This is a genomic window from Streptomyces griseocarneus, assembly GCF_014655595.1.
Taxonomy (GTDB): domain Bacteria; phylum Actinomycetota; class Actinomycetes; order Streptomycetales; family Streptomycetaceae; genus Streptomyces; species Streptomyces griseocarneus.
The window spans coordinates 55,829-107,342 of the sequence record NZ_BNBL01000019.1 but is presented as its reverse complement, the minus strand read 5'-3'; the positions used below and the strand labels follow the sequence as shown (position 1 = coordinate 107,342).

At 71.6% G+C, this 51,514-nt stretch carries 55 protein-coding genes (1 of these 55 only partly in view); 27 read left to right on the top strand and 28 right to left on the bottom strand.

Annotation, left to right across the window (positions count from 1 at the left end; translation table 11 throughout):
- The 5 genes from IE295_RS31755 to IE295_RS31735 form a co-directional block, all read right to left on the bottom strand.
- The coding region (locus IE295_RS31755) for a type I polyketide synthase (RefSeq protein ID WP_190067251.1) at positions 1-2,805 on the bottom strand (2,805 nt) is incomplete at its 3' end.
- Positions 2,802-3,788, bottom strand: coding sequence for an enediyne biosynthesis protein (locus IE295_RS31750; protein WP_224323574.1), 987 nt, complete (start codon positions 3,786-3,788; stop codon positions 2,802-2,804). The genes IE295_RS31755 and IE295_RS31750, both read right to left, overlap by 4 nt.
- 5 nt (positions 3,789-3,793) lie before the next feature.
- Positions 3,794-5,644 carry a CRTAC1 family protein gene (locus IE295_RS31745; RefSeq protein WP_190067262.1) on the bottom strand — a complete coding sequence of 617 codons (1,851 nt, stop codon included), beginning with the start codon at positions 5,642-5,644 and terminating at the stop codon, positions 3,794-3,796.
- A 63-nt stretch (positions 5,645-5,707) separates the two neighbouring features.
- Positions 5,708-6,679, bottom strand: coding sequence for a DUF1702 family protein (locus tag IE295_RS31740; protein ID WP_190067250.1), 972 nt, complete (start codon positions 6,677-6,679; stop codon positions 5,708-5,710).
- Between the two features lie 110 nt (positions 6,680-6,789).
- Complete coding sequence (locus tag IE295_RS31735; RefSeq protein WP_224323575.1) at positions 6,790-7,761, bottom strand: DUF1702 family protein; 972 nt, start codon at positions 7,759-7,761, stop codon at positions 6,790-6,792.
- Between the two features lie 203 nt (positions 7,762-7,964).
- On the opposite strand from IE295_RS31735, the gene IE295_RS31730 reads away from it, so the two are divergent.
- Both IE295_RS31730 and IE295_RS31725 read left to right on the top strand, forming a co-directional pair.
- Entirely contained in the window at positions 7,965-8,594 is a 630-nt protein-coding gene (locus IE295_RS31730) for a ScbR family autoregulator-binding transcription factor (RefSeq protein WP_190067248.1), read from the top strand.
- 82 nt (positions 8,595-8,676) lie between these two features.
- Positions 8,677-10,257 carry an MFS transporter gene (locus IE295_RS31725; protein WP_224323576.1) on the top strand — a complete coding sequence of 527 codons (1,581 nt, stop codon included), beginning with the start codon at positions 8,677-8,679 and terminating at the stop codon, positions 10,255-10,257.
- Positions 10,258-10,321: 64 nt separating this feature from the next.
- Here the strand turns inward: IE295_RS31725 and IE295_RS31720 are convergent, their stop codons facing one another.
- Together IE295_RS31720 and IE295_RS31715 are read right to left on the bottom strand one after the other, a co-directional pair.
- Positions 10,322-10,732 carry an SgcJ/EcaC family oxidoreductase gene (locus IE295_RS31720; RefSeq protein WP_190067247.1) on the bottom strand — a complete coding sequence of 137 codons (411 nt, stop codon included), beginning with the start codon at positions 10,730-10,732 and terminating at the stop codon, positions 10,322-10,324.
- 341 nt (positions 10,733-11,073) lie between these two features.
- Entirely contained in the window at positions 11,074-12,618 is a 1,545-nt protein-coding gene (locus tag IE295_RS31715; RefSeq protein ID WP_190067260.1) for an acyl-CoA carboxylase subunit beta, read from the bottom strand.
- 222 nt (positions 12,619-12,840) lie between these two features.
- Between IE295_RS31715 and IE295_RS31710 the strand changes: the two genes are divergently transcribed.
- Positions 12,841-13,347: a flavin reductase family protein gene (locus IE295_RS31710; RefSeq protein ID WP_190067246.1), complete on the top strand. Its 507-nt coding sequence runs from the start codon at positions 12,841-12,843 to the stop codon at positions 13,345-13,347.
- 37 nt (positions 13,348-13,384) lie between these two features.
- Here the strand turns inward: IE295_RS31710 and IE295_RS31705 are convergent, their stop codons facing one another.
- Complete coding sequence (locus tag IE295_RS31705; protein WP_190067245.1) at positions 13,385-14,029, bottom strand: ScbR family autoregulator-binding transcription factor; 645 nt, start codon at positions 14,027-14,029, stop codon at positions 13,385-13,387.
- A 318-nt stretch (positions 14,030-14,347) separates the two neighbouring features.
- Between IE295_RS31705 and IE295_RS31700 the strand changes: the two genes are divergently transcribed.
- Positions 14,348-14,701, top strand: coding sequence for a winged helix-turn-helix transcriptional regulator (locus tag IE295_RS31700; protein ID WP_190067244.1), 354 nt, complete (start codon positions 14,348-14,350; stop codon positions 14,699-14,701).
- 30 nt (positions 14,702-14,731) lie between these two features.
- Here IE295_RS31700 and IE295_RS31695 read toward each other — a convergent pair whose 3' ends face one another.
- Entirely contained in the window at positions 14,732-15,466 is a 735-nt protein-coding gene (locus tag IE295_RS31695; RefSeq protein ID WP_190067243.1) for a thioesterase II family protein, read from the bottom strand.
- A 259-nt stretch (positions 15,467-15,725) separates the two neighbouring features.
- Here IE295_RS31695 and IE295_RS31690 point away from each other — a divergent pair, with 259 nt between their 5' ends.
- Complete coding sequence (locus tag IE295_RS31690; protein WP_372479846.1) at positions 15,726-16,874, top strand: type III polyketide synthase; 1,149 nt, start codon at positions 15,726-15,728, stop codon at positions 16,872-16,874.
- 23 nt (positions 16,875-16,897) lie between these two features.
- Here the strand turns inward: IE295_RS31690 and IE295_RS31685 are convergent, their stop codons facing one another.
- The 5 genes from IE295_RS31685 to rpmB all read right to left on the bottom strand — a co-directional run bounded on the left by IE295_RS31685 (position 16,898) and on the right by rpmB (position 21,353).
- Positions 16,898-18,607, bottom strand: coding sequence for a S8 family serine peptidase (locus IE295_RS31685; protein WP_190067241.1), 1,710 nt, complete (start codon positions 18,605-18,607; stop codon positions 16,898-16,900).
- 209 nt (positions 18,608-18,816) lie between these two features.
- Positions 18,817-19,272, bottom strand: a complete 456-nt coding sequence (locus IE295_RS31680) for a tellurite resistance TerB family protein (RefSeq protein ID WP_190067240.1) — start codon at positions 19,270-19,272, stop codon at positions 18,817-18,819.
- A 215-nt stretch (positions 19,273-19,487) separates the two neighbouring features.
- Positions 19,488-20,516, bottom strand: coding sequence for a rod shape-determining protein (locus tag IE295_RS31675; protein WP_190067239.1), 1,029 nt, complete (start codon positions 20,514-20,516; stop codon positions 19,488-19,490).
- Positions 20,517-20,811: 295 nt separating this feature from the next.
- Positions 20,812-21,117: a 30S ribosomal protein S14 gene (gene rpsN / locus IE295_RS31670; protein ID WP_190067238.1), complete on the bottom strand. Its 306-nt coding sequence runs from the start codon at positions 21,115-21,117 to the stop codon at positions 20,812-20,814.
- Positions 21,117-21,353, bottom strand: coding sequence for a 50S ribosomal protein L28 (gene rpmB, locus IE295_RS31665; RefSeq protein ID WP_190067237.1), 237 nt, complete (start codon positions 21,351-21,353; stop codon positions 21,117-21,119). The genes rpsN and rpmB overlap by 1 nt, the downstream gene beginning before the upstream one ends.
- A gap of 47 nt (positions 21,354-21,400) precedes the next feature.
- Here rpmB and rpmG point away from each other — a divergent pair, with 47 nt between their 5' ends.
- The 5 genes from rpmG to IE295_RS31640 all read left to right on the top strand — a co-directional run bounded on the left by rpmG (position 21,401) and on the right by IE295_RS31640 (position 23,729).
- Positions 21,401-21,565, top strand: coding sequence for a 50S ribosomal protein L33 (rpmG, locus tag IE295_RS31660; RefSeq protein WP_190067236.1), 165 nt, complete (start codon positions 21,401-21,403; stop codon positions 21,563-21,565).
- Between the two features lie 6 nt (positions 21,566-21,571).
- Positions 21,572-21,829, top strand: a complete 258-nt coding sequence (locus IE295_RS31655; RefSeq protein ID WP_190067235.1) for a type B 50S ribosomal protein L31 — start codon at positions 21,572-21,574, stop codon at positions 21,827-21,829.
- A complete protein-coding gene (locus IE295_RS31650) occupies positions 21,829-23,016 on the top strand; it encodes a GTP-binding protein (RefSeq protein ID WP_190067234.1) in 1,188 nt (395 codons plus the stop codon). Before IE295_RS31655 ends, IE295_RS31650 begins: the two co-directional genes overlap by 1 nt.
- A gap of 32 nt (positions 23,017-23,048) precedes the next feature.
- On the top strand, positions 23,049-23,348 hold the full coding sequence (gene rpsR / locus IE295_RS31645) for a 30S ribosomal protein S18 (protein ID WP_190067233.1): 300 nt from the start codon (positions 23,049-23,051) through the stop codon (positions 23,346-23,348).
- A 123-nt stretch (positions 23,349-23,471) separates the two neighbouring features.
- Positions 23,472-23,729: a DUF397 domain-containing protein gene (locus IE295_RS31640; protein WP_242645469.1), complete on the top strand. Its 258-nt coding sequence runs from the start codon at positions 23,472-23,474 to the stop codon at positions 23,727-23,729.
- Positions 23,730-23,807: 78 nt separating this feature from the next.
- Here the strand turns inward: IE295_RS31640 and IE295_RS31635 are convergent, their stop codons facing one another.
- Positions 23,808-24,302, bottom strand: coding sequence for an ATP-binding protein (locus IE295_RS31635; RefSeq protein WP_190067232.1), 495 nt, complete (start codon positions 24,300-24,302; stop codon positions 23,808-23,810).
- A gap of 323 nt (positions 24,303-24,625) precedes the next feature.
- Here IE295_RS31635 and IE295_RS31630 point away from each other — a divergent pair, with 323 nt between their 5' ends.
- The 4 genes from IE295_RS31630 to IE295_RS31615 all read left to right on the top strand — a co-directional run bounded on the left by IE295_RS31630 (position 24,626) and on the right by IE295_RS31615 (position 28,444).
- Positions 24,626-25,489 carry a Sco1979 family transcriptional regulator gene (locus IE295_RS31630; protein ID WP_190067259.1) on the top strand — a complete coding sequence of 288 codons (864 nt, stop codon included), beginning with the start codon at positions 24,626-24,628 and terminating at the stop codon, positions 25,487-25,489.
- Between the two features lie 85 nt (positions 25,490-25,574).
- Entirely contained in the window at positions 25,575-27,050 is a 1,476-nt protein-coding gene (locus IE295_RS31625; RefSeq protein ID WP_190067231.1) for an aldehyde dehydrogenase family protein, read from the top strand.
- Positions 27,051-27,166: 116 nt separating this feature from the next.
- Positions 27,167-27,706, top strand: coding sequence for a DinB family protein (locus IE295_RS31620; protein WP_190067230.1), 540 nt, complete (start codon positions 27,167-27,169; stop codon positions 27,704-27,706).
- 144 nt (positions 27,707-27,850) lie between these two features.
- The gene (locus tag IE295_RS31615; RefSeq protein ID WP_190067229.1) at positions 27,851-28,444 is read left to right on the top strand and encodes a PadR family transcriptional regulator; all 594 of its coding nucleotides are present in this window, start codon (positions 27,851-27,853) and stop codon (positions 28,442-28,444) included.
- Positions 28,445-28,478: 34 nt separating this feature from the next.
- Here the strand turns inward: IE295_RS31615 and IE295_RS31610 are convergent, their stop codons facing one another.
- Positions 28,479-29,072 carry a PadR family transcriptional regulator gene (locus tag IE295_RS31610; RefSeq protein ID WP_190067228.1) on the bottom strand — a complete coding sequence of 198 codons (594 nt, stop codon included), beginning with the start codon at positions 29,070-29,072 and terminating at the stop codon, positions 28,479-28,481.
- A gap of 98 nt (positions 29,073-29,170) precedes the next feature.
- On the opposite strand from IE295_RS31610, the gene IE295_RS31605 reads away from it, so the two are divergent.
- Positions 29,171-29,617, top strand: a complete 447-nt coding sequence (locus IE295_RS31605) for a nuclear transport factor 2 family protein (RefSeq protein ID WP_190067258.1) — start codon at positions 29,171-29,173, stop codon at positions 29,615-29,617.
- 28 nt (positions 29,618-29,645) lie between these two features.
- On the opposite strand, the gene IE295_RS31600 is transcribed toward IE295_RS31605, so the two are convergent.
- The 4 genes from IE295_RS31600 to IE295_RS31585 form a co-directional block, all read right to left on the bottom strand.
- Complete coding sequence (locus IE295_RS31600) at positions 29,646-30,128, bottom strand: hypothetical protein (RefSeq protein ID WP_190067227.1); 483 nt, start codon at positions 30,126-30,128, stop codon at positions 29,646-29,648.
- Positions 30,129-30,231: 103 nt separating this feature from the next.
- Positions 30,232-31,017 (bottom strand): alpha/beta fold hydrolase, encoded by a 786-nt coding sequence (locus tag IE295_RS31595; RefSeq protein WP_190067226.1) that lies wholly within the window; start codon positions 31,015-31,017, stop codon positions 30,232-30,234.
- 53 nt (positions 31,018-31,070) lie between these two features.
- Positions 31,071-31,739, bottom strand: coding sequence for a DUF4097 family beta strand repeat-containing protein (locus IE295_RS31590; protein WP_190067225.1), 669 nt, complete (start codon positions 31,737-31,739; stop codon positions 31,071-31,073).
- Positions 31,740-31,991: 252 nt separating this feature from the next.
- Entirely contained in the window at positions 31,992-33,038 is a 1,047-nt protein-coding gene (locus IE295_RS31585; RefSeq protein ID WP_190067224.1) for a hypothetical protein, read from the bottom strand.
- Positions 33,039-33,153: 115 nt separating this feature from the next.
- On the opposite strand from IE295_RS31585, the gene IE295_RS31580 reads away from it, so the two are divergent.
- The gene (locus IE295_RS31580) at positions 33,154-33,456 is read left to right on the top strand and encodes a hypothetical protein (protein WP_190067223.1); all 303 of its coding nucleotides are present in this window, start codon (positions 33,154-33,156) and stop codon (positions 33,454-33,456) included.
- Positions 33,457-33,694: 238 nt separating this feature from the next.
- Positions 33,695-33,874: a hypothetical protein gene (locus IE295_RS31575; protein WP_190067222.1), complete on the top strand. Its 180-nt coding sequence runs from the start codon at positions 33,695-33,697 to the stop codon at positions 33,872-33,874.
- Between the two features lie 76 nt (positions 33,875-33,950).
- Here the strand turns inward: IE295_RS31575 and IE295_RS31570 are convergent, their stop codons facing one another.
- The 4 genes from IE295_RS31570 to IE295_RS31555 form a co-directional block, all read right to left on the bottom strand.
- Positions 33,951-34,772, bottom strand: coding sequence for a hypothetical protein (locus IE295_RS31570; RefSeq protein ID WP_190067221.1), 822 nt, complete (start codon positions 34,770-34,772; stop codon positions 33,951-33,953).
- Between the two features lie 233 nt (positions 34,773-35,005).
- Positions 35,006-35,215, bottom strand: a complete 210-nt coding sequence (locus IE295_RS31565) for a DUF397 domain-containing protein (RefSeq protein WP_190067220.1) — start codon at positions 35,213-35,215, stop codon at positions 35,006-35,008.
- A complete protein-coding gene (locus tag IE295_RS31560; protein WP_190067219.1) occupies positions 35,212-35,397 on the bottom strand; it encodes a DUF397 domain-containing protein in 186 nt (61 codons plus the stop codon). Before IE295_RS31560 ends, IE295_RS31565 begins: the two co-directional genes overlap by 4 nt.
- On the bottom strand, positions 35,394-36,182 hold the full coding sequence (locus tag IE295_RS31555; protein ID WP_190067257.1) for a helix-turn-helix domain-containing protein: 789 nt from the start codon (positions 36,180-36,182) through the stop codon (positions 35,394-35,396). The genes IE295_RS31560 and IE295_RS31555 overlap by 4 nt, the downstream gene beginning before the upstream one ends.
- A 154-nt stretch (positions 36,183-36,336) precedes the next feature.
- Here IE295_RS31555 and IE295_RS31550 point away from each other — a divergent pair, with 154 nt between their 5' ends.
- On the top strand, positions 36,337-36,762 hold the full coding sequence (locus IE295_RS31550; protein ID WP_190067218.1) for an ATP-binding protein: 426 nt from the start codon (positions 36,337-36,339) through the stop codon (positions 36,760-36,762).
- Between the two features lie 220 nt (positions 36,763-36,982).
- Here the strand turns inward: IE295_RS31550 and IE295_RS31545 are convergent, their stop codons facing one another.
- A complete protein-coding gene (locus IE295_RS31545; protein ID WP_190067217.1) occupies positions 36,983-37,924 on the bottom strand; it encodes an NADP-dependent oxidoreductase in 942 nt (313 codons plus the stop codon).
- 131 nt (positions 37,925-38,055) lie between these two features.
- Between IE295_RS31545 and IE295_RS31540 the strand changes: the two genes are divergently transcribed.
- Positions 38,056-39,027 (top strand): GlxA family transcriptional regulator, encoded by a 972-nt coding sequence (locus tag IE295_RS31540; RefSeq protein ID WP_190067256.1) that lies wholly within the window; start codon positions 38,056-38,058, stop codon positions 39,025-39,027.
- A gap of 24 nt (positions 39,028-39,051) precedes the next feature.
- Here IE295_RS31540 and IE295_RS31535 read toward each other — a convergent pair whose 3' ends face one another.
- Positions 39,052-39,420: a YbjQ family protein gene (locus IE295_RS31535; RefSeq protein ID WP_190067216.1), complete on the bottom strand. Its 369-nt coding sequence runs from the start codon at positions 39,418-39,420 to the stop codon at positions 39,052-39,054.
- A gap of 204 nt (positions 39,421-39,624) precedes the next feature.
- Here IE295_RS31535 and IE295_RS31530 point away from each other — a divergent pair, with 204 nt between their 5' ends.
- Positions 39,625-40,623 carry a DedA family protein gene (locus IE295_RS31530; RefSeq protein ID WP_190067255.1) on the top strand — a complete coding sequence of 333 codons (999 nt, stop codon included), beginning with the start codon at positions 39,625-39,627 and terminating at the stop codon, positions 40,621-40,623.
- A gap of 152 nt (positions 40,624-40,775) precedes the next feature.
- Positions 40,776-42,476 (top strand): threonine/serine exporter family protein, encoded by a 1,701-nt coding sequence (locus IE295_RS31525; RefSeq protein WP_372479849.1) that lies wholly within the window; start codon positions 40,776-40,778, stop codon positions 42,474-42,476.
- A gap of 46 nt (positions 42,477-42,522) precedes the next feature.
- Here the strand turns inward: IE295_RS31525 and IE295_RS31520 are convergent, their stop codons facing one another.
- Entirely contained in the window at positions 42,523-43,020 is a 498-nt protein-coding gene (locus IE295_RS31520) for an inorganic diphosphatase (RefSeq protein WP_071962293.1), read from the bottom strand.
- Between the two features lie 134 nt (positions 43,021-43,154).
- Between IE295_RS31520 and dacB the strand changes: the two genes are divergently transcribed.
- The 6 genes from dacB to folE all read left to right on the top strand — a co-directional run bounded on the left by dacB (position 43,155) and on the right by folE (position 50,743).
- Positions 43,155-44,567, top strand: a complete 1,413-nt coding sequence (dacB, locus tag IE295_RS31515) for a D-alanyl-D-alanine carboxypeptidase/D-alanyl-D-alanine endopeptidase (protein ID WP_190067214.1) — start codon at positions 43,155-43,157, stop codon at positions 44,565-44,567.
- A gap of 210 nt (positions 44,568-44,777) precedes the next feature.
- Positions 44,778-45,905 carry an Rv3626c family coenzyme F420 biosynthesis-associated protein gene (locus IE295_RS31510; RefSeq protein ID WP_190067213.1) on the top strand — a complete coding sequence of 376 codons (1,128 nt, stop codon included), beginning with the start codon at positions 44,778-44,780 and terminating at the stop codon, positions 45,903-45,905.
- Positions 45,906-46,117: 212 nt separating this feature from the next.
- Complete coding sequence (gene tilS, locus IE295_RS31505; protein WP_190067212.1) at positions 46,118-47,140, top strand: tRNA lysidine(34) synthetase TilS; 1,023 nt, start codon at positions 46,118-46,120, stop codon at positions 47,138-47,140.
- Between the two features lie 34 nt (positions 47,141-47,174).
- A complete protein-coding gene (gene hpt, locus IE295_RS31500; protein WP_190067254.1) occupies positions 47,175-47,714 on the top strand; it encodes a hypoxanthine phosphoribosyltransferase in 540 nt (179 codons plus the stop codon).
- A gap of 255 nt (positions 47,715-47,969) precedes the next feature.
- Positions 47,970-49,985 (top strand): ATP-dependent zinc metalloprotease FtsH, encoded by a 2,016-nt coding sequence (gene ftsH, locus IE295_RS31495; protein ID WP_190067253.1) that lies wholly within the window; start codon positions 47,970-47,972, stop codon positions 49,983-49,985.
- A 152-nt stretch (positions 49,986-50,137) separates the two neighbouring features.
- Complete coding sequence (gene folE, locus IE295_RS31490; RefSeq protein ID WP_086566600.1) at positions 50,138-50,743, top strand: GTP cyclohydrolase I FolE; 606 nt, start codon at positions 50,138-50,140, stop codon at positions 50,741-50,743.
- A gap of 118 nt (positions 50,744-50,861) precedes the next feature.
- Here the strand turns inward: folE and IE295_RS31485 are convergent, their stop codons facing one another.
- Positions 50,862-51,514 carry the 3' portion of an alpha/beta hydrolase gene (locus tag IE295_RS31485; protein WP_190067211.1) on the bottom strand. Its footprint extends 460 nt past the window's final position, so only the last 653 of its 1,113 coding nucleotides appear in the window; the start codon falls outside the window, past its right edge — the gene reads right to left on this strand; the stop codon is at positions 50,862-50,864.

Here is a 51,514-nt window from a genome sequence, read left to right as displayed (position 1 = left end):
GGTCTCCGGGCCGGCGGCCGCGTCCCGGCCGGCCGCCGGGCGCGACGACGGCGCGGGCGCGGGGGCGCGGTCCGTGCGCGGCGGGAGGGCCGGGGCCTGCTCGCAGGGACTGGCCAGGAAGCGGAGTTCGGCGCCGATCTCCAGGGGCCGGATCAGGCGGTCGTGGAAGAGGCGTTCGTGGGCCAGGGGCGTGCCGGCGACGTAGGCGGCGCCGGCCGCCTGCAGCAGTCCGCGCAGCGACTCGTCGTCGGTGTCCAGCGCGACGGCGGGTACGTCCGTGGCGGCCGCGGCGAGCCCGCTGAGCACCCGCCCGGGGCCCACCTCCACGAACAGGCAGACGTCCTTGGCGGCCAGCTCCACCGCCTGGGCGAAGAGCACCGGGTCGGTGATCTGGCGGCGCAGCAGGGCGGGGACGTCGGTGTCGGGCGCCAGGGCCCGGCCGGTGACCGTGGAGACGATCCGCCGGCCCACCGCCGCGAAGTCCACGCCCGCGAGCCAGTCGCCGAAGGCCTCGGCGGCGGGCGCCACCAGGGGGGAGTGGAAGGCGTGCGAGACGGGCAGCCGGACGCAGCCGACGCCGGCCTCCCGGGCCCGGCCGGCCACGGCCTCGACGGCGTCGGCGGGCCCGGCGACGACCGTCTGCTCGGGCCCGTTGTACCCGGCGACGACCACCGGCAGCCCGTCCGTCAGCGCGAGGGCCGCCTCGGGCGCGGCGGCCAGGGAGGCCATGGTGCCCGAGTCGCCGTGCTCGGTCATGGCCTCGCCGCGGACGGTGGCCACCCGCAGCAGGGTCTCCTCGTCCATCGCGCCGGCCCAGTGCAGCGCGGAGATCTCGCCCAGGCTGTGGCCGACCGCGACGGTCGCCTCCACGCCCAGGGCGCGCAGCGCGCGCAGGCCCGCCAGCGAGCCGGTGACGATGCGGGGCTGGGCGACGGCGGTGGCCACCATGTCCCCGGCGGCGGGCAGCGCGGCCCGCTCGTAGGCCTGGGCCGCCTCCGCCATCCGCCGGCCGAGGGCTCCGCCGCTCGTGCCGTGCCCGGAGCCCTGGCCGGGGAAGAGGAAGCCGATCCGGGCGGGGCCGCGCGTGCGGCCGAGGAAGACGCGGCCGTCGGCGGCGAACAGGCTGGTCTCGCCCGCCTCCACCGCGTCGCGCAGCTGCCGCAGCCTGCGCTCGGCGTCCTCGGGCGAGGAGACCACGGCGGCGGCCCGGTAGGGGGCGTCGCGCAGCTCGCGCTGGAGGGTGGCGGCCAGGTCGGCGAGCTGGGCGTAGGCCAGTTGCGGCACGAAGCCGGTCAGCCGGTCCAGCCGGGCGCCGAGCTCCTGCGGCGAGTCCCCGTCGAGCAGGAGGAGTTCGACGTCCTGCGCGGAGGAGGCCAGCGTCCGGTCGCGGGGGCCGGTGACCGTGCGGTGGCGGGCCACGGGCCGGTCGAGGACGACGTGGGTGTTGATGCCGCCGAAGCCCATGGCGGTGACGCCGGCGCGCAGCGGGGCGCCGTCCGGCCACGGTTCGGCCCGGCGCAGCACCCGCAGGGCGGCCCGGGGGCCGGTGAGCAGGTCGTGGGGGTCGGCGCAGCCGATGGCGGGGGGCAGCATCCCGGCCTCGACGGCCATCGCGGCCTTGATCAGGCCGGCCACGCCGGCGGCGGCCTTGGTGTGGCCGATCATGGCCTTGACCGAGCTGATGACGGCGGGCGCCGCCTCGGGGTCGGCGGTGGTCCTGGCCAGCGACAGGGCCTGGAGCTCGGTGGTGTCCCCGACGGCCGTCCCGGTGCCGTGGCCCTCGAAGAGCGGCACGGTCTGGATGCCGAACCCGGCCCGTTCGTAGGCGCGCCGCAGCGCCAGCTGGTAGCCGCCGACCTCGGGCCGGGTGATGCCGCCCTGGCCGTCGGAGGCGATGCCCCAGCCCGCGACGGAGGCGTAGACGCGGTGCCCGTCGGCGAGCGCGTCCGCCTCGCGCATCAGCACGACCATGCCGCAGCCCTCGCCCGGCCAGAAGCCGTTGGCGGCCCGGTCGTAGACCCGCATCTCGTGCCGGGCGAGGGCGCCGGTCTTGGCGAAGCCGGTGATCTCGAACGGGTCGATGGACAGGTCGACCCCGCCGGCGACGGCGACGTCGACGTCGCCGGCGAGGAGTGCGGCAGCGGCCGTGGTGACCGACAGCAGCGAGGAGGAGCAGGCGCCGTCGACGGTGTAGCCGCCGCCGCCCAGGTCGAAGTGGTTGCAGACGCGTCCGGCGATGGTGTTGGACAGGCCGCCGGCCAGGGTGTCCTCGTCCACGGCGGGGAACGGGCTCTTGTACGCGGCCTCGACGCCCTCGAGGAAGCCGGCGAGCCGGTCGTCGTCCCAGCCCTCGTCCTTGAGGGCCGCGGCCATCACGCGCCGTACGTAGGGCCAGCGCAGCCGCATGACGTTGGCCCGCGCGAACTCCCCGGTGAGGGTGTTGCCCACGATCACCCCGGTGCGCTCGCGGGGCAGGCCCTCGCCGAGGGGGAAGCCCGCGTCCGCGAGCGCCCGCCCGGCGATGTCGAGCGCGAGCCAGTGGGTGAGGTCCGTCGAACGGTAGGTGCTGCCGGCGACCTTGTGGGCGATGCGGTCGAACTCGTAGCCCTCGAGGACCGCGGCCTCCCGCGCGTAGAAGCGGTCCGGCGCGGCCGGGTCCGGGTCCCAGTGGTCCTCCAGGCGCATCCGGACGCCGGGGAGCCTGCGGAAGGCACGGCGTCCGGCGACGGAGTTCTCCCACAGCTCGCGGGGGGAGGCGGCATCCGGATAGCGGCACGCCATGCCGACGATGGCGATCCTGCTCATGCAGCCACCGCTTCCTTCCCCGCTCCGGAGGAGGGCGTGGGACGCTCGGTTCCGGCGGCCGCCGCGCCGGAGTCCGCCGCCGCGGCCGCGCGCTGCTTCTCGCTCACGTGCAGCCACCACAGGTAGCCGCCGCGCAGGAGGCAGACGGCGGCGGTGGCGAAGAAGATGCCGTACGCGATGCCCAGCGCGGTGAGCAGGCCGTACATCGCGGCGACGCCGCCGCCGAAGGCGATCTGGGAGTTGCGCTTGGACGGCGAGGTGCCGGGGTCGGTGACCATGTAGTTGGTGAAGAGCACGAAGGCGGTGCCCGTCATCATGCCCAGCGCCGCCGGGATGGAGGTGCCGAAGACCAGGCCGCGCACCACGGCCTGCAGGGCGTAGCCCACCAGCCAGGCGCCGATCAGCCACATCCGCCCGGTGAGCTTGGAGTTCAGCAGCGTGCCGAGGCCGATGATGACCACCGGCAGGCCCCAGTCGAAGGGGCCGCTGATGTTCTCGGTGAAGTGGTACGGCGGGGCGATGCTGGCCCAGGGGAACAGGATGAGGATGACGGCGATGCCGAAGTTCGACGGGTTCATGAAGTGCCGCATGCGGCCGCGCACGGGGGCCCGCAGCACCCACTTGGTGCCGACGGCCACCACGACGCCGAAGACCATCACCCAGACGCGGTCGTTGACGTAGGTCAGCATGTTCACCGCGAGGCCGGTGATGTGCGAGGGGAAGAGAAACTCCACCATGCCGCGCCGGCCCCCGCCCGCGAAGCGCGGGGCGCGGCCGTCGACCCTGGCCGCGATGGCCTCCAGCGCGATCTCCACCGTGTAGGCGGTGGCCACGGCGATGAAGGGCCAGGTCCACGGCTGCTCGAAGCCGAGCACGGTGTAGCCGAGGATGTTCAGGACCGTGATGGAGATCGCGAAGCGGCGGAGCGCGGTGACGACCTTGGGGTCGTGATGCGGCGGGGGGCTGCTTGCCTGAGTGGCCATCTGTGTCACTTCTCCTTGGCTTCGGAGCCGAGCTGGAAGGCGTGCCGGCCCGGGCTCGTACGAAGGTCCTGTTCGCGCACCTCACCGGAGCGGTCCCGCCACTTCAGGTGGACCTGCACCGGCCCGTCGGCCCGCTTGCCCAGGCCGATGTGGACCTCGTGGCTGCGCTTGCCCGAGTGCCCGCCGCCGCCGTCGACGCGGGAGATCCGCTTGGTGCCGTCCGGCAGGGTGACGGTGACCTGGGCGTCGACCACCGGCGAGCCGGAGGGGTGGGTGAGCTTCAGCGAGAGGAAGTCGCCGGGGTCGGAGGAGACGTTGTGGTAGAAGACCGGCTCGCCCCACTGCCGGGCGACGGCCATGTCCAGGCGCCCGTCGCCGTCGGCGTCGCCGGTGGCGATGCCGCGCGTGGGGACCGGCACGGCCAGGCCCAGGGACTTGGACAGGTTGGTGTAGCGGCCGTCGTCGCCCTTGGCGAAGAAGCGCATGAACTGGCTGCCGGCGAGGTCGTCGCCGTAGCGGACGTTGGGCCACCACAGGGGGTTGTGCGTCAGCTGGTCGTTGGCGGTGGCGAGCTCCTGCAGCTGCGGCCAGCGGTTGGTCTTGCCCTTGACGAACCCGGTGGCCTGGGTGATCTCCAGCCGGCCGTCGTTGTCGAAGTCGCCCGTCTTGACGTCCCAGCCCCAGCCGGACCAGGCCAGGCCCAGCGGCGCGCTGCGGTCCTTGTACGGCGCCTCACCGCTGCGGAAACGTTCTTGCACGGCCTTCTGGTCGCGCGACTGGTTGAAGAAGGCGAAGTTGCTCTCCTGGATGCCGAACGAGGTCGTGATGTTGCTGACGAACATGTCGTACAGACCGTCGTTGTCCAGGTCGCCGAAGTCCACGCCCATGCCCTTGAAGGAACTGCGGCCGATCTGCTTCGACTTGGGCGTCAGCGCGTCCCGCGCCCCGTCCACCACGGCGAAGGAGACCTTCCCCGGCTTCGACTTGTTGTACAGCAGCTTCGAGGTGCCGAAGTCGTGCGCGAGGTAGATCTCCGGCAGCTGGTCGCCGTCGAGGTCGGTGGCGGAGACGGCGAGCGTCCAGCCGTGCCGGACCTGCTTGGGCAGGGCGTCCTTGGCCTCCTCGAAGCCGCCCCGCGTCCAGCGCAGGATGTGGTCCTCGCCGCCGTTGTGTGCGTTGGACAGCGAGTCGTTCATGACCACGCCGCCGTCCTTGGTGTCGTCGAGGACCGGACTGTCGGGGAAGTAGTTCCCGATGTAGACGTCGTCGTGCCCGTCGCCGTCGAAGTCGGCGATGGTGGTGGCGTTGCTGTTCCACTGCGGGCCGGTGTACTCCCCGCCCGAGCTCACGCCGCGCACCAGCTCGGTGGGCTCGAAGGCGCCCGCGCCGCGCCCGTCGGAGCCCGGTTTGGCCAGGAAGAGGATCGGGGTGCGCCCCCAGTAGTAGACGAGCAGGTCGGCGCGACCGTCCTCGTTGAAGTCGCCCGCGGCGCAGCCCATCGGGGCCATCGTCCGCGTCATCGGCAGCGGGGCCGGGTCGAGCGCGAACGGCCGGTAGCGGCCGGCGTTCTTCCCGGGCACGGGCGTCACGGCGACCTGGTCGATGCGGGGGTCGGTGACGCACAGGTCGTTCGCCAGGCCGTCGCCGTCGATGTCGTTCATCGAGATGCCGGCGCCGACCGAGGAAATCCAGGCCTCGATGTGCTTGTAGGCCTTGTTGACCTTACGGACGTTCTGTTGTTTGAATCCGCCCGGCATCTCGATGTTCATCGGCGTGAACGAGTAGTTCGCGGCCATCTTCGCCTTGTCGGCGGCGGAGGTCGACGGCGGTTGAACGGCGATGAACATGCCGGCCATCACAACCAGTGCGACAATCCCGGGAAGCTGTTTGACGAGCCAGGGGCGTATCGCCACGGGGAATCAGCCCCTTCCCCGGGAAACGACTTCTTCGGCGATCCGCCGCCGCCAGATCTCATAGGCCGGAACGTCGCCGCCGGAGCTCACGTCCGGGCGGGTGCCGGAGCACAGCTTCGCCGCCTGCGCCGGGTCCATGTCGCACAGCGTCCTGGTCGCCAGGCGGGTGTGGTCGACGGTCAGGCCGGCCCGCTCCCGGGCCTCGGCCGCGAAGGCGGCGCCCTGCAGCAGCTGCGGGCGGTACGCGCCGGAGCGCTCGGCGAGGTACCGCAGCTCCGCCTCGTCGGCGCCGCCCGCGTACGTGGCCGCCAGCCCCGTGCCGCTGTACAGGTCGGGGCGGCGGTGCGCCGGATAGGCGTCGATCAGGTCCGCCGCGCGCTCGGGGTCGGTGCCCGCCACGAACCACAGCGCGCGGCCGATGCCCTGGTCGATGGCGTTCCGGTGGTACGAGGCCGGCTCCGCGCCCCAGGCCAGGCCCGGGTCCTGGAACTGCCCGCGCACATAGCGCTCGGTGTGGAAGTAGGCCTGGTGGAATCCGTATCCGTCGAGGACGAGCCAGCGCAGCAGGGGGTCGGTCCGCGTCGCGTCGGGCCACCGGAACCTCGGCAGCCGGGCCATGGCCCAGCCCACGCCGACGTAGGCCATGTACTCGTGGTCGCGGCCCCGCCCGGACAGCAGGGCGGGCAGCCGCCGGCCGCCGCTGCCCGGCAGCGCGTCCAGGACGGTGGCCCCCATGGCCGCGCCCTCGTAGGCGAATCCGCGGAACTGGCGGGGCACGGCCTCCAGCCGGGCCTCGGCCTCGGCGATCGAGCGTTCACCGACCGCGTGACCATAGCCCTCGAGAAACGTCCGGCCGATCATCTCCAGCAAATCCCGGGCCGCCGAATTCTTCTTGTGGAAGCCGCGCCGGTCCAGGTTCGTGGCCGATACGCCGGGGGTGAGGATCTTGCGCCTGAGCGCACGCAGAAGAGTTGACAACGCGCTGTACCGCCCCTCGTTGATATGTCTCGTGGTGCTCGGTCAGCCGAATTCGAATGTACACACGCGCGACGAACTTCCGTCTACTTCAGGAGTGCTCGATTCCCCTGCTATTGCAGGCGGATTCGCACATTCCGGCGCCAGGTTTCATAGGCCGGAACACGCCCCGATTCGGTGGCCGGCACCGCGCAGTCGTCGGCCAGCGCGGACGCCTTCTCGACGCCGACGCCGGCCAGCGCCGTGACGGCGGCGTGGGTGTGGCCGGGCACGGTGCCCGAGTGGTCGCGCGCCTTGGCGGCGAAGACCGCGCCCTGGGCGAGCTCGCCCGCGTACGCGCCCGCCGCCCGGCGCAGGGCGGCCAGGTCCGCCGGCGAGGTGCCCCCCGCGAACACCGCCGCGAGGCCCACCCCGCTCCACAGGTCACCGCGCCGGTCCCCGGCGAACCGTCCCACCGCGGCGGCCACATGGTCGGGGCGGGCGCCGTGGACGAACCACAGCGCCCGGCCCACCCCCTGGTCGGCGGCCCGGCGGAAGTACTCCGGCGAGCCCTGCCAGGGGTGGGGGGAGGGCCGGTACTGCCCGTCCACCCAGCGCCGGGTGTCGAAGTAGGCGCGGTCGAAGCCGTAGCCGTCGACGGCCAGCCAGCTCATCACCGGGTGGTAGGGGGAGCCGGTCACCGCCGGCAGCACCTTCCCCCACAGCACCCTGGGCAGGCGGGCCATCGCGAAGCCGATGCCGATGTAGTTGAGGAAGATGTGCGGCAGCCCGGGGCCCGACAGCAGCTCCCGGGTGCGGTTGCCCCGCCCCGGTCCCATCGCGTCCCGCACGGTCAGGGCCATGGTCGCGCCCTCGTAGGCGAACCCGCGCAGCGGCGCGTCCGCCAGTTCGAGCCTGCGCTCGCACTCCCACAGGTCGCGGGCGTCGATCGCCCACTCGAAGCCGCAGACGACCGCCCGGGGAATGGCCTCCAGGTGAGCGGCGGCGGGGGACGAGGCGCCGGGGAAGCGGCGCCGGGAGAACCCGACGCTCGCCAGCGACGGGGTCAGGGCGAGTCTGCGCAGCGATCCGAGCACGGTGGGCACGGTTGCCTCCTGGCCTTGGGCCACCGGTCCGCCGGTGGCGGAGAGCTCATGGTCGTGCCGGCGAGGCGGTGGCGGCATCTCCGGATGTGCGGAACCCGTCCGGGGCGGGGGCGGGGGCGGCGAGCAATCTCGAGGTTGCCGGGGAGGACGCCCAGGCGCTGGGATACCGAGGAGTGCGGAGCACACAGGGCGGTAAGGGGCACATGCAGGATCGCGCGAGCCGGACCCGTGAGGTCATCCTCCGGGCTGCCGCCACCGTCTTCGACGACCGGGGATACGTCGGTACCCGCCTCGAGGACGTCGTCGACGGCCAGGGAATCAGCAAGGGTGCGCTGTACTTCCACTTCCCCTCGAAGGAGGCCCTCGCGGCGGCCGTGGTCCGTGAGCACTACGACCTGTGGTCCGAACTGACGGACCGGCTGCGGCCCGAACACCCCCGGGCCGTACGGCTGCTGATCGAACTCTCCCGGCGCATCGCGCAGATGCTGCTGCACCAGACCGGGGTGCGGGCCGGGCTGCGGCTGATGTCCGAGCGCAACCTCATCGGGCCCTCCGTGCCCCGGCCGTTCGTCTCCTGGGTCACGGCCGTCGAGGGGCTGCTGACGGAGGCGCGCGAGCAGGGCGACCTGCGGCCGGACGTGCTGCCCGGCCCGACCGCCGTGGTGATCGTCTCGGCGTTCGCCGGGCTGCCCCAGGCGCTGGCGGCCGGCGCGGAACCCGCCGACCCGGTGGCCTGGGCGACGGCCCTGTGGCGCTCGCTGCTGCCCGGCCTGGTCACCGCGCCCTGCGTCGCGGAGATGAACGCGGTGCTCGACGAACCCCCGGGCGGGTGACACAGCACAGCGGGAGAAGACAGGGTCCGGCGCCCCCAGCATCCTGGTGGCCCGCGTTCCCCGTCCCCTGTGAGGAGTACGAGTGGAGAGCCGTGTCCTGATACCCCGCCCCCCGCTGTTCTGGGCGGGCGTGCTCGTCTGCTCGGCCGGGGTGGGCGAGCACATCGTGATGTTCGTCGACTCGGCGTCGATGGACTACCGCATGGCCCACATGCCGGTGGACGCCTCCATGTGGCTGGCCATGGTGGCGATCGTGGCCGGGCTGGTCATGGCGGCGGGCGGGCTCGTCCCGCGCCGGCTGCCCGTGGAGCAGGCTCCCGAGGTCCTCGAGCCGGATCCCGGGCCCGTGCCGGAGGCCCGCCGCACCCTGGCCCGCAGGCGGCTGGTGGCCGTGCTGTCCTTCGCGCTGGTCGTCGACCAGATGAAGCCCGCCACGCTGGCGTTCATGCTGCCCGGCGCCCGCGCCGAGTACGCCCTGACCGCCTCCGAGGTGGCCTGGCTGCCCATGGGCGGCCTGACCGGAACGGTCATTGGGTCGCTGCTGTGGGGACACCTGGCCGACCGCATCGGACGCCGCGCCGCCGTGCTGCTCGCGGCCCTGCTGTTCGTGGCCACGACGGTCTGCGGGGCGATGCCGAGCTTCGAGGCCAGCGTGTTCATGTGCCTGCTGATGGGCATGTCGGCGGGCGGCATGCTGCCCATCGTGTACGCGCTGATGTCCGAGGTGCTGCCCGGGCGCAGCGGCGTCATGGTCCTGCAGGCCGGCCTGACGACGGTGGGCGGCTACCTGGCGGCCAGCGGCCTGGCCGCCGTCTTCGAGCCGATCGCCGGCTGGCGCATCCTGTGGTTCGTCCAGCTCCCGCTGGCCCTGGCCCTGCTGGCGCTCAACCGCTGGATCCCGGAGTCGCCGGCCTTCCTCGCCTCCCGGGGCCGGCTCGCCGAGGCCCGGCGGATGAGCCGCCTGTTCGGGCTGAGCACCACGCCCCGGGCCGTGGAGGGCCCGCGGCAGGGGCCGGGGGCCCTCTTCGGCCGGGGCTACCTCACCCAGACGCTGATCATCTGCGGCTACGGGCTGGCCTGGGGCCTGATCTACTGGGGCTTCCTCACCTTCCTGCCGAGCCTGCTGTCGAAGGTGGGCGTCGGGGTGAAGCCCCCGCAGATCCTGTTCGTGTCGTCGCTGCTGTCCATCCCCGGCACGGCGGTCGGCGCCTGGCTCTACAGCCGCTGGTCCTCCCGCAAGACGATGGCCCTCTACGGCGCCACCGCCTCCGTGTCCCTGCTCGCCCTGCTGCTGATCCCGCTGCACAGCGCGCCCGCCGTGATCGTCGTGCTGATGGGCCTGCTGACGGGGACCAGCGGCGTGGTCGCGGTCCTCGGCCCGTACGCGGCGCAGACCTATCCGACGGCGTTCCGGGGGATGGGCAGCGGACTCGCGGCGGCGTGCGGGAAGTCGGGCGGCATGTTCGGGCCGCCGCTCATCGCCTGGATGACGTCCTTCATGTCGCTGAGCCGGGTGGCCGCCGTGGTGGCGGTGCCGATGGCGCTGGCCGCCACGGCCGTCGCGGCACGGGGCAAGGAGACGGCCGGCCGGGCGGTGGCCGCGGAGGGTCCGGACCACGACGGCGAGCGGTCCGCCGCGCCCGAGGGGGCGGCCACCCCCTGACCCCGCCGGAACGCGCGACGACCGGCCGCCGGCGGAAGCCGCCGGGGCCGGTCGCCGTCGTGTCTCACGCCTCGTGGCGCGGGCTGTTCTGGTAGGCGGCCAGCAGCCAGGTGCCGTCCTGGCGCACGAGCAGCCAGGAGGCCCGTACGCCCCGCTCCTCGGGGACCTCGCTCTCGCCGTCCGCCAGCACCCCGCCCTGGGTGATCAGCAGCGCGGTGGCGGCGTCCAGCCGCCGGAGGTCGATGGGCGTGCCGGTGACCCGGGTGCCCTTGAACGGGCCCTGGTAGGCGGCGGTCATGAACCGGCGGATCCCCTCCCGGCCCTTCTCGTAGACGCCGGGCAGGATCATGGTGCCGTCCTCGGTGAAGACCTCGGCGAAGGCCTCGGCGTCGTGGGCCGCCCAGGCCTCGACGATGCGCTGCGGCACGGCTGCCGCGGCCGCCAGTTCGGGGTCGGGGTGCACGCCGTTCGTCATGGGGTTCCCGCCTTTCCGCGTTCGGGTGTCGGCCTCGGAACGCCTCATCGTCCGTTCGGCGGCTCGGCGCGGACAACTCCGGGGTTGCGGTGTGGCGGAGGGGCGGAACGCCGGGTGGCAAGTACCGTTCGAACAGGGTCACTTGACCCGGCCCGAACGCCCCTCGCTTACGTCACGGTAAGCACTTCGGGGTAAGTGGGTACTTTCAGGTAGGTACTTGCCCCTTGGTCCCGGACCTGCGTAAATCGAGGAAGACCACCTTCCCGTCCCCCGGGATCAGGCCCGGACCGTCGCGGACGGTCCGGGCCTTTTCCGGTGCGGGGCCGGGGGTCGCCCCGCGTCTACTGCGGCTGGTTGCCGTGCTTGCGGGCCGGCAGCGCGGCGTGCTTGTTGCGGAGCATGGTGAGCGCGTCGATGAGGGCGGTGCGGGTCTGGGCCGGGTCGATGACGTCGTCCACCAGGCCGCGCTCGGCCGCGTAGTAGGGGTGCATGAGCTCGTCGCGGTATTCGGCGATGCGGGCCTGCCGGGTGGCCTCCGGGTCCTCGGAGGCGGCGATCTCGCGGCGGAAGACGACGTTGGCGGCGCCCTCGGCGCCCATGACGGCGATCTCGTTGGTGGGCCAGGCCAGGGCGAGGTCGACGCCGATGGAGCGGGAGTCCATCACGATGTACGCGCCGCCGTACGCCTTGCGCAGCACGAGGGAGATCCGGGGGACGGTGGCGTTGCAGTAGGCGTAGAGGAGCTTGGCGCCGTGCCGGATGACGCCGCCGTGCTCCTGGTCGACGCCGGGCAGGAAGCCGGGCACGTCGACGAGGGTGACCAGCGGGATGTTGAAGGCATCGCACATCTGGACGAAGCGGGCGGCCTTCTCGGAGGACTCGATGTCGAGCACGCCGGCCAGCCGCTGCGGCTGGTTGGCGACGATGCCGACGACCTCGCCGCCCATCCGGGCCAGCGTGCAGATGATGTTGGGCGCCCAGCGCTCGTGCACCTCGAAGAAGTCGCCGTCGTCGACGATCTCCTCGATGACCGCGCGCATGTCGTACGGGCGGTTGCCGTCGGCCGGCACCAGGTCGAGCAGGCGCTCGGTGCGCCGGTCCGCCGGGTCGTGCGCGATCTCGGAGGGCGGCATCTCGCGGTTGTTGGAGGGCAGCAGCGACAGCAGGTGCCGCACGTCCTCCAGGGCCGCCTCCTCGTCGTCGTACGCGAAGTGGGCCACGCCCGAGGTCTCGGCGTGGACGTCGGCGCCGCCGAGGCCCTCCTGGGTGATCTGCTCGCCGGTGACCGCCTGGACCACGTCGGGGCCGGTGATGAACATCTGCGAGGTGCCCCGGACCATGAAGACGAAGTCGGTCAGGGCGGGGGAGTAGGCGGCACCGCCCGCGCAGGGGCCCATGATGACGCTGATCTGCGGCAGGACGCCGGAGTTGCGGACGTTGCGCTGGAAGATGCCGCCGTAGCCGGCCAGCGCGGTGACGCCCTCCTGGATGCGGGCGCCGGCGCCGTCGCACAGGCCCACGATGGGGGCGCCCGCGGTCTCGGCCAGGTCCATCAGCTTGTGGATCTTCTGCGCGTGGGCCTCGCCGAGCGCGCCGCCGAAGATGCGGAAGTCGTGGGCGTAGGCGAAGACCGTCCGGCCGTCGACCTCGCCCCAGCCCGTGACGACGCCGTCGGTGTACGGCTTCTTCGCCTCCAGGCCGAAGCCGGTGGCGCGGTGCCGCCGGAAGGCCTCGGTCTCGGTGAAGGTCCCCTTGTCGAAGAGGAGTTCCAGGCGCTCGCGGGCGGTCAGCTTGCCCTTGGCCTTCTGTGCCTCGGTGGCCCTGGCACTCGGCCCCTCGAGGATCTGCTCGCGCAGCTCGGCCAGCTCCGTCACGCGGTCGGCCATGCCGTCCGGGGTGCTGTTCAGCGGCTTGTCCTCGACGATGCTCACGCGGACCTCTTCTCCGGTCGGGAACGCCCCGTCGTAGGGTGGCGCTCGGCGCCGCCAGCGTGGCGAGGGCCGCTATACGGCGGCTCGAAGCGAGGTGGACTCCCGCCTGGGGCGCGCCCCACCGGGTCTCACCCGTACCTCGATCCCCACTCGAGTGCCGCGGCCCAGGCTTGCGGCGTGCTCACAGAGACGATTTCCCCCGACCTGTTCCGCGCCGCGCTCTCCCACTGGGCCAGCGGCGTCACCGTGGTGACGACGCGCGATGCCGCCGGGCAGAACCACGGGTTCACGGCCAGTGCGTTCTCCTCCGTGTCGCTGGACCCCGCCCTCGTGCTGGTGTGCCTCGACAACAAGGCGAACTGCTTCGACGCCTTCGACCAGTCCGAGGGCTTCGTCGTCCACCTGCTGGCCCAGGGCCAGCAGGAGTTGGCGGGGCGCTTCGCCAGCAAGGGGGCGGACAAGTTCGCGGGATCGGGGGTGACGCTCTCGCCGGCCGGGCAGCCGCTCCTGCCGGGCGCGCTGGCCCGCCTGGAGTGCCGTACGGAGCGGCGCATTCCGGGCGGTGACCACCTGATCCTCATCGGCGAGGTGCACCACGCCTCGGAGCGGGAGGGCGAGCCGCTCGTCTACTTCCAGCGGCAGTTCCACGACCTGACGCCGGCCGGCCGGACGACGGCCAAATAAACCATACGATCGGTTTGGCGGGCCGGGCCCGAACGGCTCAGTTCGGGGACGGAACCCCCGCCTCCGACCTCAGCCGCAGGGGCCGATCCGCCGCCACGTCCAGCCGTCCCAGCACCTCGGGAACGGCGATGCTCGGCAGGACCATCCGGAAGAGGACGGCGATCTCGTCCACCAGTTCCCCCGGTTGCGGCACGGCCTCGGAGACCAGCTGCACCCCCGTCCAGGACCCGACCAGGAGCCGCGCGGTCTGCACCGGGTCCACGCCCGGCAGCGTCTCGCCGTTGGCCGCGGCCTGCCGCAACAGCTCGGCGACGACCTCGATCCAGTCGGGCCACCGGGTGCCGAACAGCGCCCGCGCCCGCTGGTCCACGGACAGCCGCAGGGAGGCCCGCAGCAGCGGCTCCCTCGTCAGCCGGTACGCCAGCAGCAGCGAGGCGTCCACCAGTTCCTGCAGCTTGAGCTCCTGCGGCAGGACGCCCTCCGTCGTGACGGCCGTGTCGAGCACGCCCCGCGCGAGGTCCTCCTTGGAACTGAAATGGAAGTACAGGGCGCCCCGCGTCACCTCGGCCTGCGCGAGGATCTGGGCGATGGTGGCCGCTTCGTAACCCCACTCGTCGAAGACCTTTCCGGCGGCCTCGAGAATCGCCTGCCGGGTCCGGATCGCACGCTCCTGTTGCGGCATGCCAACCCTCCTTCTGTTTCGACGGGTCCGGCGGTCCCCGATTGCCGGCATTACAGGGGGGCCGTGTCCGTAGCGGTGGAGTAATCCTGCACGTTGGAAGAGAGAATTCCGAATCGACAGGGGCGGGTCCGGGAGCCGGAATTCGGTGCGGTGGGACCCGGAGGGAATCGGTGGGAAGCGGTGGGAATCAGAGGGAAGGGGCCGCCGGCGAAAAGACGCACCCTCCCAAAGGCTAAAAATACCGCTCATGCGGTATGGTCTGCTGGCAATGGGTGAGACTCAGTCAACCGCGGTCGTGGTGCCGGGTAGGGGTGGGGCATGAGAGGCCAGTCGTTACCGACCTTGCCGTCGTTCACCGGTGGGCTGGTGACGGCCCTGGGCGTCATCGGCGGCAAGTGGAAGCCGGTGATCCTTGCCGAACTGCACCGCCGCCCGCTCCGCTTCGGCGAACTCAGGCGCGCCGTCCTGGGCGTCAGCGAGAAGGTGCTCAGCCAGCAGCTGCGCGAGATGGAGCTGGACGGCGTCGTCCACCGCGACGAGTGTTCCCGGACCCTGCCCCGGGCCGTGCAGTATTCGCTGACCGAACTGGGCCTCGCCCTGCACGAGAGCCTGCTGCCGCTCGCGGCCTGGGGCGAGGAGCACGAGTCCCGCGCGCCGCGGGCGCGGGACTGACGGGGCGTACGTCCGTACGCCCGCCCCGGCTCAGCGCGTGGGGCCGGCCGCCCGCAGGTCCAGCGAACGGGCTATCAGGGCGGCCACCCCGGCGGTGTGGCGGCCGGGCCGGAAGGGCCCGCCCGGAAAGACCCGCACCTCGCTCCCGGCCGCCGACAGCCCGCACCACGTGGTGACGTCGTCGGCGCCGGCGTCCGTCTCGCCGTCCCCGGCCAGCACCGTGACCGGCACGCTCAGCGGCGCCACGGCCGGCTCCGGGGCCGGGCGCTCGCCCACGCCGAGCGCCCGGTAGTCCGCGCGCAGCGCCGGCAGCGCCATCGCCAGCAGTCCCGGCTCCCGGAACACCCCGTCCGCCGTACCGCCCAGCCGCCGGATCGCGGCGAGCACATGGGCGTCGGCGCGCACCCGGTCGTACGGGCCGCCCCGCCCGGCCGGGGCGCCGCGCCCGGACAGGAACAGCCGCCGCGGCCCGCCCCCCGGCCGCCCCTCCAGCCGCCGGGCGGTCTCGAACGCCAGTACGGCCCCCGTGCCGTGGCCGAAGAAGACGTACGGGCGACGGCCGGCCAGGGCGCCCACCTCCTCCGCGAGCCGTCCGGGCCCGGCGGGGCCGCGCACGGTCAGCACCTCCACGGCCGGGGTGAGCGCGCGGGCGAGCCCCGCGAAGCCGCTCGCCGCGTCCCCGGCGTGCGGGAAGCAGACCAGCCGCGGGCCGTCCGGTGAGACGGGTCCATGCCGGCGGAACCACTGCGTGCCCACTGCGCCCACTGTGTCGTCTCCTCACGTGCCCGCGGCAGGTGTCCGCGGCATCGTGGAGCAGCGCGCTCGAGGGCCGCACGAGACGTGCCTGAGGGGCCGGGGGCCGCGGCTCGGCCCGGGCCCGGCGTGGCTGCCGGGGGCCTTGGTGCACGTACGGGAAATTCCACTCTTCGGGTGAAGTTTCCACTCATATGTGTGTTGCTCTTCCCAATGCGGCATGTACTGGACATAAGCTGCCGGGTCATTTCGGCGGCCCTGGGCATCGAGCATTGATACCGACGCGACTGGAGAGGCCGTCATGGCGACTTTGTGCAGACCGGCCATCGCCGTCCCCGAGCATGTGATCACGAGGGAAGAGACTCTGGAGCTCGCCCGTACGCTGCATGCCGACCATCCACAGCTGGGCCTCGCGCTCCGGCTGATCGGCAATACGGGCGTGCAGAAACGACACCTCGTGCAACCGATCGAGGACACGCTCAAACATCCGGGCTTCACCGTGCGCAACGCCCGCTACGAACGGGAGGCCAAGGCGCGCGTTCCCGATGTCGTACGACGTGCGCTGGACCATGCCGAGCTGACCACCCGTGACATCGACCTCATCGTGTACGTCTCGTGCACCGGCTTCATGATGCCGTCGATGACCGCATGGCTGATCAACACCATGGACTTCCGCAACGAGACCCGGCAGCTGCCCATCGCCCAGCTGGGCTGCGCGGCGGGCGGTGCGGCGATCAACCGCGCACACGACTTCTGCCGGGCCTATCCCGGGGCGAACGTGCTGATCGTGGCTTGCGAGTTCTGTTCACTGCTCTACCAGCCCACCGACCTGGGCGTCGGCAACCTGCTCTCCAACGGGCTCTTCGGAGACGCCCTGGCCGCGGCCGTCGTGCGCGGAGAGGGCGGCACGGGCGTGCGGATCGAGGCCAACGGCTCGCACCTGGTGCCCGACACCGAGGAGTGGATCTCCTACGGGATCCGGGACACCGGGTTCCACTTCATCCTGGACAAGCGGGTGCCGGGCACGATGGCCATGCTCGCGCCCGCCATGCGCGACATGGCCGAGCCGCACCAGTGGGACGTCTCCGAGCTCGACTTCTACATCGTGCACGCCGGCGGCCCGCGCATCCTGGACGACCTCAGCCACTATCTGGGCCTGGCGCCGGAGACGTTCCGCTACAGCAGGGAGACCCTCACCGAGCGCGGCAACATCGCCAGCGCGGTCATCTTCGACGCCCTCGAGCGGCTCTTCCAGGACGGCGGCGCCGACCACGCGGCCCGGGGCATCATCGCCGGCTTCGGCCCGGGCATCACCGCGGAGATCGCGCTGGGCACCTGGTCCGGGACCAACGGCCACGGCAAGGCCCGGGGCAACGGCGACGGCGGTGAACGCGCCGCCCCCGTGACCCAGCCGGTCTGAGGACGCGGCGGTGCCGGGCGCGGTCAGCCGTCCCCCGGCTCCGCCGCGCCCTCCGGCCACGGCGCGCCCTCCGCCTCCCGGGCGGGGTCGCCGACGACGAGGCCGACGACCCTGTCGCCCGCGTACCAGACGCGGACGGCCCCGGCCCGCCCGCTCGCGAACGCGGCGTGCACCGCGTGGCGGACCTCCGGGCCGGGGCGCTCGAGCCCGCGCCAGGCCCCGGCCACGTACAGCCGCAGCCGCGGCCCGGCCCCGGGCGGGTAAGGCATCAGCTCGTCCCGCAGCCGTTCGGCGACGCCGGAGGCGACCGGGCCGGGCAGCAGCCGCGCGACGGCCGCGCGCAGGTCGGGGCGGTTGCCGATGCGCTGGGAGGCGGGCCGGCCCGGCGCGTCCCGCTGCGGCGAGCCGGTGGTCCGCAGCAGCTCGCGCGCCCGCCCCGGTGTCAGCGGCGGCAGGCCCGCCGCCCTGAGCGCGCCCTGTACGGACGCCAGCACGCCGCCGACGACGGCCACGGCGGCGGACGTGCCCCGGAAGACGTCGGTGTACCAGGCGTCCTCGTCGGGACCGCCGCGCAGGTCGCCGGGCCCGTCCCAGTGGCCGCCGGTCGTGGTGACCTCGTGGCCCCAGCCCTGGGCGTCCACCCGAGTCCCGAAGCCCGAGAAGGCGAGCCGGGAGCGGTCCGGGCCGTGGTCGCGGCCGTGCGTGCCGGGCGGCGGGGCGCCCGCGCCCACGACGACGGCGCCCGACGAGGGACCGTGGGGGTCGAAGGGGTTGCCCCACCACGTGGGGAAGCCGTCCGGCCGCGCCCGGTACAGCGCGTCGTCCAGGCACTCGGAGCCGTTGCCGGCGGCCGCCACGACCAGGACGCCGTTCGCCGTGGCGTGCCGGATCGCCGCGAAGTCGTCGGGCCACCACTCCAGCGGGACGCAGCCGCGCTGGTCGTCGCGGTCGCAGTAGCCGAAGCGGGGGCCGGGCCGGTGCAGCCCCACCAGCACGATGTCGCCCGGCGACAGGCGCGCCGCCGCCTGGTGGATGGCGGCGGCGGTGCCGATGCCGTGGAAGGAGGCGGCGCCGACGTGCGTGCCGGGGGCCAGCCCGGTGGTCCCGGAACCGCCGCGGCCGCCGCCGCACACGACGCCGATCGCGTTCGTGCCGTGGTTGCGCCAGGCCAGGTCCGCCACGGGCGTGCCCGCGACGATCCCGGCGAGCTGGTGGCCGAGGTTCTCGTGGCCGAGCCGCCAGGCGGCCCCCACGTCGACGACCCGTACGCCCTCGCCGGTGCCGCCCGGCAGGCCCCAGGCCCAGCGGGCGTCCACCCCGGTGGGGGCGGGGCCCAGAACGCCCTGACGGAGCGTGAGATCGCCGGGTGCCCGGGGGCGTTCGGCCGCGCCGCCCGGCGCACCGGCGGGCAGGGCGCTCGGTTTGACGTACGCCGCCTCGACGCCGGGCAGCGCGGTCAGCCGGGCGGCGATCTCCTCCTGCCGCCGGTCCGTGCCGCGCACCCGGTGGAAGAGGCTCAGCGGGGGAGTGCGGCCGGCGGCGAAGAGGGGCTCGAGCGTCAGGCGTTCGTCGGCGAGGAACGCGTCGAGCGCGCGCAGGTCGGCGCCCGCCTCGGACCGTACGCCCGAGGGGTCGGCGCGCAGCCGCGCGTCGGCGCGTGCCACCACGATGAGTTCGCGGTCCAGGGGGAGGTAGGTGAAGCCGCCCGCGCCGGGGCGATGCCGGTCCGCCATGGGCCCCCAATCTGCTGGGGCGGGCGAGCGGCCGGCAAGGCCGGCGGATCGGACACCGGAGTCCGGACGGCGGGTGCCCGTCAGCGGCACGGGCGCAGGTCACCGAGGTGCCCGCGCCCGTGCCGCCGACGGAATGGCGGTCGATTATCCGCCGCTGTCCGGCGCCGGTCGAACGTTGCCGGCCGGCTCGCGAAAAGCGGCGGGAGCCGTCAGAGGTCGAACTCGGCGGGGTTGATGCCCAGTGCGAAGCACGCCTCGCGCACGACGGCCTGTTCCGACTTGTCGAAGTCGCCGTCGGCGCCGCCGATGACAATGCCGATCTGGATGACGGCCCGTGCCTCGGTCGGCTTCTTGTGCACCTTGCCGATGGTCTGCATGACGCTGACCTTGCCGAAGGCGAAATCGGTGGTGAGCTTCTGGCAGTAGTCGTTGAAACGCGCCTGCAGATCGTCGGCGGGGAAGTTCCGCAGGACGTCATTGGTGGCGATCAGTGAGGCGACGCGCTGCCGCTCGGAGGCGTCGATCGAACCGTCAGCGGCCGCCACCAGAGCGCACATTGCCATGCTCGCGTCACGGAACGCCCCGCTCTTCAGGTCGTTCTTCTTCGCCATCAGCTGGCCCTGCATCGTCGTGGCCGATTCCTTGAGCCGGTCCCAGAGCGCCATGTGCGTGTATCTCCTTGTGCGAATAGGGGTGCACAGGGAGAACCGTTCCGGGGGGTAAAGAAGTTCCCAAGGCGGCCGATGAGAATCGCGGGCGGAAACGCGGGAAGCGGCGGAAAGCCTTTCAGGCCGCGTTTCAGGCCATCTATCAGGCCATGTTTCAGGCCGAGTTCGTCCTGCGTTCCGTGCCGCGATCCGTACCGCTTTCGGCTCCGCTTTCAGTTCACCATCGGATCCAGCCGCATCGGCCGGATCTTTCCCTCCATCATCGCGCCCAGTCCGACGACGGAGCAGGTGTCGGGGTTGTCGGCGACGCGTACGACCATGCCGGTCGCATGCTCGATCATCGTGTCCAGGCCCGGCAGCATCGCGCTGCCGCCCGCGAGCATCACCCCGCGCTCGGCGAGGTCGGCCACCAGGTCCGGCGGGCACTCGCGCAGAACGCGCCCGATGGCGTCCAGCACGGCGGTCAGCGGGGTGTGGATCGCCTCGCGGACGTGGGCGGTGTTCACCAGGACCGTACGCGACAGCCCCGTCGCCACGTCCCGGCCGCGCACCTCGGTCTCCGTACCGATCCGCATCGGGTCGAACAGCGCCAGGTGCAGGGGGTGCAACCCCTTGGAGGCCAGCATCAGTTCGTGCTCGCTGCGCAGGTGCTGGACGACGGCGTAGTCGATCGCGTCGCCCCCCACCTGGACCTTCTCGGCCGCCACGATCGAGCCCAGCGACAGCACCGCGACCTGCGTCGACGCCGCGCCGCACACCACGATCATCGTCGCCTCCGGCTGCTCGACCGGCAGCCCGCAGCCCACCGCCGCGGCGATGAGCGTGTCGACCATCTCGACCTTGCGGGCGCCGAGCGCGCCGAGCACCTCCACGGCCGCCCGCTGCGCGATCGGCTCGGCGTCGTGCGGCAGGCACACGGCCGCGCGCAGCATCGGCTTGCGCCGCCAGGCCCGGCGGATCTTGTCGTCCACCAGGAAGCGCAGCATCCGCTGGGCCATGTCGATGTCGACGACCGTGCCGCCGGAGATCGGCCGTACGACCCTGATGTGACCCGGCGTCCGCCCGGCCATCCCGCCGGCCATCTCCCCGACCGCGATCAGCGAACCCGTCCGGGTGTTGACCGCCGCCAGGCTGGGTTCGTCCACGACCAGGCCGGTGTCCTTGAGGTAGACGCGGGTCCTGGCCGCCCCGAGGTCGACGGCGACGGTGCAGCGGGTCAGCTGGTCGAGGCAGAGGGTCATGGCGGGTACCTGCCCTGGGGTGCGGGAGGAATGGGGATTCCATGCCATCGTGCAAGGCGACGCGCCGTACTGCCCGCTGAAATGGGCCGCATGGGGCAGCGCTCGGGCAGGTTCGTGAGCGGGGACGGAGACGAACACCCCCGTCGCCCGTCTCCGTCCCCGGCTCACGGAAGTGAGTCTGCCAGGGGGGTCTGACAATCAAGGTGACCGCCGGCGTCCGGCCGCCGTGACCTGGCCTTACGACGACCGGCACGCGGGCCCGGTCACGGCTACCGGTTCACCGGCCCGGTCGCGGCTACCAGCTCGCCTTGCGCACTCCCGGCAGGAATCCGGCGTGGGCCTGTTCCCGCAGGCGGACGCGCGAGAGGCCGAAGGCTCCCACGTACCCGCGCGGCCGGCCGTCCACCGCGTCGCGGTTGCGCACCCGGGTGGCGCTCGCGTCGCGCGGCTGGCGCCGCAGCTCGCGCTGGGCGGACAGTTTCTCGGCGCCGCCGGCCCCGGGGTCGCGGATGATCGCCTTCAGCGCGGCGCGCCGCACGGCGTACCGCGCGACGACGAGCCGCCGGGCCTCGTTCTTCGCGATCTTGCTCTTCTTGGCCATCAGACCTTCCCTCCTCGTGCCCGGATCCGCGCCACGGCGGCCTCGATGCCGATCGCGTCCACCGTCCTGATCCCCTTCGCGCTCAGCGTGAGCCGCACATGGCGCCCTTCACCGGCGAGCCAGTAGCGCTTGCGCTGGATGTTGGGGTCGAAGCGGCGGGACGTGCGCCGGTGGGAGTGGGAGATGGAGTTGCCGAAGCCGGGACGGCGGCCCGTCAGCTGGCAGTGGGCGGACATGCGCTCCCCCTAATGAAAATGGAAACCATTTCTGTATAGTAGCCCCCATGGCCCGCGACGCACTACGCCCCGTCATCAAGCTCCGGTCCACCGCCGGAACCGGCTACACCTACGTGACCCGCAAGAACCGCCGTAACGACCCCGACCGAATGGAACTGCGCAAGTACGACCCGGTCGCCGGTCGTCACGTGGTCTTCCGAGAGGAGCGCTGAACCGTCATGAAGCCCGGAATCCACCCGCCCTACGGCCCCGTCGTCTTCCGCGACCGCGCCGCCGGCTACGCCTTCCTCACCCGGTCCACGGCCACGAGCGACAAGACCGTGGAGTGGGAGGACGGCAACACCTACCCCGTCATCGACGTCGAGATCTCCTCGGCGAGCCACCCCTTCTACACGGGCACCGCGCGTGTCCTGGACACCGCGGGCCGGGTGGAGCGCTTCGAGCGCCGCTACGGCAAGCGCGGCGGTGGCCGCTGATGCCCGCCGATCCACTGCCCGCCGACCCGCTCCCGGCCGGGGTCCTGCCCGTCGTGCTGGTCGGCGGCCTGCACCGCGACGCCCGGAAGGCCACCGTCCAGCGCCTGCTGGACACCGTGCCGGGCAGCGTCGCGCTCCACCACGACCTGTCGACCGCCGCCGCCTCCGGAACGGTCCGCCGCACCGTGCGGGACCGCTCGGGCATCCTCGACGAGGGCGAGACGCCGCTGGTCAACGACTGCGCGTGCTGCGCCCTGCGCGAGGACCTGCTGCCCGAGCTGGAACGCCTGGCCGCGAGCGGACTGCACCGCCTGGCCGTCGTGGAGTTGTGGGACTCCGTGGAGCCCCGGGCCATGGCCGAGGTGGTGGCCGCCCACGGCACCGAGGAGGCGCGCCTGACCGGTGTCTTCACGGCCGTCGACCCGGCCCTCGTGCTGGATGCCCTCGCCGTCGGGGACGACCTCGCCGAGAGCGGCCTCGCGGCCGCGCCCACCGACCAGCGGACGGTGGGCGACTGCTTCGCCCGCCAGCTGGAGTACGTGTCCGTACTGGCCCTGGCCGAGGGGCCCGAGCCGGCCGACGCCGCCGACCACGCGCTGCTGGCCCAGCTCGCCCCCGCGGCACGACGGATTCCGGTCGATTCCGCCGACCTCTCCCGGGCGGCGACCGCCGGATTCGACGTGGAGGCGGCCGCCGCCCGCCAGCACCCGGCCTGCGCGCTGCTGCCGCAGCAGGCCGACGAGGACGGCGTCGCCACGCTCTCCTGGCGTGCCCACCGCCCCTTCCACCCCGGCCGTCTCTACGCGGCACTCGAGGACCTCGCCTGCGCCGCGGCCCGCAGCCGGGGGCGGTTCTGGCTGGCGGACCGGCCCGACACGCTGCTGTCGTGGGACGCCGCGGGCGGCGCGCTGTGCGTGGAGAACGCCGGCCCCTGGCTGGCCGCGCTGCCGGACGCCGCCTGGGACATGGTGCCCGCGACGCGGCGGGTGGCCGCGGCGATGGACTGGCACCCCGAGCACGGGGACCGCGGCCAGTACCTGACCTTCACCTCGCCCGGCCTGGACGCCGGGGGCGTGCACGCGCTGCTGGAGTCCTGCCTGCTCACCGACGCCGAATACGGGGCGGGGCCGGCGGAGTGGCGCGGCCTGTCCCCCGCGTTCGACGAACTTCTCGACCCGGTTTCCTGACTGATCCCGCTTCCCCCTTAAGGACTTACGTCATGCCCCGCCGCCCCGAACTCCGCAACCGCAGGGACCTCAAACCGCGCCCCAATCCACTGGACGCCGCCGGAATCACGTACATCGACTACAAGGACACCGATCTGCTGCGGAAGTTCATCTCGGACCGCGGGAAGATCCGCGGTCGCCGGGTGACCCGGGTCACCGGACAGCAGCAGCGGCAGTTGACGCGAGCGATCAAGAATGCCCGGGAGATGGGCCTGCTGCCCTATTCCGGAGGCCCTTCCGTTCGTTCCGGAGGCTCTTCCGCTGGAGGTTCAGCTTCCGGGAAGAAGTCGTGAAGTAGTGGCGGGAACACCCTGAGTGCACGTGCATCGGCTCATGCATCGGCACATGAACGCGGCTATGATCCGGAGCAGTTGCCATCCTCGAATCCCTGTTCTGGGTGAGGGTGCCCCCTGCAAATGATCCGGGAGAGTCCAGTGCCCCAGGCGCACAACGGCATGGCCGCCTCGGACATCGAAGATGTCGTCTGGCGAAAGAGCCGCCACTCCAACTCCCAGGGTTCCTGCGTCGAGTTCGCCAAGCTGCCGGGTGGCGGGGTCGCTGTACGCAACTCCCGCCACCCGGATGGCCCGGCGCTCGTGTACACCCCGGCCGAGATCGAGGCGATGCTCCTCGGGATCAAGGACGGGGAATTCGACTACCTCATTCGCGATTAGCCCCCCGAATCGCGAACGGGAGCAGTCGTGACGAGCGCTTGGGGGCCGGGGCGGCGGCCGAGGCCGCGAACGGCGCCGTCAGTCGCGCGGCAGGCGGAACAGCGCCCAGACGACCTTGCCGTGCAACGCCCCCGCGAGGGGATGCCATCCCCACGCGTCTGTGAACTGCTCCACGAGGAACAGCCCTCGCCCGCATTCGTCCCCGGCGCCGGCCTGGCCCGCGACCGGGCTCGCCTCGCTCGGATCGCGTACGGCGCACACCAGCCGCGACGTCCAGCGCAGCAGGTGGAGACGTACGGGCGGCTCGTACTCCGTGCCGACACTCCTGTGGTCGGACGGTATGGCATAGCGCATGGAATTGGTCACGAGCTCCGAGACGACGAGGGCGACCTCGTCGAAGAGCCCGTTGAGATTCCATTGGCCCAGCGTGGATCTGGTGAACTTCCGGGCGGTGCCGACCGCTTCGAAGCGGGGTGGCAGACCGCATGAGGCCGAGGTGGAGACAGCGGATGAGTCGATCGGGGGCAGCCCTCTCCATAAAGGGGAGAGCACAGTCGATCCTTCGGTACCCATCCGAGGCACTCCTGGCAATCGAGGACGTGACGTGCACGTGTGCGAGCTCCATGGTTGCCAATGCGCGGGGCGGATGCAAGGGCAGATGCACGTGCACGAGAGGGATTTGGGGGCGCACAGGGGGTTTGCGGCGCAATTCTCCCTACGCTTCCTTCGGTAGCGCTCCCGTCGTTGGCTTGTCTGCGTAACCGGACATGCACTCAACGAAGCCCGGAGGTGGCAGACTTCGGCGCCGGGGGTAGCGGGGGTCGCCCTCAGAGGGGTGCGGAAACGACGAGACCACACAAAACCTGGCACAGGACCGGAAGAGGAAGGTCGCCATGATGGCCACGAGCGAGTCGAGCGGTTCCGTGGTGCGGCGCATACTCCTGGGCTCCCAGCTCAGGCGGCTGCGGGAGTCACGGGGCATCACGCGCGAGGCAGCCGGGTACTCGATCCGTGCGTCGGAGTCGAAGATCAGCCGTATGGAGTTGGGCCGGGTGAGCTTCAAGGCACGGGACGTCGAGGACCTGCTCACGCTCTACGGAGTCACCGACGGCGCCGAGCGCGAGCCGCTGCTGGGGCTGGCCCGGGAGGCCAACGTCGCCGGCTGGTGGCACAGCTACGGCGACGTCCTGCCCAGCTGGTTCCAGACCTACGTGGGCCTGGAGGGTGCCGCCTCGCACATCTCGATCTACGAGGTCCAGTTCGTGCACGGCCTGCTGCAGACCGAGGGCTACGCCCACGCCGTCGTCGTGCGCGGCCAGCCCCGGGCCGACGCCGCCGAGGTCGAGCGGCGCGTCTCGCTGCGCATGGAGCGCCAGAAGCTGCTCTTCTCCGAGCGGGCGCCGCGCTTTCACGCCGTTCTGGACGAGGCCGCGCTGCACCGTCCGTACGGTGGCGAAACGGTCATGCGCAACCAGCTCCAGCATCTCATCGACATCTCCGAGCAGCCGAACGTGACGCTGCAGGTGATGCCCTTCGCCCACGGCGGCCACGCGGGCGAGAGCGGTGCGTTCACGATGCTGCGCTTCCCCGAGTCGGACCTCTCCGACGTCGTGTACCTCGAGCAGCTGACCAGCGCGCTCTACCTGGACAAGCGCGAGGACGTGGCCCAGTACGAGCGGGTCATGGACCGGCTGCACGCCGACAGCCTCTCGCCGGAGGACAGCCGCGAGCTGATCGGACGCCTACTTCAACTCCGCTGACTCATCAGTACGATGACGTCACATCGGGAGTACGCAATCGTTACGGGCGTCACGAACGCCCCGCTATTCGCAGACAGGATGGCGCATGTCCGACGGCACTTACGATTCGATTTTCACCGACCTCGCCTACCAGTACATCGACGGCGAATGGCGAGCCGGCAGCGGCTCCTGGGACATCGTCGACTTCAACCCCTACGACGGGGAGAAGCTCGCCTCGATCACCGTGGCCACCGTCACCGAGATCGACCAGGCCTACCGGGCCGCCGAGCGCGCCCAGCCGGGCTGGGCGGCCATCAACCCGTACACCCGCCGGCTCGTCTTCGAACGGGCGCTGCGCGTCATCGACGACCACGAGGCCGAGCTGACCGCGGCCATCACGGCGGAGTGCGGCGGCACGGCGGTCAAGGCGGCGTTCGAGCTGCACCTGGCCCGGGAGTTCCTGCGGGAGGCCATCCACCTCGCGCTGCGCGCGGAGGGGCGCATCCTGCCGTCCCCGGACGACACCAAGGAGAACCGCCTCTACCGGGTGCCGGTCGGGGTCGTCGGGGTCATCAGCCCGTTCAACTTCCCCTTCCTGTTATCGATCAAGTCCGTCGCGCCCGCGCTCGCCCTGGGCAACGCCGTGGTCCTCAAGCCGCACCAGAACACCCCGGTGTGCGGCGGCGGCCTGGTGGCCCGGCTCTTCGCGGACGCCGGACTTCCGGCGGGCGTGCTGAACGTCGTCGTCACCGACATAGCGGAGATAGGCGACGCGCTGATAGAGCACCCCGTCCCCAAGGTCATCTCCTTCACCGGCTCCGACAAGGTCGGCCGCCACGTCGCCACGGTGGCCGCCTCGCACTTCAAGCGGACGATCCTCGAGCTCGGCGGCAACAGCGCGCTGATCGTCCTCGACGACGCCGACGTCGACTACGCCGTGGACGCCGCCGTCTTCAGCAGGTTCATCCACCAGGGGCAGGTCTGCATGGCCGCCAACCGGGTGCTGGTCGACCGGTCGGTGGAGCGGGAGTTCACGGAGAAGTTCGTCGCCAAGGTGCGCACCCTGAAGGTCGGCGACCCGGGCGACCCGGCCACGCACATCGGCCCGCTCATCAACGCCGGCCAGGCGGAGGCGATCACCACCCTGGTGGACCAGACCCTCGCGGACGGCGCCACCGCCCTCCTGCGCGGCCGGACGGAGGGCACGCTGGTCGGCCCGTCGGTGCTGACGGGGCTGGCGCAGGACGCGCCCATCCTGGGCCAGGAGATCTTCGGCCCGGTCGCGCTGATCATCCCCTTCGACGGCGAGGAGGAGGCGGTCCGGCTCGCGAACGCGACGCCGTACGGCCTGAGCGGCGCCGTCCACACGGGTGACGTGGAGCGCGGCGTACGGGTGGCCAAGCGCATCGAGTCGGGAATGGTGCACGTCAACGACGCCACGGTGCACGACGAGGCGATCGTGCCGTTCGGGGGCGAGAAGCACTCGGGCGTGGGGCGGCTGAACGGCGACTCGATGGTGGAGGCGTTCACGACCACGAAGTGGATCTCGATACAGCATGGGAGGAGCAGATTCCCCTTCTGAATCCCTCCTCTGAGTGATCTATATAGGTCAGGTTCTGACCTCATTGGCTCCTACTGTGAACTCGTCGCAAGCGAAAGACGCTCGTGCACGGACAGACGAGAAAGACGGTGGAGCTCATGCCTACTCATGTGGTCGAGAAGAACGTCGCCGACGAGCGCGGCACGCTGCTGGACTTCCTCGACGCCCAGCGCGGGGGCATCCGCCGGTCCGTCCTCGGGCTGACCGACGAACAGGCCGACGCCACGCCGAGCGCGAGCGAGCTGTCCCTGCGGGCGCTCCTCAAGCACGCGGTCGACGGCGAGCGCAGCTGGGTCGACCGGGCGCGCGGCCTGGCGCCCGAGAACTTCGAGGAGTCCATGGCGCAGTGGCAGGCCGGCTGGCGGCCGACGGAGGACGAGACCGTGGCCGCGCTCCTGGCCCGCTGGGACGAGGTCGCTGCGGACACCGAGCGCTTCGTCCTCTCGGTGAACCTCGAGGACACCTTCCCCCTGCCCGATGCCCCGTGGTTCCCGCAGGCCTCCAGCGTCTCCGTACGCTGGCTGCTGCTCCACCTCATCGAGGAGATCGCCCGTCACGCGGGCCACGCGGACATCGTCCGCGAGTCGCTGGACGGCAAGACGGCGTTCGAGCTGCTGGCGGAGCAGCAGGCGGGCTGACCGGGGCGCAGCCCCCGGACGCGCCACGTCTACGCTGGGCCGTAACGGCACGTAGCCGCACAGGCACCCCTGTAGGCCAGGGCGCCTACGCCGTTTCGCGGCACGCGGCACGCTGCATGCGGCACAGAGAGACTGAGGCGAAAGATGTCAGCCATCCGGCTGCTCGTGCTGGGCGCCGTCCGTCAGCGCGGACGCGCCCACGGCTACCAGGTCCGCGGCGACCTGGAGTTCTGGGGCGCCCACGAGTGGTCCAACGCCAAACCCGGGTCGATCTACCACGCGCTGAAGGCCATGGCCCGGCAGGACCTCCTCTTCGCCCACGACGTCGCCCCCAGCGAGGCCGGCGGCCCGCCGCGTACGGAGTACGAGCTGACGGAGGCGGGCGAGCGCGAGTACCTCCGCCTGCTGCGCGAGGCGCTCACGTCCGTGGACCAGAAGGCCGACGTCCTCACGGCGGGCGTGGGCTTCATCGTCGACCTGCCGCGCGCCGAGGCCGTCGCCCTCCTCAGGCGACGGCTCGCCGCGCTCGAGGAGTGGCGCGAGGACATCCGCGCGCGCTGGACCCCGGCCGAGGGCGAGGACTGGGGCCACATCAGCGAGGTCATGGGGATGTGGGTCCAGATGGCCGACAGCGGGGCGGAGTGGACGCGGGGACTGATCGGACGCCTCGAGGGCGGGGCGTACGTGATGGCGGGCGAGGGCGACCCGTGGAAGGCCGGCGGTCCCTCGGCCGACTGAGGGCGGCTGAATCCGGCGGTTGGTGCGGGCTTGCTCAGGGAGCCGCGGGCGTCCCGCCGGCCGTAGCCGCCTGAGCCGCCTGGCGTTCCCGCAGGACGCTCGCGATGCGCAGGCACCAGTCGCGGTGGCCCCGTTCGAAGTCCAGGCCGCGCAGACAGGTCAGGTACGGGCCGATCCGGTCGCTGCTACGCAGGAACTCCTCCTCGTCCGCGTCGCCGCGCATGCGCCGCAGGAGTTCGCCGAAGAGCTCGACCTTGGCACCGGCCGCGGCCGCGCGCTCCTCGAGCTGCTCGATCACCGGCCCGGTGCCGATGCGATCGGCGGCCTGGACCTTGACGAGCAGGTCGTCGCGGATGAACGAGGGCTTCGACGCGGCCGCCGCGAACCGCTCCAGCTCGGCGAGCCCGGCGTCGGTGACCCGGAACAGCCGCTTGTTGGGCCGGGTCTCCTGGACCACCTCCCGGCCCGTGACCAGCCCTTCCTTCTCCAGCCTGGTCAGCTCGGCGTACAGCTGCTGGGGGAGCGCGTGCCAGAAGTTGGCGACGCCGACGTCGAACGCCTTGGCCAGCTGGTATCCGCTGTACTCGCCGTCCAGCAGCGCCGCCAGCACCGCGTGCCGCAAGGCCATCGAGACCACCACCCCTTCCCTTTTGCCCGTCCGCCGGGCAGCATACTCAGAAATCTGAGTAGTCACATTCATGAGTATGGAGGTTGGACCCCATGGCCATGGAGACCGCCGCACGCTTCCGCGCCGCCGTCGAGGCGCGCGATCTCGCCGCGCTGGACGACCTGTTCACCGAGGACATCCGCTTCTACAGCCCGGTGAAGTTCACCCCCTTCGAGGGCAGGCCCATGGTGCTGGGGCTCCTCAACGTCCTGCTGCGCACCTTCGAGGACTTCCGCTACGTCGGAGGCTTCGAGGGCACGGCCGAGACCAGTACGGACGGCGACGACGCCCCCTCGGAGATCCTTCTGTTCCGGGCCGGAGTGGGCGGCAAGCAGATCCACGGCATCGACATGCTCCAGTTCGACGAGGCGGGCCGCATCAAGGAGTTCACCGTGATGGTCCGCCCGCAGTCCGCGGTGCAGGCGCTGGGCGAGGCGGTGTTCGCCGGCCTGGTGGCCGACGGGCTCGTCCCCGCGCCGGACGGGTACCGGGCGGTCGGCCGCTAGATCGGAGACCGCTAGACCGGAGGGTCCGCTAGATCTGGGTGTCCGCGTCGCGGTTCTCCTCGCTGAGCGTGATGCGCTGGTCCCGGTTGACGATCACGCTCTCGCCGCCCGAATAGCGCATCGTGGCGCGGAAGGTGAACGCCCAGGTGTCGTGCCCGACGGGGTCGATGCGGATGTGGACGGTGCCGCCGCTCAGGTCGGGCAGGGGACTGGCCTGGTGTACGACCAGCCCGATCTCCGGCGAGTCCTCGCCCTCGTCCCACTGCCCGAGATCACCGGACTGTTCGGCGACGACGGTGCGATTGCGGTCCCGCACGGTGATGGTCACGCGGGTGTCGCCGTCCTTGTCCTCGTTCTCGGTGTGGAAGCGGATCGAGGCCGACTGGAGGGTCGAGGCCGGCTTGGGCGCCGCGGCGGTGGGGGCGGTGAGGGTGAGGGAGACCGCCGCCGTCGCGGTGGTCAGGGCCAGCTTCGCGAGCGTGGGTCGTTTCCGCGGGGTGTGCCTGCTCATCGCTCGGCCTTCCTGTGGGGGATGGGGCCTTGCCGGATGAGGGCAATCCTCGTGTTGAGGTGCAAATAAGGTCAATCACCCACAGGGGCGAGCGGCCGGCGGATCAGTGCGCGGAGAGCTCGCGCACCGCGTCGGCGACGGCTCGGAAGTCCTTGCGCAGGATCTTGGAGTGGTTGCTCGCGACCTTCGCGCTGACCCGGATGTTGGGGTTACGGGCGACGACCGGGTCGAGGTTGGCGCGGATCTGTTCCATCAGCTTCGGGTCGCCGCCCAGGTTGCCGCCGGTGGCGAGCACGTACCGGGCCGGCACGGTCAGACGGTCGAAGACCGGGTTGAGGACGGCGGGCGCGCAGAGCTCGTTGGCCTCGATGTTGATCTCGGCGTGCTGCGCGGCGCTCATCCGCGCGGCCAGGCCGAGCGGGCGGGCGATCGGGAACAGCGGGCTCATCCGGCGGAACAGCTTGCGGATCTGCTCCCGGGCGGCATCGTCGAGCCACTCGTGCGGCAGGGCGCCGTCCACGGACACCACCCCCAGGGCGCGGTCCGGGTTCCGGGCGGCCCAGTGCACGGCGAGCATGGCGCCGTAGGACCAGCCCACCAGGATCGGCCGGTCCACGTTCCTGGCGGCCAGGATGGCGTCGAGGTCGCGCAGGCATGCCTCGAACGAGTAGTCCGTGGCGCGCTTCGACTTGCCGCGGGCGCGCTCGTCGTACGTGATGTGCCGGTAGTCGCCGCCGAGTTCGGTGATGACGCGCCGCCAGTGCGACTGGTCGGCGTAGGAGCCGTTGAGGTAGACCACGGCACGACCGGGCCCGCCGGTGTCGGTCACGGCCAGTGCGGTGTCGTCGACCGACACCATGCCGGTCCAGGCGGAGTGCTCGATGGTCATGGTGTGGCTTCTTCCGGTGTCAGAGGTCTTCGGGGCTGGGGGAGGGGTGTGTTTTAGAGGCTGCGGGCGGTGATGTCGCCGTAGGCGGTGGTGGCGTGGATGTTGAGGGTGGTGGTGTTGTTGGTGTTGGTGAGTGCGTTGTGGATGCGGCCGTAGGTGGTGCCGGCGTCCAGGGAGGCGGAGATTCCGCGGGCGGCGCCGATGGTGATGTGGCCGTGTTCGGTGCGCAGTTCGACGGTGCCGTGGGTGGCTTCGGTGATGTGGAGGTCGCCCTTTTGCGTGCTGAGGTGGGCGGGGCCGTCCAGGAGGCCGACCTTGATGTCGCCGGCCTGGAGGGTGAGGTGGGCGCTTGCGGTTTCGTCGAGCTTGACGGTGCCCTGTGCGGCCTCGAAGGTGACGTCGCCGAGGCGTCCGACGCCGCGGAGTTCGGCGCTGGCGGTCTTGGCCTGGATGTGGGAGCCGGCGGGCAGCTGAACGGTCACCTCGACCGAGCCGGAGCTGCCGAGGATGCGGTTCTTGGCCGGTGCGGCCTCGATCCGCAGGACGCCGTCGGTGTAGGCGACCGTGGTCTGCTCCGCCGCCTTGACGTCACGGCCGCTCGAGGCGTTGGCGGGCAGGACCTCGACGGTGGTGTCGGCGCGGTCGGCGGCGATGAAGCGGATGCGTCCGGCGGGGACGTCCAGGACGGCGGTGATGGGGGCGGTGGTGGTGAACTTCTGCATTGCGCTCTCCTTGAGCTCGTCGTTTCCGATGAGCGAAAAGCTACGTTGCATTCACGAATCGATCAACAGTGACGTTGCACAGAACTGGCATTACTGCAGGTCAGAGCCGTAAAATCATTGCAACGAGTCTCTGGGTTAACGCAACGTCAGGCGTCTGTGCGTTGCAATGAATTGAAGGTGAACGCTATGCGGAGACGCCACAGGCCGTGGAGCGTGCCGGGCGTCGCCCCAAGGGTGCTGCGCTGCGCGGTGTCACCGGAACTGAGCTGATCCGCCGTCATGGATGGCCCGCAGCCATGGCTGCCGGACGGCGGGCAGGCGGGCCAGCGTGTGGAAGAAGGCCTGAGTGACGACGTACAGCGGCCTCCAGGGCCACGGCGACAGCGGTTCGTCGCGCGCGACGCCGGCGGGCAGCCTTCCCGTAGCGGGCAGGAGTGGGTGTTCTCTGTGGAAGGCGAGGTGCATCCATACGTCCGCGGCAAGCGGCACGGCGCCGACGCCGGGCGGCGTCGGCCAGGGCTCTCCGGTCTGCGGGTGCCGCGGAACCACGAGGATGTCCGGTGCCGGGTCGGGGGCAGGCAGTCCCGGTCCGGCAAGGGCCGCGTGTTTGGCGTTCGGCCCCGGTGGGAGTACGTCCTCGATGGAGCGGCGGAACGATTCCGCCAGGGGGCCGTCCGGGACGGTGACGTGCGAGCCGCCCGAGGCCGCCACCAGGTGAGCCAGCGCTATGGAGACTTCCACCTCCCAGCGAGGGCTCCACGATCCGTTTTCCTCGACCGGTGGCGTGCTGTGTCGTTCCTCCGCGAGGGTCTGCCAGGTCGTGATCGAGCGGTCCGGGCCGGTGGCGACGCGGCGGACGGCGCTCGGTTCGAGCCAGGTCGCCTGCCACAGGGAGCAGTCGTCGACCCGGGTCGCGACTTCCTGTCCGCACCGGGCGCATGCGAGGTTGGGCCCGTCCCGGCCGTCGAGGCCGCAGCAGAAGCCCTCGGTGCGCTCAGGGATCAGGACGGTGCCGTGGGCATCGCCCGGGGCCATGACGATCGACCCGGGCATCCCGAAGGACAGGGCGTGTACGGGCGCGAACACTCCGCGGGCCTCCGCCTCGGCCGGGTCGATCTCGCTCCACTGCCGCCACGGCGGCCCGAACGGTTCCGGGTCGACGGCGTAGGTACCCGATTCCATCAGCACCGGGAGGGACCGGCCGTTGCCGTAGGTGTGGCGGGCGTAAGCGGGATACGGAACTCGCGACACCGGTGCGGTCAGCACGGCATCGCACCGCACGCACGTGAACGCGTCCATGTTCCCTCTCGATGCCGGCCGACACGCGAGTATGGTGCGGCCGGCGACCCGGGGCCAAAACGTTTGTTCGCCCTGCGCGGCCGATGCCGGACGGGTGGCTGTGACAATCTCGCTCATGACCAGCGAACCCCTGCAGATCCCACTTGATCGACTTCGCCATGCCTTCGATGTGGTGCTCCAGCAGGTGGAAGCGTCAGCCGGTCTCACCGTGACGCTCGACGAGGAGTACTTCTGGTCCGTGCCAGGCGATCAGCTCTACGACGTCCTCAACGAGCCGAAGACACTCACAATCGGGCAGCTCTCAGAGTCATGGCAGCGCCTTGAGGACCTGCTCGCTCACCAGGACGGGGCCCTGGGCTACCACCTGGTGTGGCTTGCCGACGTCATCCGGGCAATCGGCCAGGACAACCCCGGCTGAGGTCTGCCCCGTCGGGCTGGACCTCACAGCGTTGCGAGATCGTCATGAGGAAGCTGCGGTTCTGCTCGTGTGTGGAGGTGCCCGGGTGACACGTCTGGGTGACATGGTGTTAGCCCGCATGGTGGACAGGAAAGCCTTCAGGCTGACCTGAAATGCCCCTTGGGCGCCCTCTGGCCAGGAGACCGTGCGGTCACTGCGCATGCCGTCGCCGGCCGCGAATGGAGAGAAAGGACCTGCCTTGCGGCGCATCCTCCGTCCCCTCACCACCACGGCCGTGCTAGCCCTGCTCACCTTCGGCCTCGCCGCCCCAGCCCAAGCCGCCCCCGGCGGCCCTCCCGCAAGCCTCGAGACCGTACTCACTCAACTCGGCGAGCTCCTCGACCAGACCCTCGCCGGCCTCTCTGGCGCCCCCCTCTGACTGCCGCGGATAGTTCAGCAGCACCGGCCGGGCCTGCGCTGGGCCCGGCCGGCGCAATTACGCTTCGGACAGGCCCCTAGCGGCGTTTGGGGCGGGCGAGGAAGCGGGCGCGGCCCGCTTGGTGGGCGGCCCGGGCTGCGGCGGCCTGGGGGTGGATGAGTGGCGGCTCGGGCGGCGGGGTGGCGGAACCCTGGCAGGGGCGGCAGAGGCCGTCGGGCAGTGCCTCCGGGCGGCCTGGGGTGCCGCAGTTGGCGCATTCCGCCAGGGTGGGTGAGGTGTGTTGCTGAGCGGCGGGCGGCAGTTCCGGTGGGCACTTCGTGAGCAGGCGCTTGCGGGTGAAGGCGGCCGGGGCGTGGATGTGTCCCGGCAGATTCGCCGTGAGCGTTCGGACGAGGTGGGCGCGACTAATGCCGCGCGCCAGCCATTCCGCCGCCAGCGGTTCCAGGTCCGCGCACTCCGCAGCGGATAGGGGGAGGCGGGGGTTCGTCCGGGCGACGACGGCCAGGGCCTCGTAGGCCTCCGAGGGCGGCGCCGCCGCCGGTTCCGGCTGCGGTTCGGGTGCATCACCCTTGAGGAAGCGCTTCCACCACGCTTCGCTGCGTGGCGTGCGTGAGAAGTACGAGCGCCACACCCACTGGGTGCGGCCTTCGCCGACGGTTTCGCGTTTGCGGAAGACATGCCCGGCTGCGGTGAGCGCGTTGAGGGCCGTGCGGATTGCGTGCTGGCCGTACGCCGCCAGCTCCTTGGCCAGGGTCTTCACGTCGATCGCCGCGCCGTCCGGCAACCGGTCGATGTGCGCCGCGATGTGCGCTTCGCGCTCGGGCAGATGAGCGAAGGTCTGCCGATCGCGGGGGCTTTGGTCCGGCGCGGACTTCTTTCCGTAGCCGGGTGCGGCCATTGGGGGAGTGTAGGGGCGGGGGGCAGCGATAGTGTTGGCGGTAGCCACTGGATCGCCTCTCGATCACTGTGGTCAGACCCCCGTTTCGGTGTTGGCGCACCGGCGGGGGTTGCTTGTTGCTGCGCACGCTACACGGCGAGTGCGCGCTGTCGCGATGCGGTTGCGTAAAGTCATCTGCCTGTGCTTACGCGGGGGTTGGGAGGGTGGGTGGGTCAAACCCCACCTCCCACTCCTTAAAGAGGGCGCTCGGCGCTCGACGCCCGAAGCTCGGCTATGAAGGTCCCCCATGTTTTCGGGGGGACGTTCAGCCGAGGGCCGCGTTCCCGAAGCTCGAGCTTCGAGTCTCGGATGTGGATGGCCTGGGGGAGGGCTGCAATCTCGACACAGTCGCCGCCCACCTGGTCGCTATAGCTGGACTTGAACCATGTCAGCCGTGCGCTCATAGAAGCTCCGTTATGAAGTCCCCCCACGCGCGGGGGGTAATGGTCAGGCGGGGGCTGCTCCCCCGAAGCTCGAGCTTCGAGTCCCGGATGTGTATGGCCTTCGGGCAGGTGGCGACTTCGACGCAGTCGTCGCCCTGATCGCCGCTATAGCTGGACTTGAACCATTCCAGCTCGCTTCTCATAGCTCCTCCGCCAACTTCCTTAGGAACACTGCCGACTCTTCGACGCTGAGGGCTTGCGCGCGGATCATGCCATGGCGTTGGGACAGGACGCTGACCTGCTCCCGGGCGGAGTGCAACGCGCTCGTTTCGTGGCCTTCCACGTAGGCGTACTGCTGATGCTGAGCGGTCTCCAAAATCACCAGCGCACCGCTGAGTCCCAAGACGGCACCACGGCCGACCGGCAACACGTTGATGCTCACGTTGCGCAGCTCTGATGACTCCAGCAAGTGGTGAAGCTGCCGCCGCATCACCTCGTGCCCACCCACCAAGCTGCGCAGCGCCGCTTCATAGATCACGAAGCTGAACAGGGCGGAGGGCTTGTCCCGTAGCCTCTCCTGCCGTCGCAGCCTGGCTGTTACCCGTTCCTCGACCGTCTCGTCGTCCAGCGGTGGATAGCTCGCACTGAGCAGGGCGCGTGCGTAGTCCTCGGTCTGCAGGAGGCCTGGGATGAGTAGAGGCTGGTAGGAATGCAGGGCGATGGCTTCGCTTTCCACAGCCATGAACTCCTGCGAGCGCGGCGGAAATTTCTCCGGCTGCAAGTACTCCGCGGTTGCGGTCAGCTTTCCTCGCGCGGAACACATCTCGTCGGCCACTTCGAGCAGGCGCAGGCTGGGGCGCCGCCGCCCCTGTTCCATCGACTTGACCGTCTCGTAGTTGTACCCGGCTTCTTTGCCCAGCTCCTCGCGGCTGAAGCCGGCCTGGACGCGCCACAGCTTGAGCTGATTTCCACATAGCCGCCACGCCATCGGCGGCTGAGAGCTCTCGTTCGTCACCGCGCGGCCCCCTCCGGTGCCTGCCGGGTACGACAAGGGTCGTACCCACCTCGTTACTACTGATCCTGCTCCCCGACCAGCCACGGTTTCAGCCTGAACGCCGAAACTCACCGCTCCGAGGACATCGATGAGAGCAGCACGACCTCGCACCCCGCTGAAGTTCGCCGGCTGGTGCTTCCCCTGTCATCCCCGCAGCGTCGGGCGGGCGCGCATGCTGTTGCGGGAGGAGGCGCGGGACTGGCCGGTCGGGGAGGAGACGGCCGACGTGGCCGTGTTGTTGCTGAGCGAGCTGATGGCCAACGCGTGCCGACACGGGCGGACGTCGCCGGAGCGGGAGATCCGGGCGCTGTGCACCGTCGACGGCGAGAAGCTGCGGATCGAGGTGTCGGACGCCGGGCGCGGAGTCCCACGCGTGCGGCAGGCGAGGGACGACGAGGAGGCGGGCCGGGGGCTCGCGCTCGTTGCCGCCCTCGCCGACGTGTGGAACGTCAGCCTGCGCCCGCACGGCACCGGCAAGACGGTGTGGTGCGAGCTGAGGCTCCGGCAGAAGTGAGGTCTCAGACCTCGATCAGGTCGCGCAGGTCGATCTCGACGGGGAAGGGGACATCCGTCTTGAGCGTGCCGACATGGGTTACGACCGTAGTGCCACCCGCCCGGGTGAGGGCGGATCGTGACTCCCGACCCGACCCGACCCGACCCGACCCGACCCGACCCGACCCGACCCGACCCGACCCGACCCGCCACGTCAGAACGTCACCGTCAGAACGCGACCGTTAGGGCGCCACCGCCAGCACGATCTTCCCGGTAGTCCGACCCCGTTCACCCAGCTCGTGGGCCTTGGCCGCCTCCTCCAGGGGGAACACGGCGTCGACCTCGACGCGCAGGCGGCCGCTCTCCACCAGGGCGGTGATCTCGCGCAGGCCCTGGTGGTCGGGCTCGACCAGGACGTGGGTCGCCCGTATGCCGGCCGCGCGGGCCGCGTCGGCCGGGAAGGTGTCGTCCGGCGGGACGATCAGGAGGAGGGTGCCGCCCGGGCGCAGGGTGCGCAGGGAGCGGGCGGCGTAGTCGCCGCCGATGGTGTCGAGGACGACGTCGACGTCGTGGACGACGTCGGCGAAGTCCTGGCGGGTGTAGTCGATGAGTTCGTCGGCGCCGAGGTCGCGCAGGAGGGCGTGCTTGGGCTCGCTGGCCGTGCCGATGACGTAGGCGCCGCGGGCCTTGGCGATCTGTACGGCGAGGTGGCCGACGCCGCCGGCGGCGGCGTGGACGAGGACGCGCTGGCCGGGGCGGACGTCGGCGGTGTCGACGAGGGCCTGCCAGGCGGTGAGGGCGGCCAGGGGGAGGGCCGCGCTGTGGATGTGGCCGAGGCCGGCGGGGCTGTGGGCGAAGTGGCGGGAGGGGGCGGTGACGTAGTCGGCGTAGGCGCCGGCGGCGTGGGGGAAGCGCGGCATGCCGTAGACCTCGTCGCCGGGGGCGAAGAGGGTGACGCCGGCGCCGACGGCCTCGACGACGCCCGCCACGTCCCAGCCCACGGTGTACGGCGGGGTGGCGCCGGACACGAGCGTGCCGCGGGCGCGGGTCTTCCAGTCGACCGGGTTGACGCCGGCGGCGTGGACGCGGACGAGGATCTCGGTGGGGCGCGGCTCGGGGCGGTCGGTCTCGACGAGCTCGAGGACGTCCGGGCCGCCGGCGACGTTCTGGCTGATGGCACGCATGTCGTGTTCCTTCGGTATGGGGTGTGGCCCAAGATTCGCCGCGTCCGTCGCCGTCCAGTAGTGGCCCGATGGCCAACGTCTGAAAGAATCGGGCCATGAGTCAGGTCATGAATCAGGCCATGAACCCGGCCATGCATCGCGTCGGGGTGCTCGCCCTGGACGGTGTCGTCCCCTTCGAGCTCGCCATCCCCGCCCGGATCTTCGGTGCCGCCCGCACGGCGGCCGGAGAGCCGCTCTATTCCGTGACGACCTGCAGCATCGACGGCCGTCCCGTGCGCACGAACGCGGACTACGAGCTCGTGGTCGGCCACGACGCCTCCGTGCTGGCCGAGGTCGACACCGTGGTCATCCCGCCCTCGCACGCGCTGGGCGGGATCCAGGAGACCGGGCGGCTGCCGGGCGCGCTGCGGGACGCCCTGGCCGCCGTGCGGCCCGGGACGCGCATGGTGGGGATCTGCACCGGCTCGTACGTCCTGGCCGCGGCCGGGCTGCTCGACCGGCGGCCCGCCACCACGCACTGGGAGGAGGCGGAGCAGCTGCGGCGGATGTTCACCACCGTGCGGGTCGATCCCGGCGTGCTGTTCGTCGACGACGGCGACGTGCTGACCTCGGCCGGCGTGGCCGCCGGGGTGGACCTGTGCCTGCACATCGTGCGGCGCGACCACGGCAGCGAGATCGCCAACGCCGTGGCGCGCGTGTGCGTCGTGCCGCCGTGGCGCGACGGCGGGCAGGCGCAGTACGTGCGGCAGCCGGTGCCCGAGCCGGGCACCAGCGGCACGGCGCCCACCCGGGCCTGGGCGCTGGAGCGGCTGGGGGAGCCCCTGACGCTGGCGGATCTGGCCGCGCACGCGCGGGTGAGCGTGCGGACGTTCACCCGGCGCTTCCGCGCCGAGACGGGCGACAGCCCGGGGCAGTGGCTGCTGCGGCAGCGCGTCGAGCGCGCGCGGCATCTGCTGGAGACCACCGACTGGCCGGTGGACCTGGTGGCCCACCGCGCGGGCTTCGGTACGGGCGCGTCGCTGCGGCAGCACCTGCACGCCGCGATCGGGGTGTCCCCTCAGGCGTACCGGAGGACGTTCCGGGCCACGCGCGACATTGCCTGACGCCTGACGCCTGACGCCCGGGCGTCAGGCCTGCGGGACGATCACCACGGCCGTGCCGTACGCACAGACCTCCGTGCCGACGTCAGCGGCCTCGGTGACGTCGAAGCGGAACATGAGCACGGCGTTGGCGCCGCGTGCGCGGGCCTGCTCGACCAGGCGCTCCATGGCCTGGTTGCGGGTCTGGACGAGGGTCTTGGTCAGGCCCTTGAGCTCGCCGCCGATGAGGGACTTCAGGCCGGCGCCGATCTGGCTGCCGACGTGGCGGGAGCGGACGGTGAGGCCGAAGACCTCGCCGATGACCCGCTCGACCCGGTAGCCGGGCACGTCGTTGGTCGTGACGACCAACACATCGGACTTCTCGTGCTGACCGCCGCCGTACTCGTCGATGCCCATCGAGTCCACCTCCGTATGTCTGTGCAGTTTTGCCGTTCGTTGTCCGTGACGCACCCTGGGGGCGTGGGGTTGCGCCGATCGGGTGGAACCGAGACGGGCCCGTCGACGTTGATAACTTTGGGCCGCACACCACACTCCCCGCCTGTGCCCGGGCCTCGCACGAGCCTGTGCCCTCCACTCAGGAGCCTGTCACCCGTGACTCCCATGACCACACTCGCGCTCGGCCCGCAGTGGCTGGACGCGAACTATCTGATCGAGCAATTCGGTCTGATCGGCGTCCTGGCCATCGTCTTCGCGGAGTCCGGCCTCCTGATCGGCTTCTTCCTCCCCGGCGACTCACTGCTGTTCACCACCGGTCTGCTGGTCACCACCAACCAGATCGACAAGCCCCTGTGGCTGGTGTGCACGCTGGTGGCGGTCGCGGCGATCCTCGGCGACCAGGCCGGCTACCTCTTCGGCCGCAAGGTCGGTCCTTCCCTCTTCAAGCGGCCGGATTCCCGGCTCTTCAAGCAGGAGAACGTCGAGAAGGCCCACGAGTTCTTCGAGAAGTACGGCCCGAAGTCGCTGGTCCTGGCCCGCTTCGTGCCGGTGATCCGCACGTTCACGCCGATCATCGCCGGTGTGAGCCGGATGAACTACCGATCGTTCCTCATCTTCAACATCATCGGCGGCATCCTGTGGGGCGTCGGCGTGACGCTGCTGGGTGCGTCGCTGGGCAAGATCGAGTTCGTTCACAAGAACATCGAGATGATGCTCGTCGCGATCGTGCTGATCTCGGTGGTGCCGATCGCGATCGAGTTCCTGCGCGCCCGCTCCAAGGCCAAGAAGGCCGCCCTCCAGGCGCCGACCCCGCCCCCGGCGCCCGTCGGCGGCGGCTACGGCGAGGGTGGTTACGGCGGCGGCTATGGCGAGGGTGGCTATGGCGGCGGTGGCTACGGCGGTAACGACGGTGGCTACGACGGCGGTGGCTACGGCGGCAACGGTGGCGGCTACTACGGCAACGGCGGCGGCGACCACGGCGGTGGCTACGGCGGTAACAACGACGGCGGCTACGGCAACGACGGCGGTTACGGCGGCAACGACGGCGGCTACGGAAACGGTGGCGGCTACGGCAATGGCGGCGGCTACGGCGGCAACGGCGGTGGCTACGGCCCCGGCGACCAGCAGCCGCCCGCCCCGCGCGGTCGCCACGCCCGGCGCTGAGCACGCCCCCCTCGGAACTCCACGGCAGTCTCCGCGGCACCCGCCGCTGAGGCTGCCGTTCCGTATATCCGGGCCCCCGATGCGCGCCCGTACGGCCCATCAGGCATGGTGGCACTGAGCAGGAGGGTGCACGAGGGCCTGACGAGGAGCGCGTGGTGGCGGATCGGCAGCGGGGTGGCGGCGGTTCGGGCCGGGGAGGTCCGACGGACGATCCGGCGGGTGACCAAGCCGAGGACCGCAAGCCGCAGTCCGACGAGGCGCACAGCGCCTTCACCCCGCCGCTGGGCGTGCCGCTGCCGCCCCAGCCCGAGGACGAGCACCCCACGTCGGAGTTCGCGCTGCCCCAGGGCGTCGCGCCGGAGCCCGGGACCGAGCGCGAGGGGTCGGCCTTCACCCGCCCCGGAGCCGGCCCGGCCACCTCCTACCCCGCCTTCACCCCGCCCCACGGCATACCCAAGGTCAGCCTCATCAAGGAGGAGGCGCCCTGGCAGGACCGCATGCGCACCATGCTGCGGATGCCGCTCGCCGAGCGGCCGGTGCCCGACCGCCCGCCGCGCCAGGAGGAGGAAGCGGGCCCGGCCGTGCCGCGCGTGCTCGACCTGACGCTGCGCATCGGCGAGCTGCTGCTCGCCGGCGGCGAGGGGGCCGAGGACGTGGAGACGGCGATGCTCGGCGTCGCGCACGCCTACGGGCTCGGGCGCTGCGAGCCCACCGTCACCTTCACCCTGCTGACCGTCAGCTACCAGGCCTCGCTCGTCGACGACCCGGTCACCGCCCACCGCACCGTCCGCCGGCGCGGCACCGACTACACCCGGCTCAACGCCGTCTACCGCCTCATCCACGACATCACCTCGCAGGGCCTGACCCTGGAGGAGGCGTACGGCCGGCTGGCCGAGATGCGCCGCAACCGCCACCCCTACCCCGGCTGGGCGCTGACGCTGGCCTCCGGGCTGCTGGCGGGCGCGGCGAGCATGCTGGTGGGCGGCGGGCCGGTGGTGTTCCTCGCGGCGGCGGTCGGGGCGATGCTCGGCGACCGGCTGGCGTGGCTGGCGGCGGGACGCGGGCTGCCGGAGTTCTACCAGTTCGTGGCCGCCGCGCTGCCGCCGGCGGCGATGGGCGTGGCGCTGAGCGCCAGCCGCCCGGACATCCAGGCCTCCGCCGTGATCACCGGCGGTCTCTTCGCCCTGATTCCCGGGCGGGCGCTGGTCGCGGGCGTACAGGACGGCCTGACCGGCTTCTACATCACCGCGGCCGCCCGGTTGCTGGAGGTCGGCTACCTCATCGTGGGCATCGTCTGCGGCGTGCTCGTGGTGCTCTACGGGGGCGTGCACATCGGCGGCGGCACGCTCAATCCCGAGGCGGCGCTGCAGCACAAGGAGCGGCCGGTCATCCAGATCGTCGCGGCGATGCTGCTGGCGTTCGCCTTCGCGGTGCTGCTTCAGCAGGAACGTCACACCGTGTGGGTCACCACGCTCAACGGCGGGGTCGCCTGGGTGATCTACGCGGCGATGGCCGACACCATGCGGGCCGACCCGGTGCCCGCCACGGCCGTGGCGGCCGGGCTCGTGGGCCTCTTCGGGCAGCTGCTGGCGCGCTACCGGCACGCGTCGGCGCTGCCGTACATCACGGCGGCGATCGGGCCGCTGCTGCCCGGTAGCGCGGTGTACTTCGCGCTGCTGAACTTCGCGAAGAACGAGCTCAACACCGGCATCTCCAGCCTCACCAAGGCGGCGGCCCTGGCGCTGGCGATCGCCATCGGGGTGAATCTCGGCTCCGAGATGGCCCGGTTGTTCCTCAAGGTGCCCGGCGAGGGTGCCGGGCGCAGGGCGGCGAAGCGGACGCGCGGCTTCTAGTACGTGCGAATGGCCGTACGAAGCCGCGCGTCCGGGTGCCTCAGGCTCAGTGGTGCGAGCCGCCGGCGGCCTCGAGGCGCTTGTACGAGGCCTCGATCTCGGCCTCGGCCTCGGCGCGGCCGACCCAGTCGGCGCCCTCGACGGACTTGCCCGGCTCGAGGTCCTTGTAGACCTCGAAGAAGTGCTGGATCTCCAGGCGGTCGAACTCCGACACGTGGTGGATGTCGCGGAGGTGCTCGACGCGGGGGTCGTTCGCCGGGACGCACAGCAGCTTGTCGTCGCCGCCGGCCTCGTCCGTCATGCGGAACATGCCGATGGCGCGGCACTTGATGAGGCAGCCGGGGAAGGTCGGCTCGTCCAGAATGACCATCGCGTCCAGCGGGTCGCCGTCCTCGCCGAGGGTGTTCTCGACGAAGCCGTAGTCGGCCGGGTAGGAGGTCGAGGTGAAGAGTCGGCGGTCCAGACGGATGCGACCGGTCTCGTGGTCCACCTCGTACTTGTTCCGCGAACCCTTCGGGATCTCGATGGTGACGTCGAACTCCACGGGTGGCTCCTTCATGATCAACACATACGTCTGGTGATTAAGTGTCCCCCACGTAGGTGTGTGGTGGCGAAAGGGGCTGGTCCGTGGAGCCTGGAGCCGGATGGTGGCAGGTCAGGCGGTGGCGGGAGGCCCCCGTGACGCAGCGCCGGACCGTGGGGTTCGCCGCGGCGTCCGCCGTGGCCGGATTCGTGATCGCGACCGGTGCGGTGGCGGCCGCCGGCCCCTGGGACGGAGGCCAGCGTAAGGCCGAACGGGTCCGGGCCGCCGCAGCGGTACGCCCCGGGAGTGACGCCCTGCGCGGCGCCGGGCGCTCCGCCGGGACGATCACGGCTCCTCCGGTGCTCGGCGCGCTCCGCGCCCGGGGCGCCTCAACGCCCCGCGAGAGCCTGGCCGGGACGCTGGAGCCGCTGCTGGGCGACTCCGCGCTGGGCAGCGAGCACGCGGCGTCCGTCGTCGACGCCGCCACGGGGGAGCAGCTGTACGGGTCCCGTGAGCGCACCGCGTACACCCCGGCCTCCACGGTCAAGCTCGCCACGGCGGCGGCCGCGCTCGCCGCGCTGGGGCCCGACCACCGCATCGAGACGACGGTGGTCGCCGGAGGGGACGGCATCGTGCTGGTGGGCGGGGGCGACCCCACGCTCACCGCGGCACCGCCCGGCAAGGGCGGCGGGCCGCGCTTCGCCTCGCTCGCCGACCTGGCGGACGCGACGGCCCGCTCGCTCAAGGCGCGCGGGACCACCCGCACGCGGCTCGCCTACGACGCCTCGCGCTACTCCGGCCCCGCACGCCACCCCATCGGCATCAACGTGAACATCGCCCCCGTCAGCGCGCTGATGGTCGACGAGGGCCGCCTCGACGACTCCAACCGCGGACCTGCCGACCGCACGGCCGAGCCGGCCGCGGACGCGGCGCGGAAGTTCGCGGACCTGCTGCGCGAGCGGGGCGTGGAGATCGAGGGCGACGTGGCGGAGGGCCGGGCCGACGCCAAGGCGGCGCGCGTCGCCGCCGTCGCGTCGGCGCCGCTGGCCGACCTGGTCGAGCGGGCGCTGACCTACAGCGACAACGACATCGCCGAGGCGCTCGCGCGCCAGACCGCCCTGGCGTCCGGGCAGCCGGCGAGCTTCGAGGGCGCCGCCAGGGCCGTCACGGACCGGCTGGCCGGCCTGGGGCTGCCGATGGAGGGCGTACGGATCGCCGACGGCAGCGGCCTGGACCGCGCCGACCAGGTCTCCGCCGCCTTCCTGGCACGGCTGCTGGCCCGTTCCGCGGATCCGCGCGCCCCACGGCTGCGGCCCGTGCTCACGGGCCTGCCGGTGGCGGGCTTCAGCGGCACGCTGCGCGACCGCTACCCCCGCGAGAGCGCCGGACGCGCCGCCGTCCGCGCCAAGACCGGCACCCTGACCGGCGTGAACACCCTGGCCGGCACGGCGGTGACGCCGTCGGGGCGGCTGGTGACCTTCGCGTTCATGGCCTCGGGCACGACGGACGCCGATGCCGCGCAGCAGGCCCTGGACAAGCTGGCGGCGGCGGTGGCCTCCACCGGGTGAGTGTCTTGCGCTCCGCCCCGGGATCTCTTTCCGCCGCAACGGCGCTCAGCTCACCGCAAGGTGCCCGGCGGTGCCGAACCGGCCGTCTGGTGCGGGCCGGTGGCCCGGTTTGTGCCCACCCGTTCCGCCCTGCGGAACGACTGCCCACAAACCCGTTGGGGACCGGGCAAGACCTCACTCGAAGCCGTGCGCAGCACGTACGGTGAAGGCATGACGAGCGTCGGTGGCACGGAGATGGTCGACTGGAAGCTCGCGGTCGCGACCGCGACCCGGCTCGTACGTCCGGGGCCGGAGGTGAGCCGGGACGAGGCGCGTGAGGTGGTCGCCGAACTGCGGCGGCACGCCGAGGCGTCCGAGGGGCACGTGCGGGGGTTCACGCGCATGGGGCTCCGGGACGGGGAGGGCGCGGCGGCGGTGGACACGCCGGTGCTCGTGGTCGACCGGGCGGGGTGGGTCAAGGCCAACGTCGCCGGGTTCCGGGCGGTGCTCGGGCCGCTGCTGGAGAAGATGCAGGGCCGCCGCGCGGGCCTGCCGGGCGGTGCCGTGCTGGGGGCGGTCGGCGGCAAGGTGACCGGGGTCGAGCTGGGGATGCTGCTGTCGTTCCTGGCGTCCCGGGTGCTGGGGCAGTACGAGACGTTCGCGCCGGTGACGCGCGACCTGCCGGGATCCCCCGGGGGCGGCGGGCGGCTGCTGCTCGTCGCCCCCAACATCGTGCAGGTCGAGCGGGAGCTCGACGTCGACCCGCACGACTTCCGGCTGTGGGTGTGCCTGCACGAGGAGACCCACCGGACGCAGTTCACGGCCGTGCCCTGGCTGCGGGACCACATCGAGGGGGAGATCCAGACCTTCCTGGCGGAGACGGACGTCGATCCCGCCACCCTCCTCGAGCGCGTGCGGGAGGCGGCGCAGTCGCTGACCGGCGGGCGGCCCCCGCAGGAGGGGCGCAGCATCGTCGAGCTGGTCCAGACGCCCGCGCAGCGGGAGGTCCTCACCCGGCTGACGGCCGTGATGTCGCTGCTGGAGGGCCACGCCGACTACGTGATGGACGGCGTCGGGCCGCAGGTCGTGCCGAGCGTCGCCGAGATCCGGGAGAAGTTCCAGAAGCGGCGCGCCAGCGGCGCGGGCCGGCTGGACGCGGCGCTGCGCAAGCTGCTGGGTCTGGACGCCAAGCTGCGGCAGTACCGTGATGGCGAACGCTTCGTGCGGTCCGTGGTCGACGAGGTCGGCATGGAGGGCTTCAACCGGGTCTGGACGTCGCCGAACACGCTGCCCACGAAGGCCGAGATCGCCAAACCGGCGGACTGGGTCGCACGGGTGCACGGCCGGACCGACGGGTGACGTCGGCACGCGCCGTGCCGGATGAACGCTCCCGTTATCACCCGTCCGAGGGACCGTGTGCCAAGGGTGGGCGTGCGATGCTCGGGTAAAGGCTCGTCTCTGTCACCATCGACGCACACAGCGTGACGGAGACGGTCGATACTCGGAGTCGGCAAGGCCCCGGAGCCGGCTCCGGCACCCCCCTTTCGAATGGAACGATTGGACACACGGACATGGGTCCACACCCCGCGGTCGCGGCGATACGCCTGGCGGTCCGCCGCGTTCTCCACGACGTTCTCACCCTCGCTCCGCCCGCCTCCGTACCCAGCGCGGCCGGCGACCGGCCGCCGCTCGTCCTCGCCGCCTGCTCCGGCGGCGCCGACTCCATGGCCCTCGCCTCCGCCCTCGCCTTCGAGGCCCCCCGCCTCGGAATCCGGGCCGGCGGCGTGACCGTGGACCACGGCCTCCAGTCCGGTTCCGACCTGCGCGCCGCCGAGGTCGTCAGCCGTCTCACCGCTCTCGGCCTCGACCCCGTGGAGGCCGTGCGCGTCGACGTCGGCCGTGAGGGCGGCCCCGAGGCCGCCGCCCGCGACGCCCGCTACGCCGCCCTGGACTCCGTCGCCGACCGGCACGGCGCCGCCGCGATCCTGCTCGGCCACACCCGTGACGACCAGGCGGAGACCGTGCTGCTGGGGCTCGCCCGCGGCTCCGGCATCCGCTCGCTGTCCGGCATGGCGACCGCCTCCGGCGCCGGCGGCCGCTACCGCCGGCCCTTCCTCGGCCTGGACCGCCAGACCGCCCGCAAGGCCTGCATGGTGCAGTCCCTGCCCGTCTGGGACGACCCGCACAACGCCGACCCCGCGTACACCCGCTCCCGGGTCCGCCACGAGGCCCTGCCCGTCCTGGAGAAGGCGCTGGGCAAGGGCGTCGTCGAGGCGCTCGCCCGGACCGCCCAGCTCTCCCGTGACGACGCCGACGCCCTCGACTCCTGGGCCGCCGCCGTGGAGCCCTCCGTCCGGGACGACTCCGGCGACCTGGAGGTCGCCAAGCTCTTCGCCCTGCCGCCCGCCGTCCGCCGCCGGGTGCTGCGCCGCGCGGCCATCGAGGCGGGCTCCCCGGCCGGTTCGCTCTTCGCCCGGCACCTCGAGGAGGTCGACCGGCTGATCACCGGCTGGCGCGGTCAGGGGGCCATCAACCTGCCCGGGCGCGTCGCGGTCCGCAGGCAGGGTGGCAGACTGGTCCTCCGGCAATCGTGAACGAGCGAGAGTGGCGCGGGTGGACGACAAGGACATGGGCACCGATCTGAAGTCGGTGCTCATCACCAAGCAAGAGATCGACGCGAAGCTGGCGGAGCTGGCCGCGAAGATCGACGCGGACTACGCGGGCAAGGACCTGCTCATCGTGGGCGTCCTCAAGGGCGCCGTGATGGTGATGGCGGACCTGGCGCGTGCGCTGTCCACCCCGGTCACCATGGACTGGATGGCCGTGTCCTCCTACGGCGCGGGCACCCAGTCCTCCGGAGTGGTCCGCATCCTCAAGGACCTCGACACCGACATCAAGGGCAAGCACGTCCTGATCGTCGAGGACATCATCGACTCCGGCCTGACCCTGTCGTGGCTGCTGTCGAACCTCGGCTCCCGCGAGCCGGCGTCGCTCAATGTCGTGACGCTGCTGCGCAAGCCGGAGGCGGCCAAGGTCGCCATCGACGTGAAGTGGGTCGGCTTCGACATCCCGAACGAGTTCGTCGTCGGTTATGGTCTCGACTTCGCGGAGAAGTACCGCAATCTGCCCTTCGTGGGCACGCTCGCGCCGCACGTCTACGGCGGCTGAGCGCCCCCCGGCCCCTGACGGACGGGGTCTTCCGGCGTGCGGGAACCGAATTCGGCTTCCCGCCGTTGGAGCAGGGGAGGGCGGGTTTGTTGACCGTCCTTGGCGGCGTCGGGTGACAATGCTGGGGTACCGTCCGAAGGTCAGTCTTTTCAATCTTTTCAAGGTCGAGCACGACACCGCACGCACAGGCACCCCGTTCCGGGGGTGCCGTGCCTCACTGTGGCAGGAGGGACGGGGCGCTCGCGCCCCGTATGGATGGACGTGAAGCGCTACTTCCGTGGGCCGGTCATGTGGATCGTGCTGGCCGTCCTCGCCGTGGTCGTGTTGATGCAGGTCGTCGGCTCGTCCGGCGGCTACAAGTCGGTGGACACCAGTCAGGTCGTCCACGCGATCGACAAGAACCAGGTGAAGTCGGCCGAGCTGACGACCGGCGACGAGAACAAGATCAAGATCGAGCTCAAGAGCGGCGTCAAGATCAAGGGCTCGGGCAAGGTCCAGGCGAACTACATCGGCGACCAGGGCGTCGAGATCTCCAAGGATCTCCAGGCCAAGGCCGATGACGACGACACCAGCACGCTGCCCGACGGCTACAACGTCTCGACGTCGAAGCAGAACCCCTTCCTGGGCGTCCTGCTCTCGCTCCTGCCGTTCGTCCTGATCGTCGTCGTCTTCCTGTTCCTGATGAACCAGATGCAGGGCGGCGGCTCCCGGGTCATGAACTTCGGGAAGTCCAAGGCCAAGCTGATCACCAAGGACACCCCGAAGACGACCTTCGCCGACGTGGCCGGCTCCGACGAGGCCGTCGAGGAGCTCCACGAGATCAAGGAGTTCCTGCAGGAGCCCGCGAAGTTCCAGGCCGTGGGCGCCAAGATCCCCAAGGGTGTGCTGCTCTACGGCCCGCCCGGTACGGGCAAGACCCTGCTCGCGCGCGCCGTCGCCGGCGAGGCGGGCGTGCCGTTCTACTCGATCTCCGGCTCCGACTTCGTCGAGATGTTCGTGGGTGTCGGTGCCTCCCGGGTCCGCGACCTCTTCGAGCAGGCCAAGGCCAATGCCCCCGCCATCGTCTTCGTCGACGAGATCGACGCCGTCGGCCGGCACCGCGGTGCGGGCCTCGGCGGCGGCCACGACGAGCGCGAGCAGACGCTGAACCAGCTGCTCGTCGAGATGGACGGCTTCGACGTCAAGGGCGGCGTCATCCTGATCGCCGCCACCAACCGCCCGGACATCCTCGACCCGGCGCTGCTGCGCCCGGGCCGATTCGACCGGCAGATCGCCGTCGACCGTCCGGACATGCAGGGCCGTCTGGAGATCCTCAAGGTCCACCAGAAGGGCAAGCCGGTCGCGCCCGACGTCGACCTGGCCGCCGTCGCCCGCCGGACCCCCGGCTTCACGGGTGCCGATCTGTCGAACGTGCTGAACGAGGCCGCCCTGCTGACGGCCCGCAGCGACAAGAAGCTGATCGACAACCACATGCTGGACGAGGCGATCGACCGCGTCGTGGCCGGACCGCAGAAGCGGACCCGGATCATGAGCGACAAGGAGAAGAAGATCACCGCGTACCACGAGGGCGGACACGCCCTGGTCGCGGCGGCTTCCCCGAACTCCGACCCGGTCCACAAGATCACGATCCTGTCCCGGGGTCGCGCGCTCGGCTACACCATGGTCCTCCCCGACGAGGACAAGTACTCGACCACGCGCAACGAGATGCTCGACCAGCTGGCCTACATGCTGGGCGGCCGCGCGGCCGAGGAGCTGGTCTTCCACGACCCGACCACGGGCGCCGCGAACGACATCGAGAAGGCCACCGCCACGGCCCGCGCGATGGTCACCCAGTACGGCATGACCGAGCGCCTGGGTGCGATCAAGTTCGGCTCCGACAATTCCGAGCCGTTCCTGGGCCGCGAGATGGCGCACCAGCGGGACTACTCCGAAGAGGTCGCCGCGCTGGTCGACGAAGAGGTCAAGAAGCTCATCGAGACCGCGCACAACGAGGCGTGGGAGATCCTCGTCGAGAACCGCGACATCCTCGACAACCTCGTTCTGGCCCTCCTCGAGAAGGAGACGCTGAACAAGGAGGAGATCGCCGAGATCTTCAAGCACGTCGTGAAGCGCCCGGCCCGCCCCGCGTGGACCGGCTCCTCGCGCCGTACGCCCTCCAGCCGCCCGCCGGTGCTCTCGCCCAAGGAGCTCGCCCCGACGAACAACGGCGCCGCGCCGGTGGTCGACTCGGTCGAGCTGCCGAAGGACACGCCGAGCACCCCGGAGAGCTGACCGGCGGCTCCCGAGCCGCCGCCCGGGGCCGCACAGGGCCCGGAATGGATGCCGCGCCACCCAGGTTTTAGCCTTGGGGGCGCGGCATCGCGCTTTTCCCCCTCCGGTGGGGCCGCACGCAGCGCATAGGCACGAGAGAACGAGGCAAGCCCATGACCGACCCGGTGACGCTGGACGCCGAGGGCTCCATCGGTGAATTCGATGAGAAGCGGGCCGAGAACGCCGTCCGTGAGCTGCTGATAGCGGTCGGGGAGGACCCGGACCGGGAGGGCCTGCGGGAGACCCCGGCGCGGGTGGCCCGGGCGTACAAGGAGATATTCGCCGGCCTGTGGCAGGAGCCGCAGGACGTGCTGACCACGACCTTCGACCTCGGTCACGACGAGATGGTGCTGGTCCGCGACATCGAGGTCTACAGCACCTGCGAGCACCACCTGGTGCCCTTCCACGGCGTGGCGCACGTCGGCTACATCCCCTCCACCAGCGGAAAGATCACCGGCCTGTCGAAGCTGGCCCGGCTGGTGGACGTCTACGCCCGCCGCCCGCAGGTGCAGGAGCGGCTGACGACGCAGATCGCGGACTCGCTGATGGAGATCCTGGAGCCGCGCGGCGTCGTCGTGGTCATCGAGTGCGAGCACATGTGCATGTCCATGCGCGGCATCCGCAAGCCGGGCGCCAAGACGCTGACCTCCGCCGTGCGCGGCCAGCTGCGCGACGCGGCCACGCGCGCCGAGGCGATGAGCCTGATCATGGCCCGCTGACCCGGCGGAACGCACCCGGCGGTACCGGCCCCGGACCGACGCACCGGGCCGGACGTGACGCGCCCGGCCCCGGACATGGAAAGGGCCCGCACGACGGCGGGCCCCGGGCTGGTGGCGGCTAGGCGCTCAGGCGGCTGCTCATCCACTTGAGGGTGGGGTTCAGCTCGCGGCGCCAGGTGTTGAAGTTGTGGCCGCCGCTCTCGAGGATGATCGAGGAGACCCGGGTGGGGGACTTCGACGCCATGTCGATGAACTTCAGGGTGTCCTTGTAGTTGTGCTCGCCCTTCTTGCTGGAGGTCACCAGCAGCGAGACGGGCGGCAGCTCCTTGTTCTTCAGGCGCCACAGCAGGTCGTTCTCCTGCTCCAGCTTCTTGCTGTTGCCGAAGAGGTTGCCGGTGGTGGCGTCCTGCGGAGCCTTGTAGTAGCCGGACAGGGAGGCCGCGGCGGAGTAGGCGTCCGGGTGGCGCATGGCGAACTTCAGGGCGCAGTAGCCGCCGGTGGAGTCGCCGATGATGCCCCAGTTCTTCGCCTGGGTGCCGACGCGGTAGTGCTCGGAGACGGCCTTGCGCAGGTCCTTCGTGAAGAAGGTCTCGGTCTGGGGGCCGTTGGGTATGTCGATGCATTCGGTGTCGCGCGGCGGGGCGACGGTGGGCCGCATCATCACGAGGATGGTGGGCTGCATCTTCTTGTCCTTGGCCAGCTTGTGCGCGCGCACCGGGTAGTCCAGGCCCTTGACCAGGGCCTCGGCGGTGCCCGGGTAGCCGGTCAGGG

Bases quoted from the DNA above. Each gene is read 5' to 3' on its own strand.
- IE295_RS31600 (WP_190067227.1), bottom strand. From the start codon at position 30,128: ATGAGCAGGCACACCCCGCGGAAACGACCCACGCTCGCGAAGCTGGCC.
- ftsH (WP_190067253.1), top strand. From the start codon at position 47,970: ATGGACGTGAAGCGCTACTTCCGTGGGCCGGTCATGTGGATCGTGCTG.
- rpsN (WP_190067238.1), bottom strand. From the start codon at position 21,117: ATGGCCAAGAAGAGCAAGATCGCGAAGAACGAGGCCCGGCGGCTCGTC.
- IE295_RS31565 (WP_190067220.1), bottom strand. From the start codon at position 35,215: ATGAGCGCACGGCTGACATGGTTCAAGTCCAGCTATAGCGACCAGGTG.
- IE295_RS31630 (WP_190067259.1), top strand. From the start codon at position 24,626: ATGGCCACGAGCGAGTCGAGCGGTTCCGTGGTGCGGCGCATACTCCTG.
- IE295_RS31680 (WP_190067240.1), bottom strand. From the start codon at position 19,272: ATGGCGCTCTGGGACCGGCTCAAGGAATCGGCCACGACGATGCAGGGC.
- IE295_RS31700 (WP_190067244.1), top strand. From the start codon at position 14,348: ATGAGAGGCCAGTCGTTACCGACCTTGCCGTCGTTCACCGGTGGGCTG.
- IE295_RS31620 (WP_190067230.1), top strand. From the start codon at position 27,167: ATGCCTACTCATGTGGTCGAGAAGAACGTCGCCGACGAGCGCGGCACG.
- IE295_RS31685 (WP_190067241.1), bottom strand. From the start codon at position 18,607: ATGGCGGACCGGCATCGCCCCGGCGCGGGCGGCTTCACCTACCTCCCC.
- IE295_RS31750 (WP_224323574.1), bottom strand. From the start codon at position 3,788: ATGGCCACTCAGGCAAGCAGCCCCCCGCCGCATCACGACCCCAAGGTC.
- IE295_RS31605 (WP_190067258.1), top strand. From the start codon at position 29,171: ATGGAGACCGCCGCACGCTTCCGCGCCGCCGTCGAGGCGCGCGATCTC.
- IE295_RS31720 (WP_190067247.1), bottom strand. From the start codon at position 10,732: ATGACGAACGGCGTGCACCCCGACCCCGAACTGGCGGCCGCGGCAGCC.
- IE295_RS31550 (WP_190067218.1), top strand. From the start codon at position 36,337: ATGAGAGCAGCACGACCTCGCACCCCGCTGAAGTTCGCCGGCTGGTGC.
- folE (WP_086566600.1), top strand. From the start codon at position 50,138: ATGACCGACCCGGTGACGCTGGACGCCGAGGGCTCCATCGGTGAATTC.
- IE295_RS31730 (WP_190067248.1), top strand. From the start codon at position 7,965: ATGCAGGATCGCGCGAGCCGGACCCGTGAGGTCATCCTCCGGGCTGCC.
- IE295_RS31545 (WP_190067217.1), bottom strand. From the start codon at position 37,924: ATGCGTGCCATCAGCCAGAACGTCGCCGGCGGCCCGGACGTCCTCGAG.
- hpt (WP_190067254.1), top strand. From the start codon at position 47,175: ATGGGCACCGATCTGAAGTCGGTGCTCATCACCAAGCAAGAGATCGAC.
- IE295_RS31625 (WP_190067231.1), top strand. From the start codon at position 25,575: ATGTCCGACGGCACTTACGATTCGATTTTCACCGACCTCGCCTACCAG.
- IE295_RS31615 (WP_190067229.1), top strand. From the start codon at position 27,851: ATGTCAGCCATCCGGCTGCTCGTGCTGGGCGCCGTCCGTCAGCGCGGA.
- IE295_RS31535 (WP_190067216.1), bottom strand. From the start codon at position 39,420: ATGGGCATCGACGAGTACGGCGGCGGTCAGCACGAGAAGTCCGATGTG.
- rpmG (WP_190067236.1), top strand. From the start codon at position 21,401: ATGGCCCGCGACGCACTACGCCCCGTCATCAAGCTCCGGTCCACCGCC.
- IE295_RS31590 (WP_190067225.1), bottom strand. From the start codon at position 31,739: ATGCAGAAGTTCACCACCACCGCCCCCATCACCGCCGTCCTGGACGTC.
- tilS (WP_190067212.1), top strand. From the start codon at position 46,118: ATGGGTCCACACCCCGCGGTCGCGGCGATACGCCTGGCGGTCCGCCGC.
- IE295_RS31610 (WP_190067228.1), bottom strand. From the start codon at position 29,072: ATGGCCTTGCGGCACGCGGTGCTGGCGGCGCTGCTGGACGGCGAGTAC.
- IE295_RS31675 (WP_190067239.1), bottom strand. From the start codon at position 20,516: ATGACCCTCTGCCTCGACCAGCTGACCCGCTGCACCGTCGCCGTCGAC.
- IE295_RS31650 (WP_190067234.1), top strand. From the start codon at position 21,829: ATGCCCGCCGATCCACTGCCCGCCGACCCGCTCCCGGCCGGGGTCCTG.
- IE295_RS31530 (WP_190067255.1), top strand. From the start codon at position 39,625: ATGACCACACTCGCGCTCGGCCCGCAGTGGCTGGACGCGAACTATCTG.
- IE295_RS31655 (WP_190067235.1), top strand. From the start codon at position 21,572: ATGAAGCCCGGAATCCACCCGCCCTACGGCCCCGTCGTCTTCCGCGAC.
- IE295_RS31640 (WP_242645469.1), top strand. From the start codon at position 23,472: ATGATCCGGGAGAGTCCAGTGCCCCAGGCGCACAACGGCATGGCCGCC.
- rpsR (WP_190067233.1), top strand. From the start codon at position 23,049: ATGCCCCGCCGCCCCGAACTCCGCAACCGCAGGGACCTCAAACCGCGC.
- IE295_RS31715 (WP_190067260.1), bottom strand. From the start codon at position 12,618: ATGGCCGACCGCGTGACGGAGCTGGCCGAGCTGCGCGAGCAGATCCTC.
- IE295_RS31510 (WP_190067213.1), top strand. From the start codon at position 44,778: ATGACGAGCGTCGGTGGCACGGAGATGGTCGACTGGAAGCTCGCGGTC.
- IE295_RS31570 (WP_190067221.1), bottom strand. From the start codon at position 34,772: ATGGCCGCACCCGGCTACGGAAAGAAGTCCGCGCCGGACCAAAGCCCC.
- IE295_RS31705 (WP_190067245.1), bottom strand. From the start codon at position 14,029: ATGCCGCAACAGGAGCGTGCGATCCGGACCCGGCAGGCGATTCTCGAG.
- IE295_RS31555 (WP_190067257.1), bottom strand. From the start codon at position 36,182: ATGGCGTGGCGGCTATGTGGAAATCAGCTCAAGCTGTGGCGCGTCCAG.
- IE295_RS31560 (WP_190067219.1), bottom strand. From the start codon at position 35,397: ATGAGAAGCGAGCTGGAATGGTTCAAGTCCAGCTATAGCGGCGATCAG.
- IE295_RS31745 (WP_190067262.1), bottom strand. From the start codon at position 5,644: ATGGCCGGCATGTTCATCGCCGTTCAACCGCCGTCGACCTCCGCCGCC.
- rpmB (WP_190067237.1), bottom strand. From the start codon at position 21,353: ATGTCCGCCCACTGCCAGCTGACGGGCCGCCGTCCCGGCTTCGGCAAC.
- IE295_RS31580 (WP_190067223.1), top strand. From the start codon at position 33,154: ATGACCAGCGAACCCCTGCAGATCCCACTTGATCGACTTCGCCATGCC.
- IE295_RS31635 (WP_190067232.1), bottom strand. From the start codon at position 24,302: ATGGGTACCGAAGGATCGACTGTGCTCTCCCCTTTATGGAGAGGGCTG.
- IE295_RS31595 (WP_190067226.1), bottom strand. From the start codon at position 31,017: ATGACCATCGAGCACTCCGCCTGGACCGGCATGGTGTCGGTCGACGAC.
- IE295_RS31540 (WP_190067256.1), top strand. From the start codon at position 38,056: ATGCATCGCGTCGGGGTGCTCGCCCTGGACGGTGTCGTCCCCTTCGAG.
- IE295_RS31585 (WP_190067224.1), bottom strand. From the start codon at position 33,038: ATGGACGCGTTCACGTGCGTGCGGTGCGATGCCGTGCTGACCGCACCG.